This window comes from Aeromonas sp. s9 (assembly GCF_040907765.1).
GTDB lineage: Bacteria > Pseudomonadota > Gammaproteobacteria > Enterobacterales > Aeromonadaceae > Aeromonas > Aeromonas caviae.
Genome location: NZ_JBFOCK010000093.1, coordinates 1 through 53825, shown reverse-complemented (window position 1 = coordinate 53825; position 53825 = coordinate 1). Strand labels below are relative to the sequence as shown.

The window sequence follows — 53825 nt, the reverse complement described above, 5'->3', positions numbered from 1 at the left end:
CAGCTACGAGCGGATGCGGGTCGAGGACATGGTGGTGCTGGATCTGGCGGGCAAGCAGGTGGAGGGCGCCTTGCGCCCCTCCTCCGACACCGCCACCCACCTGGTGCTCTATCGCGCCTATCCGGAGCTTGGCGGCGTGGTGCACACCCACTCCACCCATGCCACCGCCTGGGCCCAGGCGGGGCGCCCCATCCCCATTTTCGGCACCACCCAGGCCGACTACTTCCACGGCGAGATCCCCTGCTCGCGCCTGCTCACCCCGGGTGAAGTGGAGGAGGAGTACGAGGGGCTGACCGGTCATCTCATCGTCGAAACCCTCAAGCAGACCCCCATCCTCACCATGCCGGGGGTGCTGGTGGCCAACCACGGCCCCTTCAGCTGGGGCAAGAGCGCCGAGGACGCAGTGCACAACGCCGTGGTGCTGGAAGAGGTGGCCCGCATGGCCTGGCTCACCGGCCAGATCAACCCGGGGGCCCGCCCCCTGCCCGATTACCTGCTGGAAAAGCACTACCAGCGCAAGCATGGCAAACACGCCTATTACGGCCAGACAAAAGCCTAAAAGAGGACAAACTCATGGAATTGATGAAACAGCTGGAAGTGTGGTTCCTGGTCGGCAGCCAGCACCTGTATGGCGCCACCACATTGAAGCAGGTGGCCGATCACGCCCACACCATCGCCAGCCAGCTCAACGAGGGGGCGAACCTGCCCCTCAAGATAGTGCTCAAACCCACCGGTACCACCCTGGATGAAATCAGCGCGGTGGCCCGGGATGCCAACCACGACGAGCGCTGCGCCGGGCTCATGGTGTGGATGCACACCTTCTCCCCCGCCAAGATGTGGATCCCGGCGCTGAGCCAGTTGCAAAAGCCCCTGTTGCAGTTCCACACCCAGTTCAACCGGGATCTCCCCTGGAGCGAGATCGACATGGACTTCATGAACCTGAACCAGACCGCCCACGGCGGACGCGAATTCGGCTTCATGGGGGCCCGCCTGCGGCTGCCCCGCACCGTGGTGGTGGGTCACTGGCAGGATGAAGAGGCCAGACAGAAGATTGGCAACTGGATGCGCATCGCCGCCGCCATCCACGACAGCCGCCACCTCAAGATCGCCCGTTTTGGCGACAACATGCGCAACGTGGCGGTCACCGAGGGCGACAAGATTGAGGCCCAGATCCAGTTCGGCTATCAGGTGAACTACCACCCGGTCGGCGATCTGGTCAAGGTGATCGATGCCGTGCCCGAGAGCGACATCGAGGCGCTGCTGGCCGAATATGAGGCGACCTACACCCTGACCGAGGCGGTGCAGGCGGGTGGGGGGCTTCGTGCCTCCCTGTATGAGGCGGCGCGCCAGGAGCTGGGGATGAAGAAGTTCCTCACCGACGGCGGCTTTGGCGCTTTTACCACCACCTTCGAAGATCTCTATGGTCTGCACCAGCTGCCGGGCCTCGCCTGCCAGCGCCTGATGGATCAAGGCTTCGGTTTTGGGGCAGAAGGGGACTGGAAGACCGCGGCCCTCTTGCGCACCCTGAAAGTGATGGGTGCAGGCCTTGCGGGGGGCGCCTCCTTCATGGAGGACTACACCTACCATCTGGAGGCGGGCAACAACCTGGTGCTGGGAGCCCACATGCTGGAGGTCTGCCCCTCCATCGCCGCAGGCAAACCCGTGCTGGACGCCCAGCACTTAGGCATAGGCAAGAAGGCCGATCCGGCCCGCCTGCTGTTCGCTGCCCCCGCCGGCAAGGCGGTCAACGCCAGCCTCATCGATCTCGGCAACCGCTTCCGCCTGGTGGTCAATCAGCTGGAGGTGGTGGACCTGCCAGAGGCCATGCCGAAACTCCCGGTGGCGAGCGCCCTGTGGAAACCCCTGCCGGACCTGCAGACCAGCGCCGAGGCCTGGATCCTGGCGGGCGCCGCCCACCACTCGGTGTTCACCCAGGCGGTGGACATCGAGCAGCTGCGCACCTTCGCCGACATCCTGGGCATCGAGTTTGTGGTCATCGACGAGCATACCCGCATCCCCGCGCTCAAGGAGCAACTGCGCTGGAACGAGGTCTACTACAAGATCTGCCAGTGACCCTTTAATCGGCCAGCGGCCATCACCATGACTGTATGGATATGGTATTCGCCTGACAACAGCCCCGCCCGCGGGGCTGTTTCATTTCGCGTCCCCTCAGGGATGACGCTCCCCCTCCAGCAGCCAGTGACAGACCCGCTGCACCCCGTGGCGCTGGCTGTCGGGCCGGGCGAGCAGAGCGTATTCGTGATCCGTCTCCAGCACGGGGGCGAAGGGTGCGACCAGGGCGCCGCTCTCCAGCTCCTCGGCCACTATGGTGGGATCCCCGAGAGAGAGGCCAAACCCCTGCAAGGCGGCATTCATCGCCAAGTCCAGGGTATCGAACAGCTGGCCGCCCTGGGGCTGCCAGGGGATGTCGAGGAAGGCGGCAAACCAGTTGCGCCAGTCCCGCCTATCGGCGCTGGCATGGATGAGGGGCAGCAGGGGCAGCTCGTTCAGGTCGCGCTCGAACAGACGATGCTTGGCAGCAAACGCCGGGGCGCAGACCGGGGTCAGCCGTTCCCGAAACAGGGGCTGGCTGTGGGGATAACGCCCCAGGCAGGGCTGGTAGACGATGGCGAGATCGAAGGGCTCCCGGGAGAAGTCGATGCCGTGGCTGTGGCTGCCACGCACCTCCACCGCCTCCCCCTCGAACGCCTGCAACCGCCGCAGCAGCCAGCGGCTGGCGCAGGAGGGCACCTTGATGCTGATCGCCTGCTCGTGGGGCAGGGCCTGCAAGGCGCTGAGCCCCTCCCCCATGCGGGCCAGCCCTTCACGAACGAAAGGCAGCAGCCGCTCGGCGGCCGGGGTCAAGGTGAGGCAACGGGTGCCGCGCACGAACAGAAGGTGGCCCAGGCGCGCCTCCAACTGGGCGATCTGCTTGCTCACCGCCCCCTGGCTCACGCACAGCTCGTCGGCGGCCAGGGTGAAACTCAGATGGCGGGCAGAACACTCGAAGACCTGCAGGCCATAGAGAGGCAACTGAGTACGCGGCTGGGTGGACAACATGACAAGCCTCCATGCTTGAGAAAAACTCATGCATACCATGCCGAATAATCCGTTGTCCGGCAAGCCTTGGGGGGGCTAAAAAGGGACCTCTTTCACACACGCAGGTGACGGCCCCATGTCCATCCCCCAGGTTTCCAGCAAACTGCCCCAGGTGGGCACCACTATCTTCACCGTGATCGGGGATCTAGCCGCTCGCCACCCCAGCATCAACCTCTCCCAGGGGGCGCCGAGCTTCCCCTGCGATCCCGAGCTCATCCGGGTGACCCACGAGGCCATGCTGGCCGGTGAAAACCAGTACGCCCCCATGACGGGGCTGCCTGCCCTGCGCGAACAACTGGCGACCAAGATTGCAGCCAGCTACGGCCATCACTATGACGCGGGCGAGGAGATCACCATCACCGCCAGCGCCAGCGAAGCCCTGTTCTGCGCCATCACCGCCCTGGTTCACCCCGGCGACGAGGTGATCATGTTCGAGCCGGCGTTTGACAGCTACCGCCCCATGATCCAGTTGCAGGGAGCCACCCCTGTGGTGATCGCCCTCAAGGCGCCGGATTTCGCCATTCCCTGGGACGAGGTAGCCGCCCGCATCACCCCCCGCACCCGCATGATAGTGCTCAACACCCCCCACAACCCCACCGGCACCGTCTGGCAGGCAGGGGATCAGGAGCGCCTCGCCCGCCTGGTGCGCGGTACCGACATCCTGATCCTCTCGGACGAGGTGTACGAGCACGTGGTGTTCGACGGTGCCCTGCACCAGAGCGTGATCCGCTATCCGGAGCTGGTGGAGCGCTCCGTTGCCGTCTTCTCCTTCGGCAAGACCTTCCACGTCACCGGCTGGCGGGTGGGCTACTGCGTGGCTCCCCGTCCCCTGATGGAGGAGATCCGCAAGGTGCACCAGTTCGCCATGTTCGCCGCCGACACCCCCATGCAGTACGGCTTCGCCCACCTGTTGCAGCAACCGGCCCACTATCAGGGGCTGGCAGCCTTCTACCAGCGCAAGCGCGACCTGCTGACCTCGGCCCTGGCCGGTTCGCGCCTGACCCTGCTCCCCTCGGCGGGCAGCTTCTTCATGCTGGCGAGCTACGAGCGGGTTAGCGACGAGCCGGACAGCCTGTTCGTGCAGCGGCTCATCCGCGATCACGGGGTCGCCACCATTCCGGTCTCCGCCTTCTATCACGACGGCACGGATCAGCGGGTCATCCGCCTCTCCTTCTCCAAGGATGACGACACCCTGCTGGCGGGCGCCGAGCGCCTGTGCGGCGTCTAGGGGGCACCATGGATTCACTGCGCGTTGCCGTCCTCCAGATGGTCTCTGGGGATGACCTTGACCACAACCTGACCCAGGCCGAGGCGTTGCTGCGTCAGGCCGCGGCCGAGGGGGCCGAGCTGGCCCTGCTGCCCGAATACTTCTACCTGATGCCGGTTGACGAGCGGGCGCGGGTGGCCCTAGCCGCCCCCGTTGGCGATCACCCCCTGCTGGCCTGGGTACAGAGGCTGGCCCGGGAGCTCGGAGTCTGGATCCTGGCCGGCACATTGCCGCTTGCCAGCCACGAACCCGGCAAGATGCACAACAGCAGCCTGCTCATCGACCCGCAAGGGCAGCTCGCAAGCCGCTACGACAAGCTGCACCTGTTTGGCTTTTGCACCGGGCAGGAGCAGTATGACGAGGCCGCGACCATGACCCCGGGCCGGGAGGTGGTGAGCCATCCCCTGCCCTGGGGCGTGCTGCGCCTCGGGATCTGTTACGACCTGCGCTTCCCGGAGCTGTTTCGCCTGGGGCCCGCCCCCGATTTCATCGCCCTGCCCGCGGCCTTCACCCACACCACCGGGCTCGCGCACTGGGCGCTGCTGCTGCGGGCCCGGGCGGTAGAGAACCTGGCCTTCGTGTTTGCCAGTGCCCAGGGGGGACACCACCCCGGTGGGCGGCGCACCTTCGGCCACAGCATGATCATCGATCCCTGGGGCCGGATACTGGCCCAGGTAGAGGAGGGTCAGGGCATGGCCATCGCCACCCTGGATCTGGCGGCACAGCGCACGGTGCGCTGCCAGTTGCCGGCCCTCACCCATCGCAAGATAGTCGTCGGCCCTTGAGGCCGGCACCCTTTAGCACGCTAGGAATGACACCACACTTCAAGGGACTGACCATGAAACTCAACACACTGATGATGCTGATGGCCCTGGCCACCGCCGGCCAGGCCGCCGCCAAACCCCTGGTGATCGCCACCGATGCCACCTACCCCCCCTTCGAGATGGTCGACAGCAACGGCAAGCTCGGCGGCTTCGAGGTCGATCTGGCCTATGCCCTGTGCGCTGCCATGAAGACCGAGTGCGAGGTGATCAACCAGCCCTGGGATGCCCTGCTGCCCGGCCTGCAGGTGCGCAAGTACGACGCCATCATGTCCTCCATGAACATCACGGACGAGCGGCGCCAGAAAGTGGACTTCAGCCAGGTCTACTACATGATGCAGAACCGCTTCGTGGGGCGCAGCGACAAGGCCGCCGACTTTGCAGACGATCCGGCCCACTTCAAGGGCAAGGTGATCGCGGTGCAGGAGGGCACCCCCCAGGACAACTTCGTCACCGCCCGCTATGGCGAGGTGGCCAAGATCAAGCGCTACGTCAATGCCCAGTCCCCCATGCTGGATCTGCAGTCCGGCCGCGCCGACTACACCTTCGGCAACATGGTGCAGTTGAAGGTGGGCTTCCTCGACAAGGAGATGGGCAAGCAGTTCGCCTTCGTCGGTCCCCAGTTCAACGGCACCCAGGACAAGATCCTGGGAGAAGGGGTGGCGGTGGCCCTTCGCAAACACGATGACAAGCTCAAGGCCCGCTTCGATGCCGCCATCGAGAGCGTCAAGGCCGACGGCACCTTCAACACCCTGCTCAAGAAGTACCAGCTCGAAGATCTGCTCTGATCCCGGCATGCCAGCCCCCTGGACAGTTGCAAGGGGCCACGGCAACAGGGCGGCCATTGGCCGCCCTGTGTCGTTTTCCCGGCCTCTCGCCGTTATTGGGCCAGGCCCAGGTGCCCGGCAATCTCCTGATACAGGGTCTGGTAGTTGTCGTCGAAGTGGTGGGAGCCCGGCAGGGTCACCGTCGTCACGTTCGGCTGCTGCAAGCGCGGACAGAGTTTGACCGGGGAGTCGTCCTCCGCTCCCTGCACGCAGAGCAGCGGCAGACTCTGGATGCGTGTCACTTCCGGCAGGGTGGGATAGCGGCCCCCCTTGTCGTGCACCACCATGTCGCTGACGTGGATCTCGAAATCCGATGCCGTCGAGGGGGAGAGCATCACGGCCCCCGCCAGGCTGCCGCGATAGGCTGGCGGCAGACGATTGATGACGAAGGGCACTATCTCGGCGCCAAAGGAGAAGCCCACCAGCAACCAGCGCTGGCGCCCCCAACGGGACTGGTACTCGGTGAGGATGCGCACCAGATCCGCCGTCGCCTGCTCCGGCGTCTTCTTCTTCCAGTAATAGGAGAGCGAGCTCCAGCCCACCACCGGCATGCCGTGGGCCTGCAACTGGGCGCTGAGTCCCTTGTCCAGCGCCGCCCAGCCGCCATCCCCGCTCATGAAGACCACCATGGGGGCGGACGAGGCTTGCGCCACGGGCAACTCCACCAGCCCCAGATCCGCGCCGACCCGGCCCGGTTGGGCGGCCACCGCTGGGAGGGTGAACGAGGAGGCGAGACAGCAAATCAACAGCAACAACATGGCTCTCATGGGCCAACTCCTATTTTTTCATGAGCCCAAAGGGGCCGCGACTGATGAGGGAGACGAGGTGGGTCAGGGTGCGGGGCAGCACCAGATGACCGGTACAGAGCAGGTAGCGGGGCTCCCACCTTGGGCCGAACTTCTCCTTGTAACGCCGCAATCCCTGGAAGTTGTAGAAACGGCTGCCCCGGGTGAACAGGGTGTTGCCAAGGCGGGCCCAGTAACCGCCGAGGGGGTTGTCGTTGAAGCCCGACATGGGGGCCATCCCCAGGTTGAAGCTGGCATACCCCTCCTGCTTGCCCCACAGCAGGAGCTCGACAAACAGGAAATCCATGACGGGCGCCGCCCCCGTCTCCAGGCTGTAGCGCATCAGATCGATGGAGAGGCTCTCCTTGTTGTCGCTGGTCCAGAGGTTGGCAAACCCGACGATCTGCCCCTCACGCCGCACCAGCGCCATCGGGTTGAGGGTGAGGTAGGCGGGATAGAAACTGCCCACGGAGAAGCCCTTCTCCCTGCCCTGCTTGCTGTGCAGCCACCTGTCGGAGATCCCCTTCAACTCGGGCAGCAGGGGGGCAATCTCACCGGGGACCACCACCTCGAAGCGCAGCCCTTCCCGCTTGCCCTTGGCGTGGCTCTGGCGCAGGTTGCGCAGGCGACTGCCGGCGAGATCGAAGCTCGGCAGATCCACGATGGCCTCCTCCCCCAGTTTGAAGGGGATGAGCCCGAGATCCAGATAGACAGGGAGATAGCGGGCCGACACCTGGTAGAAGACCGGGCTGACGTCGTGCTCGTCACAGCGCTCGCGAAACTGCCAGAGCAGCTCCTCCACGAGGGAGGGCTGGCCGACGGGATCCCCCATCACTATCCAGCTGCTGCCCTCGGCCCCGTACATGAGGAAGGCCTCGCCGCTTGGATGGAACAGCAGGGACTTGTCCCCGAGCTGAGCCAGGTAGCCGTGGCCTCCCCCTGCCCGCATCACCAGCCGATGGGCACGGGAGAGCGCCTCGGCATCCGGCTTGCCGACGGCGAGGCGCAAGGGAGCCAGCAGATGGGCCACCCCGACCACCGCCAGCACGCCGATGACACTCCCCATGGCGCGCAGGGCACGGGAGGCGGCCCCGGGCCCGTGGGCCGAGACGTGCAGCCAGAGGGAGGGGTCGTACTCCACATGGCGATAGGAGAAGAGCAGCAACCACAAGGCCCCCAGCAGCACGGCCCCCACCGACATCAGCCAGGAAGGGGTGAACCGGGCGTGAAGCAGGGAACCCTTGCGATAAAAGAGAGGGCGGCAGGGGGTGATGATGAGCAAGAAACCCCCGAGCAGCAGGGCGGACTCCCAGTCAAACCCCTTGAACAGGGAGAACAGCATGCCAAGCCCCAGCAGCCACTGGGTGATCCTGAATGCCCCGTCATGACGGCGGTAGAGGCTGTGGGCCAGCAACAGCAGCAACACGCCGCTGACGCTGCCGAGCACATGGGAGAGCTCCAGCAAGTGCAGGGGCAGCACCTCCAGGAAGGCTTCGATGCGCCCCCTCATGGTCGGGATCATCCCGGAGCAGAGCAGCAGGGTACCCGCCGCGAAGGTACCCATGCTCACCAGGGCGGGCACAAACTCCCGGATCGCCATCATCCCCCCCTGCAGCCGGTGCAGGCGGGACCGCTGTTGCAGCAGCTCCTGACCTGCGAACAGCAGCAGGGCACAGAGGAAGGGCAGGAAGTAGTAGACGCAGCGGTAGATAAGCAGGGAGGCGAGCAGCTTGTCCACCGGCAGATAGTGGGTGAGCAGCAGGCTCATGCTCGCCTCGAAGACCCCGATGCCCCCCGGCACATGGGCCAGCACCCCGAGCAGGCTGGAGAGCACGAAGGCACTGAGCAGCACCGGATAGGGCACGCTGCCCGATGGCAGCAGCACATAGAGCACGGCGGCGGCGGCCATCCAGTCGAGCAGGGCGATGAGCAGTTGCAGCAGGCGGTATCTGATGCGCGGCAAGAACAGCGGGTGTCCGCGCCAGACCAGGGCAGCCCCCGGCCACACCAGATATGCCAGCACCGTCAGCAGGGCCAGGCCCCCCGCCAGTTGCAACAACCCGGTCGCCCAGCGGGGCCAGTCCACCAGCAGGGCCGCCCCCTGCCCCAGCAACAGGGCACTGCCCCCCCAGCCCAGCAGACCGAGGAAGAAGGTGATGGAGCAAAAGAGGATTACCCTGGCCACCTCCCCGGTGCCAAGCCCCAGGGAGGAGTAGAGCCGGTAGCGTACCGAGGAGCCGGTGAGCAGCGCAAAGCCCAGGGTGTTGGAGAAGGTGTAGGCGATGAAGGAGGTCATCCCCACCTGCTGCCAGGGCAGGCTTTTGTCCAGCACCTTCAGGGCCAGCAGATCGTAGCAGCAGAGGCAGCCATAGCTGAGCAGGGTGAGCAGCAGGGCGCCCCCCAACTGCGGCAAGGGTTGTGACCAGATGGCCTGGCGGATGTCGTGCCAGTGCCACAGGTGGGTCAAATGATAGAGGACGGTCAAGGCCGCCCCCAGCAGCAGCAGGCTGCACAGGGGGCCTATCCAGATCAACAGCTGACGCCGCATTCAAGATTCCTGTCAAAAAGCGTGGAGAAAGAGAGGCTCCGAAAGCGGGCGGACAAGGCGCCCTCCCGGAGTGACTCCCCCAGAGGCGGCGCGTGACGCCGCACGTTCACGGGGGCAATCCCATGATTTACCAGGCCCTGCCCGCTCGCCACTTTTCTTCTGTAACCTTATGTACAGGCAGACAAAACATCCCCGTCCGGGATAGAGGCAGGAGACGCCATGACCCCCCCTGATAAGACGCTTCCCCCAAAACGCCCAGGGGCGCGATCTGGCCGTCGGCGACATCCACGGCCACTTCGCCCTGTTGCAGCAGGCCCTCGACACCCTGGATTTTGATCCCGCCCGGGACCGTCTCTTCAGCGTCGGGGATCTGGCGGATCGCGGGCCCGAGTGCAGCGAGGTGATCCACTGGTTGGCCAGGCCCTGGTTTCACCCGGTCTGCGGCAATCACGACGACTACGTCTGCCGTTACGAGAGTTGCGATCGGGAGAACTGGGTCCGAAACGGCGGCGGCTGGTTTGAACGGCTTTCCCCCCATCAGCAGGCAGAGTACGCCGCCCGCTACCGGGCCCTGCCCCTGGCCATCGAGGTACAGACCAGCCAGGGCCCCGTCGGGCTGCTTCACGCCGATTGCCCCTTCTCCTCCTGGCAGGGGCTGCTGGACCAACTCGATGCCGGGGTGAGCGGCGGACGGCTTCGGGCCATCAAGAACGTCTGCCTCTGGTCAAGGCGCCGTATCGAACGGCTGGACGAGAGCGGGGTCGCGGATCTCGCCGCCCTGGTGGTGGGCCACACCCCGGTGAGGGAGCCGGTGCGCCTTGGCAACGTCCACTACATCGACACCGGCGGCTGGTATCCCGAGGAGGGCGGCGACTTCACCCTGCTGGACCTCAATACCCTGACCCCTCACTTTCCCCTGCCCTGAGCCGGACCGATGGGATGACCAGGCTCACGGACAACGCCCACTGCCCATTAAAGCGCCAGGCGAACGCCCCGGACTTCGCTCTGCCAGCGCGATGGTTTACCATGCAGGCAATTGCGGTGCATGGCACCCCCACCCAGGCGCCAGGCGCCGCCGTCATCGGATACTCCTTTCGAGCAACATGAGCACATCAGCGCACCCGGCCAGCGGGCCCACGTTCTACTTCCACGATTATGTAACCACACGATAATTAACTGAATCTAATGCCTTAATTTCCAGTCCAATTTATTCTGTACCATCTTTTGTACCTTGTTTAACTGTGAACATTTCAGGCTCTGCGAGAATTTAGGCCCAGACATATTGCGGGGTTTCAACAACGACCGTCACCGGCGCCAGGGCGGCGGCTAGGGAGGCGTCGCTGGTGCGCACGTTGGCGTGATAGCCGGGCACGGGCTCACGCACCTCCAGCTCGATGCCATCGACGGTCTGCACCGTGCCGGTGGGGCGGGTCACCATGCCCGGCGGCAGCAGTTGCAGCGAGGCGGTGGGGTGATAGAGGGTGCCGGTTTCGCTGTCTTTGACGAAGCCAGCGGCCTGCAGGGCGTTGGTCATGGCGGCCTTATCGGCCGCCTTGAGGTTGAGGTCGATATAGTCTGTCATGCGGCCGCCTTGATTTGCTCGTCAGAGAGAGTGCGCTGCCAAATCCGCACATTACGAACGTGGCCAAACAGCCCATCCAATCCATTGCGAGAGCCAATAAAGCAGCTAGTCCCATTAGACACAGGAAATATCGGCGTTTGTGGCAGCGTGGCTTTTGTCCCGTTAAGGAAGCACGCGATTGTGTTCCCCTTGATTGTTGCGGCAATTCGTTCCCTTGTACCTGGGGCGGCTGTGCTGATATTAACCTGCTCGAGGCCGCCGCCTCTGGCCATGATCCTGGCACTGTCAGCGACCACAAACTGACGGTCAGAGATGTGAATTGCCCGAGGGAATACGCTGGACGGAATGGCCAGATTGCGGCGTACCTCCATCGCTATCGTAATATCGCCATAGTCAGGCGTGACGTTGAGCGCATTCGGTATCCAACACACATCTGCAGCCCGAGTCACCGCTGCGCCATTGGTCGGGATGTAAGAGCTGGCGAACGGCAGGTTCTCTAACTGCACACCACCAACGACAGCAGTCCACACGGCAGATGGAGCCCCTATCCGGTTAAATCGGATAAACACCATCTGGCTTCCCGTACCGTTGACAGTGAACGGAACGGACACCCGATAGATGCCGTCTCCCGTTTTACGTATCACAGCGCGAGCGCCAATATTCAGACCGTTTGCCGCATAGACACCGATGCAGTTTTCCGGCGCTGAGGTATCTCCCGTCTCCACCTTAAGGTGGGTCGAGTAGGTATACGTCTGGCCACCGGTGAGCGTGAGAGATGTCTGAATTAGGTTGGCATTGGTCTCGCCATTATTGGTCGCAAACGAGATGCGTTGACCCGTCATCGGCAGCACACCAGACACGTTATTTGTCAGCGTCTGGAAGCTGGCGTTTGCAGTGAAAAACGTTGCTCCCTCTGAATAGACAACAAGATTCTGGCTCTGCCCCTCCAGCAACAGCCCCTCCAGCTCAAACGCTGGCTCGTTGGAGGCCGCGACCTTAAACTGGCCATCCTTCCCCCAATAGGTCTTGGTGGTGCTGCGGCTGAAATTCACCATCCTCGCCACCACATCTGCCCCCACAACCACATCACGCCCATAACCGGTGATAAGGCGCAGGCTGTCAGAGAGCGGCGCCCACACATCCGGCAGCGGCAGGGCGGCGGCAGCCACGATCCCCGCTGCCCGGTAAGCCTCGGTGAAGGCGCGATCCGCTTCGGTCTTTGCCCGGTCGGCTTCGACCTTGGCGCGGGCCGTCTGCCCCTCTCCTTCGCTGGCCACCTTCTTCCAACTGGGGATGGTGACGTTGGCGCCGGTGTCCGGGTTGAGGATGGCGACATCCCCCGAGCCGGTCAGCCAGGTCATCATGCCGTCGAACCAGGCGCGGTATTTGGCGACCAGGGATGCCAAGTCGGCGGCAAACTGGCTGATGGTCGAGGTGCGGGTGATGTCGATCCGGTAGCCCTGGTTAGCCAGGGTGCCGCCTCGATACGCTTCTACCAGGGTGAGGCTTTCATCGCTGACCACGGTATCCACTTCATAGGCGAAGTTGTCCGGGCCATAGAAGGTGTGTCCCTTCTGAATGGGAAGGGTGCCGGTTTTCCATTTGGTGCCAAAACCGGTGACGATCTTGCTGCCATTCGTCACCGTCACGTTGCCGGTGCGCGGCCAAAGTCCTGCCATTGCAAGGTTCCTTCAAAAAGAAAACCCGGCACAGGGCCGGGTTGTAAGGTGGGTCAGTGTTACTTCAAGCCAGTGAGCCAGACCGCCTGGCCACTGAAACCGGTGGAGCTGATACCAACTCCACCGCCAACCGGCTCGATGCCGAACGTGATGGTGGCATTGGTGTTTGCCGGGATCTCGAACGAGGGTTTGATGTCGATGGATAAATATCGGGTGCCACCCGTGGCGACGTATTCCGTCTTGGACACGCGGCCTTTCTCCACCCCATTGAGGTAAAAGACCACCGCCATCCCTATAGTTCCTTGACCCGATACGTTGCCATAGGCCGTCACCGGATCGATGCACACCACGTTGCGGGCGCGTCGGTATGCCGGGATCGAGAAGTTGGCCACCGCCTTGATCAGCGTGGTGATGTCGCCAACCACCTGGTTCACATCGAGCTGACCCAGGATCTGGCAGTTCTCCCGTATGGTGACGTTGTTCATCGTGCCGGAGTTGGCCAGCACATTGCCCTGGAACGTCCCATTGGAAAAATAGACATCACTGCCGTAGATGCGCCCCATGGAATCGATCCCTGCATTCCACTTCTTACCATAGGCTCCGAACTGGCCGGTGGCGTTTTCCCCCAGCCAGAGATCCCCCCCACGGAAAGAGCCACCCTCGATGAGGGAGCCTTTCAGGTGCTGAACATTGATGTACTTGGCGATCACGTTGCCGATCTCGGCCGTGTCCATCATGGCGTGGTTCATGTAGACGGTGCCGTTTTTGATGACGAACGGGTGGCGCTTTGTCGTCGCACCGCCCGCCCTCGACATCACGGCGAACACATCCGCATCGATCACGAAGGTACTCAGCACGGTGCCATCTTCATTCAGCTTGACCGACAGGCCAAAGCCAGCCCCTTCCCCCGCGATTTGAGCCTTGGTGTACCAACCCGCCTCCACGTTGCCTTTCAGGTCAGCCACCGCCTTGGCTGCCGTTTCCACGGCTGCCGTGGTTTGGTTGAGGCTGGCTTGCACCTTGGTGATGGCGTCGGCGTTGGCTTTGTCCCCATCCACCTGAGCCTGCTGGGCCTGCTGAATGGCCGCCCCCAGGGTGGTGTCACCACTGGTCACCTTGGCTTGAAGCTGAGACAGTTGCTCGGCCAGCGCCTGATCCCCCTGCGCTTGGGTGCGCTGGGTTTCCAGGATAGCGGCGTTGAGCGTCTGGTCATCCCCTTCCAGGGTGGCTTGCAGTTGGTCCATGCGGGTGGCCAGGGCGCTGTCGCCGGTCACCTGGGCTTGCTGGGTCTGCTTGATGGCCGCATCGAGCGCCTTGTCACTCGTCTCCACCTTGGCCTGCAACTGGGTCAGTTGCTCGGCCAGCGCCTGATCACCCTGCGCCTGGGTACGCTGGGTTTCCAGGATGGCGGCGTTGAGCGTCTGGTCATCCCCTTCCAGGGAGGCCTGCAGTTGGTCCATGCGGGTGGCCAGGGCGCTGTCGCCGGTCACCTGGGCTTGCTGGGTCTGCTTGATGGCCGCATCGAGCGCTTTGTCACCCGTCTCCACCTTGGCCTGCAACTGGGTCAGTTGCTCGGCCAACGCCTGATCCCCCTGCGCCTGGGTGCGCTGGGTTTCCAGGATAGCGGCGTTGAGCGTCTGATCATCCCCTTCCAGGGTAGCCTGCAGTTGGGTTACCCGTTCGGCCATGGCCTGATCGGCGGCGCTCAGGGTGCGGTTGCTTTCCTCCAAGGCGGCGGCGGTCTTGCTGTCTGCCGCTTGGTAATCGGCCTTGAGCTGGCTGATCTCCCGGGCGGTGGACTGCTCCACCCCGGCGATCACCTCCCTCACCCCGGTGAGCGCGGCGGACGTTGCCGCCTGGTCGCCCTCAAACTCGGCCCGGAACTGGGTCACCTCGCGGGCCAGCGCCTGGTGTTCGTCCGCTTGGGTATCCTGACGACGAGTGATCGTGGCGCGGGCCTTGCGAGCCCGGTCCTCGTCCTGATCATCTGCCAAGGTGTTGCCGATGCTGGCCAGGGCGGTCAGATTGACTTCTGCTGACAGGTCATCCTGGCGAGCGGCCAGCGCCTTGCCCTGCTCTGCCACGGCCTCAGACAAGGTGCCCACATCGGATTTGGTCTTGTCGGTCTTGGTGGTGAGCTGTTGCAGGGCCTCGCCGGTGGCCTGCTGACCATCGGTGACCACCTTGCCCAGGCTGGTGAGCTGGGCGGCTTGATCGCCGCTGGCTGTCTTGAGCTGTCCTATTTGCTCGGCGAGCGCCTGATCCCCCTGCGCCAGGGTGCGCTGGGTTTCCAGGATAGCGGCGTTGAGCGTCTGATCATCCCCCTCCAGGGTGGCCTGCAGTTGGGTTACCCGTTCGGCCATGGCCTCATCGGCGGCGCTCAGGGTGCGCTTGCTCTCCTCCAAGGCGGCGGCGGCCTTGCTGTCTGCTGCCTGGTAGTCGGTCTTGAGCTGGCTTAACTCCCGGGCGGTGGACTGCTCCACCCCGGCAATCACCTCCCGAACCTCGGTCAGACGGGCAGTGGTGGCGGCCTTCTCCCCTTCGAACTTGGCACTGAGGTCGGTGACCTCGCTCGCCAGAGCCTGATGAAGATCAAGCTGCACCTGCTGGTCACGGCGAATGGATGCCTCGGCCTGGCGGTGACGCTGCTCCCCCTTATCGCCCGCGAGGGCGTTGGCAATGGCGGCCTCGGCGGCTTGGTCAGCAGCCTTGGCCGTCAGGTCCAGGGTGGCGGTGATCTCGTCAAAGCGGCCAGCGGTGATCCCGCCGTCACTCTCGACAATCTGCTCCAGTGCCCGGATCTTGCCCTCGGCGGTGCCGGTGCGAACCTCGACCCCGCTGACCCGCTCAGCTAACACCTGGTCAGCCTCGGTACTGACCCGCGCCACTTCGGTGATGTTGGCCAGCAGGGTCTGGTCATCTGCCTCCAGCTCGGCCTTGAGGCCGGATACGCGCTCGGCCAGGGCCGACTGGGCATCGCTGTTGACGGTGATCCGTTGCTCTGCCGCCGCGAGCCGTTCGCCCTGCTCGGTCACGGTGGACTGGGCGGCCTTCTGCTGGATCTGCCCCAGGGCGGCATCCAGGGAGCTGCTGACCTCGGTCAGGCGCTGCTGTTCGCTGGTGAAATCCGATTTGGTGACCGTCTGGGTGATCTTGGCATTGATGCCATCCAGCACCTGCTCGGCCTCGGTCAGCCGTTCGCCATGGGCATCCACCACTGCATGATCGGCCTTGGTGGCCAAGGTGCCGGTGGCGGCGTCCAGTTTCTGGTTTACCTCGGTAAAACTGGCCTGGGTCTCGTCGCGCAGCGTCCGCACCACATCCATTTCAATCTGGCCGGTGCCGGGATTAACCGTGAAAATGGCATCGCGAAGATCGCCCATTTCACTCTGTACACGGTCAATCTTGCCGTGCAGCTTGTCTTGCTGCAGGACGGTATCGATGCCCATCTGGCCCAGGTGATTCTGCTCATCGCGCAGCAGGTTTTCTGTCTGCGTTGACCGCTCATCGAGGGCCGCCAGGGCGTCACCCAAGCCCGTCATCTGCTGATCAATGACCGGCACCCGTTCAGCAATCGGCGTCACGGTGTCACTCAAATCGGTGAACTCGCGTTCGACCAGCTCCAGTTTGCCAATGATGTCAGGGATCGCCTGGTCAACGATGTCCGCGATCTGCTCGATGGGCTTGCGCAGCTCCTCGCGCAGGTGTTCGCCACCTATCTCCCCATCCAGGATGTCGAGAATGGAGGCGGCGTCGTAGGAGGTTTTCCCGCTGGCCGCAAACAGACCGGATTTGCCGTAGGCGTTGACGGCCCGCAACCACACGTAATAGGTGGTGTCAGGCTGCAATCCCTGAAACGTCATGAACGCGCCCAAGCCCACATTGGTGGCCTTGCCCTGCACTTCGGCCAGGGGCAGCTGCACTTTGCTCCACCACCATTCACACAAGGTGCCGTAGGACTGGCCGCCGGTGAACAACGGGCGGAATGCCAGGGACCAGTTGCCCGCCTCGACTTCAACCCCAACAGGGATAGCGGGCACTTCTATGGTGAACGAGACGGATGCGACCGGGGAGTGGGCGCCAGTCAAGGCTACCGCTCGCACCATCGCCACATAGTTACCAGCAGGCAGGCCGTTGACTCGGCAAGATTCACCAGGGCTTTGCGCCGTCATGACGGTAACCGGCGGCTTGCCAGGAGTCAGCCGCTGTATGATCACCTGGTTGTACGCAATGGTGCCGACGTTGCGCCAGGACAGCACGCCCTGAACGATCTCCCCTACGGTTTCGACTTCATACCGGAGCTGGTCAGGCATTGCCATGCCGCCCACTGGCAAATCGGTAATGTCAGGGCGCTCCATCGGCAAGCCAATGGCATCGGCCCACACCCCCACCGACTCCTCACGCAAGGTCAGCTGGACGCCATCCATCAGATCGAATGACCAATCAACCACTCTGAACTCCACGCCATTGATCCCCAGGGCGGGAATGTAGAGGCGAAGGTAAGAGCCTGGGCGGTACTGCCAACCTGACAGATTGACCGAACAGGTGATGGTGCGGGAGGTGCGGCGCTGGCGCAGCAAAATATTAGCCAGGCGCTGGGCCTGCCAGGGGGAGGTGACAAACCGGAAATCAAGATCTTCGGTCAGCTCCTGGCCATCATCTTCTTCAACCCACTGGGCCACCTTGACGGCGGGGAAGTCCATCTTCTGGAACGTCTCTCCGTCAATGAAAGTCCCCACCACTGTGTTGATGCGGTCGCTGGCCGGAGGCTCAGGCAACAGATCAATGTCACCTTGCAACTGATGATCAAACAAGTCCTCACTGGCGGGGCCATAGTAGGCTCCGACGACAATGCCGTGCATGCCGCTGACATAGGTCGGTTGACCCGCGCAGGACATGTGCATGTCTTCCAGGATCTTGGCGGGGGCCTCACTCAGGTCGAACTCACCGTTGATCGCGTAGCGCTTTTCTTTGGTGCCGTCCTGGAGGGTGATCAACTCGTCGCAGATATTGGCGGCCACGATGAACTCATTGAGCCGCAGCTCATCATCCGGCACCCCCAGCCAGCGGCGGTAATAGTCCAAAATGACCAGCGCGGCATTGTCGGTAAACTTGACCTGGCCATCGCGGGGATCCCATACCTCAGCGCCAAACTTTTCCATCTTGATATTCGGCAGGCCGGAGGGGAACTTCTCGGCGTTGAACTTGAGCGTCAGACGCACCCAGGCGATCCCTTGCCCGATCATGTCCTCTCGCCAGTTCGGGCAGTTCGCCAACATGTAGGGGTCACAGGTCTGGCGATCATTGTGCAACTCGTAACTGGCCAGATCACCGAACGTCTCGATCAGATCGTCACCCAGCCAGAGACGGCCCACCCGGTTTATCTTGTGCCCCGCGATGGTGAGGGCCAGATAAATCAGCTCCCCCTCAGTCTGATCCCCCACCTGCTCCTTGGCATTGGAGAGCAGGCCAGACGAGATCACGCGACCATAGACGGCCACCTTGGAAGAGGAGGCCGCTCGCAGCACCTGGCTGCGCTCACTGGCCCCACGAAAATCAGAAAAGGAGGGGGTCTTGGTGGTTAGCATCATGGCAGCCATGGAGGCCATGGCTCCGATGGCGTAGGCGGTAGTCAGCGCAACACCGGCAGCAAAGAACGCGCCGGAGCCAGCCGCCACACCCACCAACACAGGAACAATGACAGGTGGCATTTATTCAACTCTCCAGGCTATCAGGGGAACAACACCAGGCACAGGGGCGGCCCCCTGATCCGTCATGGCCCACACTTGACCGGCCCACATCACGCCAGCCGTCTGGCCAAGGTCACTTTCGAAAACCACGGCATCCCCGCGCTGGGCCATTTCAGGGATCACCCGTTCAAAGTGGGCATCCAGCACGGCAGGGATGGAGCCGTGCAGCTTGACCAGCACCCGCTTGGCGCCAATCTCCGTGGTGTAGCGGTTGCGGTAATCGGCGGCGGGGTCTTTGCCGCAAGCCGCGACACAGCAATCAGCGACAAACAAACAACAGTCTGCCGAGCCCCAAAGAAAAGGCCGCCCGGAGGCGGCCTCGATAGCAGCAATGATCCGCTGCTGCCAGTCTTGATAGCGCATGGTCAATCCTTATAGGTCGAGTCAGGCCCATCTTTCGCGGAGCCCCAGAAGATGGTGCAGTTGGCCATCCAGGTCTGGAGCCTGAAAAACGCATCGTTAGGGAAGAGGCGGCGGTGACTCTCATCGGTGCAGCGCATGGAGAGCCCCTTTTTCCAGTCCTCAAAGATGTTGGAGATCGTCAGTTGTACCGCGTTGGTTCTGCCCACCTTCACCGGCGTTGACGCGATCCGCCCCTTATACTGCAAGGCGGCGGCCACCAAGGCTCCGGTGTCGTCCAGCACAACCAGGAACAACCAGACCAAGCGCCCAACCAGGCGCTCTTTCATCACCTCAGCCAACAGGGAGTTATCAAGTCCGGTCAGGGTCATGTTGAGTTGTGTCGGGGACGTAGTGAGCTGTTCTTTCTGGGGGCTGATCTGCCCCATGGCACCTATGCCGTAATAGACCTCGCCACCGATCACGGCCTCCCCCAGGCCGGTGTGAAGCCGGGTGATACCGCTCGGGAGATCTATCTTGGTGGCATAGAACGCCGTCACATTGGGCCGGTTCAAAGCGGCAATAATGGCGGGATCAAGGCCGGTCATGATCATGGGTAAAACGCCTCAATCAGGGACAGGGTGACATCCGTAAACACACCAGGGGAATGGTGGAAAACCCCTTGCTTGTTGTCCTGTAGCTTGAATACACCACAAGGCCGAGCGACAACCAGCGGGGTGCCTGACGGGTAGTTTTGACGAACCATCGGAGAGATACGCACAAGCGCTGTACCAGCTGCATCCGAATAGACATCAGCCAGCACCATTTTCAATTCATCACCAACCTGCACCCAATCACCAAGGCTTAACACCCGCCTGCTTGGTGTCCACCCTCGGGATGTGAACTGCTTTTTCATTGAGATAGCTTCAGTCACAACAGGATGACCAAGCACGGGCTGCGGATTGCCAACCAGTTGGGATGAAAAATCCCATATCCTGACCCTGCCTGATGTCCCCTCCAGTGAGAAAACGAGCGCTTTCAACCGCTTTGCCACCGGCGCAGGCAGGCCTCTGAACGTCAACTGGGCGGTTACCTTGGAACCAGGTATTGCTAAGGTCTGGGTTGACCCAGACATGGATTCAAAGTCTCTGGTCAGTCCCTCCAGCCCTATCGACATTTCGTTGGGGATGATGTCCGTAGGCCAATCGATTACATCTGCCAATTAAGCACCTCACACATTGAGCATTCGCCGGATCTGGCCACGGCCCGCCACATCCTGCACCACCATCTGGTAACCCTGCTGGGCTCCCTGCTGGGCGCCGCGGCGGGCCGCCTGCTCCATCGCGGCGGACAGAGCAGCATCCCCCGCACCTGATACAGCGATATGCTGGATAATGGTGACCCCGTCACTACCATCACCGCCCTTGCCAGCTGCCCGCGCCAGAATCGCTTCCGAGTCGCGGCGGCTGGTCACGTTGGCGGGGCCTTTTATCAGGGTGCCGTTCACAAACTCATCGCCCAGCTCTGACACAATGCCGAACTGGTTGGCCGGGATGTGCCCGCCCTTATCAAACAAACCGGCAATCGCCTGACCGGCCACCATGCCCGCTGACGCATAGCCCATCATCCTGACGCTGTTGGACAGACCGATGGAGTAAGGGGGCGGGAAGGCGGCCAGCGCCTTGGCGGCGGCCTCTTCCGTTGACACGATAATGGATGGAATGGCTGCCGCTTTTTGCATGGCGAACAGGGCTTTATAGATGCCGCTGTGCTCCATGCCCGCCTGCTGCAAGGCAGAGGTGGTAATGCTCATGGACTGCTGGGTAAAGCTCAGCAGCTCAGCGGATACCGCCGACTGGTATTCCCGCTGTTTGTTGACCCGGTCGTTTTCGATCTGCAGCAAGCGGGACTGGTGATCCTGCTCCAGCATTTCCCGGCTTGCGTGGTACTCCATCTGGAGCTGGAATTGCAGGTCGTGGTTAGCGGACGCCGCATCATAGGCTTGCGAATACTGCTGTTGGAGGCGCTGCTGGGCTTGTTGCCAACGGCTCTGCTCCTCGATGACAGAGGCGCCATACTGCTCGATACGGGCCACGTTGCGGGCGTCGTAGAAATCCCTGTCGATCCCTTCCATCGCTTGGTTGCTGTTGGCCAGCAGTTGCTGACGCTTGTCCAGCTCGGCGGCAATGGCCTTGTTTTCAACCCTGAATGAATCCACCGCCGCATAGTTGACGGCTTTGGGCTTCTTCGGGGCTTTCGGCGCTTTCATGGCACCGGGGATCACGGCAACGCCGCGCCCCTCCCCACCAGGGGCAGGCAAAGGAGGCAGGCTATCACCGCCACTGGTCACGGCGGACTGGATAGACTTTTTCAGGGTGTCCAAGTTCTGGAAATATGAGGCCCAGCCGTCAGCGCTGGACTGGGACAAGAACGCTTCCATATCGCCCTTGGCGAGCTGCATAGCGGTTCCCAGCGCATCGAGCTGCCCGAGCATGGCATCAGGCTCGCCCGCATCCTGGTAATCTCTCAGCGCTTCGTTGTAATCCATGCGGGCAGCAGAGTAGGCGGCAGCAGCTTTCAGGTAGCCGTTTCTGGTTTCCTGGTCGGCGCCGATGTTGAATACCAGGGAAGCTTTCTCAAGCGTGGTGTCGATGGTTCGGATGAACTGCTCCAGAGCGAGAGAGGCAGACCGCACCCCTTCGATCACATAGAGCGCCATCCCCTTGCCAAGCTCAGCGAAACCGCCTTTGGCATCGGCAGCATCGACAATCCACTGACGCATCAGGCGCGAGCCCTCGGAGATAGCCGGGGCCATACTGGCCTTGACCTGCTCCCACAAGGCGCCCATGACTGACATCAGCCGCTGGATCTCAAGGCGAGCCTCGCGCACGGCAGCGAATTGGCCGCCAGATAACGCCATGCCCATGCCGTCGATCTCGTCGGCAAAACGGAATAACTCGCCTTTGTTGGTGTAGAGGGTATCGAACAGCTCTGCCGCCGCATCATTCAGCTCATCGAGCCAAAAACGGGCATCGGCTGCGCTCATCTTTTGCAGCTCGGCGGAGAAAGCGCGCAGTTGCTGATCGGGCGACATTGCCGCCCAGTCCTGGGCCGACTGTCCAATCTGCTTGAAGAAGTCCACCAAGGGCCCGCCGCCGGTCTTGGCCGCATCGGAGATCCGAACGTTCAAGTCCTTGACGACATCCGACAGGCGCTCCCCGTTGGTGCCAGCCCATTCCGCTGCCTGGGCGTAGGCGTGCCACTGCTGCGCGGCAATGCCTATGTTTCGGCCAAGGTTGGCCGTCTTGTCAATGCTGTCATAAGCCGCCTTGATACCGGCGAGCGCCGCGCCTGAGCCCAGGGCGATCAGGGCGCTGCGCAGTGAAAACACCTCGGTGACCAGCGTCCGCACACCGCCGGCCACCACTTTCCCGGTGTTGACGACATGACCACCAAAGGTGGTGAAGTCTTTGCGGGAACGGGCCAGCTCCTCCCGGAACTGGGCCGCATTCAGGCCGAGCGTAGTGACCAGGCTGCGCAATACGGCCATAGGTTATCCTCTGATGTGGTTAAAACAGGACGGCTCTCAGCGACAGCTGAGACTCTTCCGGGGTGATTTTTTCTGGATCAGGGAGGGGAGGGTGCAGGCGCTCATATTCGAGCGAGTAATGGGCCAGCCAGGTGGTCAGTTCCGAAACGGGCAGCGCCTCGATTTCGGTGATCGTCTTATGCAGATCGATCGCTAACCTGATCACCAGCTGCTTGGTCTGGCTGACCCTTATCGTTTTTTTCAGCGGCCAGCGCCAGTTCGTCCATCCGGTTGAGGCGCTTCGCTACCGGCACCAGTCGGTCGAGTACCGACAGAGGCAGGCTTTCCAGCAGGGCTGGCACCTGTTCTTGGGTGGCGATCGGGTTGCCATCTTCGTCCACCATGCAACAGACCAGCAGCGACATCATCCATTGGTATGGGTTATCTGCCAGCGGCTGACCAGTTATCTGGTTGAAATTGGTTACCTGGTACTCCATCAGCTTGGACACCGACATTTCACGCACGATGATTTCGGCTTCTTCGCCCAGCTCTGGAACAGGCACAAGCTCCTGACGAAGCGATAACTTGTTGAGCAACAGCGCCGCTGTCACCGATGGTTTTTTCTTTGCGGCCATTATGCACCTACCCCCACTTTGCCCCACTTGGTCTTGCCGTTCTGTTTGCACGGCACCACGAAATCAATGGTCTTGTCACCCTGGGTTTCGTTGCGCAGATAACCCAGCAACACCACCTCGTATTCCGCTGTCACATTGTCGGGCCAGATGTGTTGAACGATGACAGTCTTGGTGGCCTGAGCCGCCGCAATAAACAACTGCTGGCCCGCATCGGTCGGGTAAGCCATGCACTTGAACTCTTTCTCTGGGCCATCGAACATCCCGGCAATGGAGCGCTTGGCCGTGTCTTCCAACGTAGTTTGGTCCAGCACGGGATTTTTCTCGCCGACTTGGCCAATGGACAGCATCCCAGGGAGGGGGGTGAAATCGGCATCGTCCTTGGTCTTGAACTTGGTTTGAGTCCCAGCGGCCAAGACCCCATCTTGGGGGGTGTACTGAAAGCGGGTTGCTGCGGTCATAACGCATTCCTTCTGTTTGTCGTTTGGATTTCGATGATGGATTGCTTGGTTGTCGTGTCCAGCGAACTGGGTGAGTCTCGCGGCTCGGACACGGCGATGTATTGGAAGTCGTCTGTTTGCCTGCCATCAAGCTGGCGCAGACGCTCGCCGATGGCGTCCCCCTCCAGGCGAGTGGCGGCCAATATCTCCAACTGCCAAAAATGCTGCTGGAGACTCACCCCACCCTCAAGGGGTCGCAGGCCGTCAGGAGAGCTGACCAGGCTGTAGGCGATTGCAGGAATAGACTCTTCTTGCGGTATGAAGTCGGGATATACAGGCACCTGGCTGGCGGCCTTTATCAGCTCAAAAATAGCGGCTCGCTTTATCATCTGATTGCCTTGTCGATGGCTGCGCCCAGGTGATCTTTCTGTACGTCCAGCACCTTCTCCACGTTCTCATCGAGACCGGGGCGCAAGAATGGGCCAGCAGGGATGCCGGGGTGGATCAAGCTCTCTTGCCCTGGGCGACTGCGGCGCAGGTGTGCTCGCTTGTTGGCGCGCTCGGTATCCTTGTGGCTCTTGAGGCTGGCCCCACTGGCAAGACTGTGCTCGCGGGCTCCATGCTCCAGCCAGTACGCATAGACCGGCGCCTCCACGTATTTACCTGCCGCCTGTTGTACCTTGTAGGACTTGAACACACCGACAGAGGCAACGACATCAGCAAACCGGGGGTTCCTGGGAATGGAGACGCGCAGCTTGATGGACTCACCCAACAGGCCGGTGTCGTGGTTCCACTTCTGCTCATAGAGGGAACGAGTACGGGCCAGCACCGGCTGGGCTGATTCTCGCATCACCTCGCGTAAGACCTTCTTCTGGGTGACCAGATCGAGGGACGCCAGCTGCTGCTCCAGATCAGAAAACCCGTCCAGGTCGATGGTGCTGATCATTGGTCAACCTCACAGAAGAGGATCAGCGTGCTGCGCTTGGCATCTGGCTGAACCAGTTTGATATTGACGGTGAGATCATCGCGCACCAGGAAAACCCGGTTGGCAGGGGTCACGCCGGAGCGGTATCTCAGCTTGATGGTGTACTGCCCTGCAGCGACCTCTTTGCCAGCCCTCAACTGTTCACGGCCACCAATCATTCTGACATCTGCCCAGATAGGGCTCGACTCTTGCCACTGCGCCAGCGGCTGGCCAGCAGCATCTTGCCCTGACGCCTTGGTCAGGATGCGGATCTGATCTCGGTACTCACCCGCTGCCATAGAAACCTCCAATAAAAAACCCCGCCGAAGCGGGGTTTGTTTTGGTGACCGGTCAACTGTGGTGCCACCATATCCTAACCTTGTTGACTATCTGCCACGCCACACCGAGCAGCAGCACAGCCCCACCATACCCCAGACTTGAAAGTGTCCAGTCACTCCCCTTGGCATTGAGCCAAAGCGGTGTAAAAACTGTCATTGCCAAGCCCATGGCCATCAACAGATAAGCCCACAGCACCTGCTCCTTCAGCTGCTTGGATGTCTGCTGCGTGGTCGTCAGCCGATCACCGGTGTCCACCACATCAGCCAACTGCATGACCGGCGACCCACAATGCGGACAACTGGCCGCCTTGTCAGACACCTTGCCGGTACATTCGCCACACTCGATAAGCGCCATTGTCCCTCCCGTATCAATCCCGGTAGGGTATATCCGATCAGGCCCCTGATCCAGCCATCACGGATCCGGCGGCAACTCGGGGAACAAGATCCGGTAGGGGCCAAGCGCATGGGAGTAAGCCAGCGGCAGCTCTGCCACGATAGTGCCAGTGATGATGGGCTCGCGGTTCTCGTAGAACTGCGCCGCCGACATAAGAACCGCCAGGGTGACAGCCGGGTTCTTCACGCTGATACCATAGTGATCGGTATCGGGGATTTCCTCATCGCTGTCGTAGATCTTGCGGCCCATGTAGTTGGAAGCCGCCACTTCGGCGGCCCCCAGGTACAACTCCAGCAGATCGTCTTCATCCGTCATGCCTGCATCGAGGCGAAGCTGTTTTTTCAACAGCGAGATGTTGAGCAGTGCCATCTTATTACACCTTGTCAGCTTTCGCCTTGACCGGCTTTTCCTGTTTCTGTTCGGCCTCTGCGGCCTTGGCCTGCGCGGCGGCTTCATCCTCTGCGGCCTGGGTTTGTGCCGCCGCCTGGGCATCAGCTTCTTGTCGCTGTTGCTCGCGGGCCTGAAGTTCGGCCAACTGGCGTTTGAGTTCGGCCTCGGTGTCATAACGGGCGATCCCGAGCCGGACCAACTCGTCCGCCTCATCCTGGCTGTCAACGGGCAAAGAGTCGCCAACGTTGCCCCGCTTTGCACCAAACAGCGAGGTGAGCAAAATTACGTGCATGGGTTTTCTCCATCCAACCGGGGGCATGACCCCCGGTGTGGTTGATTAGGCGGCCTTGAGGGTCAGCGCCTTGACGGCTGCGGTATCTTCCAACAGCGCATCGAAGCGGTGGAACATCAGGAAGCCAACCAGACCGGCCTCGGCATACTTCTCGTCCAGACGGCGCAGGGCCATCCCTTTGACGCGGCGGATCTGGAAGTAGCTGAAATCGCCATAGAGCACCGCTTTCTTACCAGCAGCCACATCCGGCATACCCTGGTCGATCTGGTACTGATCGCCGTCAATGGTCGCCGGGGCAACACCGGCCACATCCGGCAGCCACAGCGGGCGGCCATTACCGTCCTTGAGTTCCTTGAAACCGAGCAGGGTGTTGTCGTTGAACACCCAGCGGGTGTTGCCTGCGCGATAGGCCGGATCCACCGAGTGCTTGAGCTTGAGCAGATCGCCGTGGGTGATGGAACCCGCCACCGCAGAAGTCACACCACCGGTCAGCTGCATGGTCAGCCCCTTGATGTTGTTGCCCTGGCCGTCACCGTTCAGCAGTTGCTTTGCTTCACCTCGGCCGAGGCGAGATCCGATGCGGCGGGAGATCAGACCAATGACATCCACGCCGCTGTCGGTCAGCAACTCGTCACTGATCTTGATGGTCTTGGAGGTCATCTTCTTGGCACCGATGGCAACTTGGCCAAAGTCCATGTCCTTATCGCCACCCTCTTCTGTTTCACCGATCATGACGCCTTCATCCGCAGTGCCATCCGTGGTCACCCAGGTAATGGGCGCCCCGCCATCGGTTTCAAACACGGTGGCGATATTGGCCACACCGCCGAAGGCTTTCATGGTTTCCACAACGCGGTTGCGGAATTCGGTGGGGACGGTAAAGCCGCCCTTGGAGTCCACGTTGGTCGCCTGGGCTCGCATTTCCTTGAACAGCGCACGCTCCTCGCTGGAGAGTGCCGGGTAGCCACCGCGCAACACGGTTTCCAGCACCTTCATCTGGCGGGCTTCGGCGACACTGGTATCGAGGTCAATGCCAGAACGGCGCTCGGGCTCGTTGTTGACGTTGTCAGAGTCCAGGTTGAGCAGGCGCTCTTCGCGGACGATCTGGGCGTCCAGTTCGTCCAGCTCCTTGACCATGTCGCCCCACTGCTTGGTGGCGGGCTCATCCCAGCGCTTCTCGCTGTAGTCATCGTTCAGCTTGCGCATCTGACCGGCGATGGTGCTGCGCTTCTGCTTCAGTTCGTGCAATTTCATGGGCATACGCTCCGTTATGGCAATAAAAAACCCGCCGAAGCGGGTCAGGTTTCACAGCACCATCAGGCGCCAATCAGTTGTAAATGTCGTTCGCGCCGCTCGCGGGCCTCATCTTCCTGGGCTCGGCTCTCTTTATTCTTGAACTCCTGCATGGAGCGGGAGGCAGCAGTTGCGTCAGGGTAGGCAGGGAAGGCCACCGGCCCCACATCGTAGAGGCGGGCGAACTTGGTGATCTCCCGCGTCAGTAACCCATCGTCATCGTAAAACCAGCGCTCGCCATCGTGGGCCACCTTGAACTGGAATGAGCTGGCATCGATGTCACCGCGCAGCATGGGGGCCAACACCAGATCTTGCACCGTCTGGGTCGATGGGGCGTCAATCTCGTAACGTAACCCCTCATCATCTATCGACAGGTGCAAGGTGCCGCTCTTGGTACGGCCAAGAACAAAGTTTCGGTCATGGTTGAACAGTCCCCGCACATCGTCCTGCATCACCCCGTCGAAGGCGCCTGGCTTGATGATTTCACGAAAGCCGCCGAGGTTTTCACTCAGGCGGTTAAACACTGCGCCATAACCGACTATCTTCGGGCCTTGCCCGTCAACGGCAGGATCGGCTCGCACTTCACAGCGAAAGAAGCGGCGTTCGCTATCATTCGGCATTGGTCACCTCATCTTCTTGTTGTTTGTTGTCCTGCTGGCTGGCGGCGTTGACCGAGATCAGGAAGTTGTCGAGCCCATCGACCCGGTTCATATCTTCCAGCACCCGCACCTCATTGCGGTTCATCCAGCCATCGGTGATGGCGTAGTGGTAGAACTCGGCACGCTCTTTGGCGGTGCCGCGCAGCAGGCCCGCCAGGTTGAACTTGACGTAGTAACCGGCCCGCAGCTCGGCCTCGGTGAACACTTTGCGGTTGATCTCCTGCTCCCAGCGCACCACCCAGGGCATCACGCTATGGCGGACGAAGTGGATCGCCTGCTCGCTGATGTTGGAGAAGGTGGCCTTGTCCAGGTCGTTGATCATGTGGCTCGGCACGTTGTAGATCCCAGCGATCTCGCTACGGTTCATCTTCTGCGTTTCGAGAAACTGCGCCTCTTCCGGCGGGATGGTGATCGCCTTGTAATCCAGATCACCGGTCAGCAAGGCGGTGCGCCCGCTGCCCTTGCCGATACCACCTTCACGCCATGAGCTTTTCAGGTTGGCGCGATGCTTCCTGCCTTGATCTGCCGCCATATTCGGCGTCTTGTCGATCAGGATGCCGGACGGCCGCCCACCGCCACCAAAGAACTGGGAGCCATATTTCTTGGTGGCCAGACCGAGGCCGATGGTCTCAGCGTGATAGCGGATAGGGCTGGCACCCCACAGCTTGTCGGCGCCAAAGCCCTTGATGTGCACCGCGTCATAGATGGGCAGGGCAAACCAGCGATGCTCCTGATCGTCATATGCCGGGTAGTACCAACCGGACTGGCCGCGCTGCGGCTTGCCGATATGCTCGGGGTCAAACAATGCCAGCTCGGTCAGCTGACCCGTTCGGCGATCCCGGATCAGGCGAGTGATCGCATTGCCGTTCGCCAACACCACTTGCTGCGACTGCTCCCGCCAGTCATAACTGCTCTGGAACAGGTTGGGCGATGCCGACAGCAGGTAATGGGCCGGGTGGTCGGTGCCTGGCACCACATCCCCCCCCTGCTTGCGCAGCACATGGAGCGGCATCTGGGCCATGCTGCTGGACAGACGATGGATACAGGAGTACACCGCCGCCAGCCTCATGGAGCTGGCAGGCGTCACCGAGACCCCGCTCTCGGTGGTGGCCCCCAGGCCAAACCATTCAGCAAGACCAGGATCGGATGAGCTGATGGTTTCACTGCGGGCCTCAGCCCCGAACAGCAGACTGAACATCGCGGCCCCCTTGTTTCTTGAGCTTTACCAGTATCAAGGCAGTCAGCAAAACCAGACCGACCAGCAGCCCACCCGCCAACAACATGGCAGGGCCAAGCCCCCACATCAGGTAGGTGCCGCCGCTCATCAGCAGGACGCCGAGCAGCAGGGCCGCATCAATCAAGTACCGCGTCCGTTGGGTCATAATCATCTTCCGAGTAGGGGCTGCTGAATGCGCCCTTGTTGAGCATGGCGCGACCGATTGCCATGATGGCAGCCATCGCACCGTCTATCTTGTTGTCCTTGCCCTCCTTGCGAGGGAACACGTTTTCGTTGGCATCCTCGCGGGCGGTGACGTTGCCGACCATCCAGTTCATCACCGGGTTGTCGTCATGGTGCAGGCGGCCAGCCGCCAGCGCGGACTCCATCTCCTTCATCGGCGGCGACAGGTGCGCCGTGGTTTGCGGGATAGCCACAGGCAACCAGCCAGCGGTTGCCAGCTGTTGGGCCAGCTGGGCACTGTTCCATGGGTCGTGCGGGATCTCGCGGGGTGAGTAGGTGCTGGCCAGGGCCGCCACCTCTTCGCCTATCTCGCCGAAATCAATCTCCGCCCCATCCGTGGGCGTCAGTGCCATGCCGCCAGAGTTGGGCCAGACCGTAGAGATCCACTGCTGGTACTTGTCCAGGTTGCGGTTGTCCGGGTCGTTGGTGGTGTCCTCCGGCAGCCAGTGGCGGGTGAACAGGTAGTAATGCAGCAGGCCATCCGCCTCATAGCGAGCAAAGCAGATCGCCAGTGAGCAGACGTCCAGCTTGCTGGCAAGGTCGAGCGCGAACCAGCAAGGGCAGCCAATAAAGTCCTCAATCTTCAATGACGCATCGGCGGCACTGCGCCAATGGTCGTAGTTGAAGAAGGTGGAGCTGGCGGTCGTCCATTTGTTGAGGTGCTTGATCAGGTACTTTGTGAGGTGCCGCGCATTGCGCTTGGCCCTCATCAGCTGGGCAAGCAGGTAATCCTCAAAAACAGATACCCCATAATTGGGGTTCGCTTTACGCAGGCTGGCCGGGTCAAAGATGTCGTCGTCATCGTCAATGGTGTAGATCAGGGCGAACAGCTCTTCGTCCGGCTCGGCACCACTGAGCATTCTGACGCACTCATCCCAGAACTGTTTGCATGGGCCAGCCGGGTTAACCCCTGCCGTGCTGATCACCAGCATCATGGGCTGCTCTCGCGCCCCTTGGCCGGTCTCCATGGTGTCATACAGTTCAGGACTGTCGTGTTCGTGGTACTCATCGACAATTGCCAGGTGCGGGCTTGAGCCATCACCCGGATTGCCGATCACCGGCTCAAACACCGAGCCATCCTGACGAAGCATCTTCTTGGCGCAAACCTGAATGCCAAACTTGCGGCGCAGGTTGGGCAGCTGGGCGGCGATCTGCATCGCGGGCTTGAACACCTCCCACGCCTGCTTTTCCGTGGTGGCCCCGCAGTACACCTCCGCGCCGGGCTCATCGTCCGCCGCAAACATGTAGAGGCCATTGCCCGCCGCCACGATGGACTTGCCATTCTTGCGCGGTACGAACAGGGCCGCCCGCCTGAACCGGCGCAGCCCGTCCTTCTTGCGCACCCAGCCATACACACACGCATGGAAGAACAACTGCCAGGGCTCTAACGTTATCCGGCGCTTGTCCAGCGGCAGGCGCCGCCATTTGCCCTTTGTGTGTGGCAGCAGTTGCAAAAACTTGCAGGCCCGCTCTGCCCTGGCGGCATCGAACCTGTAGGGGTAGTCCTTTTCTTTGGACTTCTCCAGATCATCCAGGTGACGCTGACACGCCTGCTGAACGTACTTGCAGGCGATGACCCGACCCGATACCACATCGCGGGCGTACTTGTTCGCGGCGTTGACGTTCGGGTTCTTGGCCATCAGAAATCCTCGAACTCATTTCCGCCATCAGGGCCAGTCCCGCCACCTCCGCCCATCAGGCGGCGATAGCTGGTAGGGTCAAGGCCGAGCAGTGAGCCGATCCTGACCATGGAGGAGATCGCATCCTGACGGACAGCAACGGCGGGATGTTTCTTGATGCCCTCGGCGGTGGCCGAGGTGATGCCGTCATCCAGCACCATCTTCTCGGCCTTGAGATACAGACCAAACGAGTTGCAGTAAGCCAGTACCAGCGGCAGGTGATCTTCTGTGAGCTGCTGGCGTCCGATCAGAATCTTTACCGTGCTACGCCAAAGCAAACGCGCCTCGGCATAATGCAACTCAGGAGGAGCGGGCGGCGCCCGCTTGATGACTTGATTGGATGGCGCAGCAGGCAGATCGCCGCCAGACTTGCGGCCACCCCCAGCGGCTCTTGTCATTATCCGAACTCCGTAGCGTTATCCCTTCCAACGCTCCCGAGTTTCAGCGTTACATAACGAAATTTCAGGAAATTTTCCTTATTTCTCGCTCGCGTGAAAAACTTTAGGCGGCGGTACTAAGGGGCTTGAGGCGGTAGGGATTTGACCACCCCCGCCCCGCCTGACCCGCGCCGCGACTGGATCTCGGCGGCCTTTTTGGATCTCTTGAGGATCTCGCCGAAAGGGTGCCTGGGGAGGGCTGTTTTCTGGGTTGGCGTTCAGTTTCACGCCAGTTCACCGCCGGTTCAGCCGCTCGTTCGCGGTCTTAACCTTGTGGTGAGCGGTACAAATGGACGCCAAGTTGCTCGGGTCATCCGTGCCGCCGTGCGCCTTTGGCACCACATGGTCAACAATGTTCGCGGGGGTGTATGTCCCCTCGCCCAAGCAGGTCAGGCAAAGGTATCCATCACGCTGCAAGATAGTTTCCCGCAGCTTATCCCATGCCGAACCATACCCGCGCTGATGCCTGGACAACCCAGCCTGATATCGCTCCCATCCAGAAACGCGGTGAGCCTCGCACAAGCCGGACTTGTCATTGGTCAGAGCACTGCAACCGCCAGGATGGCGGCATGGCTTCATCCGTCTTGGCGGCATGGTCACTCCACAATAAGGGCCGCCCGCTGCTGCTATGGGCATCGCTGCAGGGCGCTAGCATTGGGCGGCAAGGTAAATCAATGTCTGCGCATGTTGCCAGTATCAAGCAACGAGGCGGGGGCAACGTCAAAGCGCTGCACCTTTGACCTGGGGGGGGGGGTATTGCGGTAGTTGGGTTAACGGGGTTGAGTCAATGAGAGATAGGCTCTTTCACAGGCCAATCCTGACGCTCGAGCTCGGTCATACGCTGCTGCCAGCTCACCCGCTCTCTCGTCAGCCCGGCTGAGCAGGTCGGCGAGCACCATGGCAGGATGTCCGGCTGCCGGGCCTCCTTGGGCAGCCCCGGGATTGCTGGCGCACTGACTTGCTCGGGCTGCCAGGCGGCGGGCTTGCTCGCGCAGCCGGCCAGACTCAAGGTCAGCAGCAGCGGCATCAGCCTGCGCTTGGGCGATTTCTTCTTGTGCATGGTCTCTCACCTCATCGATTTCAGCCTGCCGGCGCTGCTCTTCCTCCCGAGCCTTCAGCTCAGCCTTAGTTCTGGCTGTGGCAAGGCGGGCAGCCTCTTCATTCCACTTTGCCTGCCAGGTCTTGCGCTCCCCCTCCTCCCCAGCAGCATGACCGGAGCGATAGAGCGCCACACCGCCGCCGGCCAGGGCGGCTATCACCAAGGCACCGGCCAGGAACGGCAGCACCTTGCTCTGCTGAGTCACTCCCATCACACCCCCTTGCACTTCGCATTGAGGCGCAGCCGGTCTTTCCAGAGCCCGGGGCATACCCGGTTCCCCGGTACCGAGCAGTCCTGGTTGCCGGAACGCTTGAATAGCAGGATCGCCTCGCAGGCCCCGGGGTAGTCGCCAGCGTTCAGGCGCTTCACGATGGTGGATCGGCAGAAGGCGCCGGGACCGATGTTGTGGGAGAGCTCGACATAGGCGTCGAACTCATACTGGTGGAGTGGCACCTTGATGCAGGCCTTGAGGGCATTCTCGAACACCCGCACCTCCCGAAGGCTCCTGTTCACCGCGGCGACGGGCGTGATGGTGTCACCCATCTTGACCCCTTCGGTGCTCCCAAAGCCGATAGTGGGGAGCTTGGTACCGTGTACGGGGTCGGGGTAAGCCGTCGGCTCAAACCCCTCCCGATTCAGGATCCCCACAAAGCCGGCAGCACTGAGAGTGAGCGCCGCTATGGCAATTCGTACTTTTGTCATGCCTACCCAACCTGCTTGGCGCGTGGCTTGATGATGTTCGACCAGATAAACCAGCCGATCTGAACCGAAAGCCACACAAGCGTCGCGATCAGCACCCAGTCATTCAAAGAGACACCAGCCCACGACATACTCACCACCGCTACAGGAGGGGCAGATTTCGCAGTTTCACCGACCACAGTGGTAGCGATCTGCTCATGGCCTTGATTCATGAATCCACCCCAGAAACGAAAAAACCTCGGCAAGGCCGAGGTTTGAGAGCAAGAAATAAAAAAGACCACATCCTTTCGGGTGCAGTCTTCCATCATCGGTGCCAACTTTGCCAAAAATTGCAGGGGATGTAAAGACACCGATAGATCGGAGCAATAAGCGCATTCCATTGACGGAATGATTACGCTTTATTACACTCGCCTTAGTAACAAATTTGAGCAACGATTAGTAACTAATGTGGTGTTCATGACTATGTGGGAAATCGAGTATACCGATGAGTTTGAAGAGTGGTGGGCAGGGCTTACCCAAGAAGAACAAGAGTCGGTTAGCGCGTCAGTCGGTTTGTTGGAACAGTGTGGACCACAGCTGAAACACCCACATAGCAGCGGGATCAACAGTTCAAAGCATGGCCATATGCGTGAGTTGCGAACACAGCATGCAGGTGAGCCAATCCGGACACTATATGCCTTCGATCCACGCCGTGCTGCCATCCTGCTTATTGGTGGCAATAAGACAGGGGATGATCGCTGGTATGATGTTCACATCCCGATCGCAGACAGCCTCTATGATCAACATCTGGCACAACTGAGAAGGGAGGGCCTTATCGATGGCTAAGAAATTTAACGATCTGCGCGCCAAGATGACTCCTGAGTCACAGGCTCGCGCCGTAGCAAAAACAGAGGCAATGCTGGCCGAGATGCCACTGGACGAACTGCGTCAGGCTCGCGGGCTGTCCCAGAAAATGCTCGCAGAAATACTGCACGTCCAACAACCAGCCATAGCCAAAATGGAAAAGCGCACTGATATGTATCTCTCGACACTGCGCAGCCACATTGAAGCCATGGGAGGTCAATTGGAAGTTGTGGCCCGCTTCCCGGATGGAGTCGTGAAGGTCACTAACTTCGCCACCCTCGGTGAGCGCGCCATCATCTGATCGGCCAGTAGCCATGTTGGTAATGCAATAATTGGGGGGGGCGAAAGCCCCCTTTTCAATCTAGCCAGAAGCGGCTCTATCGCGTCACATACCCATAGCGCGCCTGTGTCGTAGACTCCTGCTGGTGGCACCAGGCCAACACCGCGAGATAAAGAGGGCGCCACCCCCTCTCCCACTGCCCGCGGGTGAACTGGCCCACCAGCACCTCAATAGGCCGCCTGACCTGACTGCCCAGGATCGGACGAAGTCCAGTACCACCGCAGCGGGGACAGGCTTTGTCCATGGGCTTGCCATGTAACTTGGATAACTCCAGATCCCGGACTGTCCCTCTACCACCACAACGACAAGCGGCCCCAGGAGTGTCAGCAGTGCGGCAGTAGTGTTCCAGGGCCAACTCGGCTACCCGGCGCAAGGCCATGCCGTGGCCACGTTCCTTGTTGCCACCCACATAGCGGGGAGCAATCTTGGTGCACTCAGCCTGCACAGCCAGCAGGGCCTTCTTGGCATCCCCTAGGTCTTTGCAGTAACGCGCCATCACCAGCGCCATGCCGGCACCATTGTGCTTCTGAACCATTCCCAATGCCGTCATCACATCACTCTTTGTCAGATGAGAACGCCCCGTTGACTGGGCCTGATAGGCCTGCAGCATCACAGAACGCGGATCCCCTACGGTAATTGCATATTCAAAGCGCACTCATCACCTCCACTGTTACCGACACCATTCCCCCTTTCACTACCGGCCCGCGCTCCACCAGCAACCGGTCGATCTGGCTATCGTCCAGCCACACCCCGGCGTGGGTCAGGGCGTCTTGCACCGCCTTCACCGTGTTATCCAGATCCCGGGCTCGCCGGTCAGGGGCCTGCACCACCAGCCGCAGGGCCAGCCGATCGGGAATCTGCTTGCCGGCTAACTTGGCAGCTAGACAGGCATCGGCCGCAGCTTTGCGATAAACCCTCCCCTCCTGGCTCAGCAGGGTTCTGGGCTTACCGCTCACGGCCACATTGCGCCAGATCCGGTTGGTTGAAGGGGGCCATGGCAGGGTCACTGTCCATGAATCAGCTTTTGGCATTGAACACTCCCAAGGAGCAAGCCAGCTCCAGTGTGTTGATAACGTGCTCCAACTGCGAACCGTGCTTGGCCTCCCAAGCCTTCCACCCGATCCGGTGCAACTCCATGTGTGGCTGGTGGGCGAGTGGGAACGACATCAGGTCATGCGCCTTGCTGCCCATCACACTCATCCCGTGACCCACAACGTGGTGTGCCTCGATGCCCTCGCGCTGGCCCGTCACCACACAGGGCAACTGTCGAACAAAAGCCAAGTAGGCCGCACACTCCCAGCGCTGTCGTTTGGGCTTGCCTAAATGCAAGGCCGCAGGCTCAGGATCAATCTGGCGAATGGCCGGTTTGGCATTGATGCGAGCCCGCAGATCGGCCAGTGGATCGCGCTCTGCCACCTCAAGGCGATGATCACGATAGCGAGCATCGGTCTCCCGGTTACCACGGGGCGACCACTTCCGATCCGGTTCGATGGGTGCCAGGCGACAGGCAGAGCGCAGCAGCGGATCCGGCAATGAAGGCAGCACCTTATAGACGGTCGCCCACCAGCACAGATCCCGGGCAGTCAGGTCAGCAGCGGCCACCCCACACCAGCCAGCGACCCGCTGCAGCACAAGCTGCGCCAGCCACCCGGCCACATCGGCGAGGCGGATCGGTAACTGCCCATTGCGGTGCTCGTTGTCGTGATGCCAGCACAAAGGCAGATGGACCCCCTCCACCTCTGCGGTGACGGTTTCCCCAATGCAGCCATCGGCTATCACGCAAGCAGTGGCATTGGCGGTCAGCAGCTCCCCACCGGCGGCATTGACCACCGCGGCGCAGGCCAGGGCCGACACCAACTCAGAGAACTGGGCCAGCAGGTCAGCCCCCTGATCGCGCACCAGACGCACCGGCTTGCCAGCCAGTTGGCGCCTCACCGCCGGCAGGCTGTCGCCCAGCGGCACCAGGGCCAGCCCCAGCGCTTCGACAAACACGGCGTTACCTGCGCTCACGCTTGCCCCCTGATCGCGTTCAACTGTTGGCGAAACCACTCACGGTGCTCTTCATCCACCTCATCAATGGCGGCCACCACGACCTCACGCCCGATCTCGTTGCGGCGACGGCGCCACACCAGCAGGTGCGCCTGCTTGATCAACTCGATGCGCTGCCGTTCAGCCGATGGCAACAGGGCCAGGTTGTGACTCATGCCGCCACCCCACGCAGGATGCCGTCACGGATCAGTCGCTCCACCAGCCACTGCTGGCCCTTGCCGGTGATCAGGGGGGTGAAGCTGATGCGCCGCTCGCCGTTGCTGTCAAACGAGCTCTCCCGGGTCGCGAACAGCCCGCGGTCCACATACTCCTGCATCGGCAGGTTCCAGCGCTCCCCGCGGCAACTCATCAAGATCTTGCGTTCCCTCAGCAGGGTGAACAGGGTATTGGGGCCAAGGCCCACCGTCTTGGCGAACGCCGACAAGGTGATCCCCTTCTCCACACTGGCGATCTGCTTGGCGAACTCCACCGCCGGGGCATCCATCGCCACCTTCTGTTCCAGCGCCATCTTCTGCTCGGCCAGCTCGGCAGCAAGGCGCAGTGCCTCCGGCAGGGTCTGGGGGATCATCATCGCGGGCTGGTGGGCTTGCTGCTCCAGCTCCTGCCAGCGGCGAATAATCCGGATCCGCAACTGGGCGCTGTAACCGGCCACCAGACAAAGGGTCTCGTCCTTGTCCAGCAACAGGCACGGCTGGGTGCGACCACGGCCATCCTGGTAATCGCCTGACTTCTCAGGAGATTGAATTTCCACCAGCATCTTGCGGATATCGGCCATCACGTTGTCGTGGCGCTTTCCGGTCAGCTCGGCGATCTCCACGCTGGTCATCGTCAAAGGGGTTGCCCCCCGCATCATCAGTTCCATCACCTCACCCCCATCGACACATTCGCGGCCAGATACACCGCTAACCCCACCAGCACCACCAGCACCACCACCATCAGGGTACCCCTCATGAAATCGCGCATGGGATCATCTCCAGCGTGGCGGGCCGCTGTTGCTGGCCGCGCAGGGCGTTCACCGCCTTCATCACCTCAGCCAGTTCGGCACCCTGTACCAGGTAGTGCCCGGCCCGGTGGGCCTGGGAGGTGAACCCCAGTTGCCGCGGGCAATCCGACACCTCAAGGCGCACCTGCACCGGCAACCAGTCCTTCACCTCCGGGTACACCGCCACCCGCACATACCGGGCGCGGCGAATGTCCCGCTCACAGGCATCACTGAACGTCACCGCCATCACGCCATCCTCCCTGTTATCGTCACACCCTCGCGGTGCAGTTGGGCCAGCAGTGGCTGCAGCTCAGCTTGAACAGCCTCATCGGTCACCTCGCGATCACGCACATAGACAAGGGCCTCCGCCTGCATCTCGCAGGCTCGCAAAGAGACCTGGCGGCCCACAGGGGCAGACTTCGGTACCGGATTGCGCTGCAGGATGGTGGCCTTGACCTCGGCCGGGCGCGGGGCGAACTGGCGGCCAGCGTCATCGGCCAGCTCCAACACCGCCTCGCGGATCTGCTGGGCGGTGAACCCGCGCAGTTGAACGCCCCAGGCCATGGCCACGCCGCGGGCATTGGCATCCAACTGGCTGGCACTGGCGGGCCAGCATCCGGCCATCAACGGCAGCAGCTCGTCGGCCAGGAACATCGACATGCCGGTGCTCACCTGCAAAGTGGCCTGATTCACGGGCAGGCTGGTCACGTTAGAGGGGAGTGTTGTCGTCATAATCGACCCCCGCGGCTCGCAGGGCCTGGGCCTGCTGTTGGGCTTGCGCCAGATTGGACAGGGGGCGCTGGTGGCCGCCAGATGGATTACCGCGCTTGGCCTGCAGCTGGTCCCACTTCTGGCGCAGCTTCTGCGGCGACAGCACGTTGGCACACCAGAACGCATCCCGGCTCACCCAGTCATACAGCTCGCAGATATCGCGGTGGCTACGCTGGTCCAGCTCGCGCATCAGCCGGATCACGTTAGCCCACTGCGCCCAGTTCGGCTCAATGGCGGTCGGGGTGATCAACTGCACCCGCCGGAACATCCACTGCGCGGTCATCAGGTCATCGCTGGTCCCCCACGCCTTGCCGCTCGGGGTTTGGATGGCAGCCTCGGGAATCACCCGGGCCTTGGGTTCGGGATCGGCAACCCCCTCGATGGCAGTTCCCTCCCCCTGCTGGTCGAAAGTCGCGTCAGCGAGTTGCGACGAAGAGTCTTTAAGATCTTTGTTTGTTTTATTGTTTATCTTGTTTAGATCTTCGGCGTGATACTCCGCGCCTAACTCCGCGCCATCAGATTGCGATACCCCCTCCGTCCCCTGCTTTGATGCGGGTTGCAACTCCGCGCGAAACTCCGCGCCAATGTGTTCTGAAACTCCGCGCTGGTAAGGGTCGTAATTGAGCAGGGTGACCAGGGTATAACCACGGGTACCCTGCTTGCTGGAGCGGCTGATCATCCCCTCCTGCTCGAAAGCATCCAGGGATCGGCGGGCACTGTCTTCGGAGATGCCACAGGCCTCCCCAAGGGAACGGGCAGAGCCTACGACCTGGCCACGCTGGATCAACAGGCGATTGCCGTTGAAGCTCACCTCGCAGCGCTCGTGCGCCGCCTCCAGCAGCAGGTGCAGCCACAGCGCCTTGCGCACCGGATCGCGGTAAAACGGCACCTCCTTCAGGCTCTTGTACAGCAGAACAAACCCGCTGCGACGGTTGTCGGCCACATTGCATCCTCGCGAAACAGGGGCGGCCACCGGGGCCGCCAGTCTGACTACCTCACCCATGGCTCACCTTCTTCACTCGCGTCGGTTTGGCCGCCTTCTTGGCGTCCTTCTCCTGCTGGCGCAGCTTGCGCTGCAGCAACTTCGCCATCTTCTTCGCCTCCGCCAGGCACTTGCCAAACGCCTGCCCCTTGGCAAAGCACGGCGTGGTGCGAAAATGCCGCAGGGCCGCCAGGGTTGCGGTGTGCACCACATCCGGGGTGTATCCTCCCGCCGTCAGGATCTGCGCCACATTGCGCTCGATAAACAGCTCAGGATGCATCGGCGGCCTCCTGCAACTGCTGCAATTGAGTGAACACCTGGCGGGCCTGTGCCAGGGAGATAGGTAAACTCACCCCCATCACCACCAGCTGGTAGCCGTTACAGAACTTGAGCCGTGGCAAAACGTGCTTAGCCATGGTGACGCCCCCCGGATATCGAGCGCAGGCAACGACCCGAGTGAGTCATATTCTCGGCAAGTGCTATGGTTATATTTCGCGACTGACACCCGACACAGGAACCTGTATGGCGGCCAACGACGACGAAACCCTGCACCCGATCTCCGGCTGGTTCATCAGCCCACAAGATCACAACCACATCACCATCAGGCTGGACTGCAACATGCCCCACCAGCCGCCATGCGACGGCATTCTGCTCACCCCGGGCTATGTACTGACCGCAAGCCAGGCGATGGAGCTTGCCAATACGCTGCTGGCCTCGGCCCGCTTCCTGGCGTTCCAGCAGCAAGCGGTCACCCACGACAGCCGGCTGCAGTAAGCACCCAGAGCCTGAACCTTGCGCCAGCGGCGTTTGTTCGATACGCTTCTCCACGTTGTTTTCTCCGCGAAAACCAACCTCGGGTCGGGCTGTTACAGCAGCGCCGGCCCACTCTTTTTGTGCTCCATTCATCACTTCTCTCCTTGTACATGTGGCCCCGGGAACGGGCGCACCTGACTGGCTACCGACTCTTCCAGGCTCAACAGCTCCTTGATGGCCCGGTGCACTGCCGCCGTGATGGCCTGTCGTTCCACGGGGTCGATCACCCCGTCTTGCCGCGCCTCACGCAGCTCACCAAACACCGCCGCCACCACCTCGCCCACCAGCATCACCTGGTCTGCCAGCTCCTCTTCGGTCACCGTGCTATCCGGCAGGGCCACCAGCGTATGGCCGCGGGCCAGCGCCCAAGCCTGCAGAATGGCGTTGTCACCGGTCAGTTCGGTCACCGCCATCGCCTCGGACAAGGTCAGGTGGTGGTCTTCGCAAGCCGGATTGAACTTGTTGTTCAGGGTGGTCGGGCGCTTGGAGCCCATCAGGCGGGCCAGATCGGTGATGTTGTACCGGCGGCTCAGCTGATAAGCGGCATCAATAGGATCAGAAAGGTGGGAGTGTTCCCGCTTCACTCTCGTGGTTGTTCTGGTGGGTTTTGTCATGATGGTTCTCATCACTTCTCAGGGGGGAAAACATCATTGATAGAGCACTGAATCCCCCAACGACTAATGGCAGCAGCAATCTTTCTACAGGTGTCCAACCCGGGTTTGCGACGGCTCTTCTCGTAGTGAGCAACCGCCCCCTGAGTGATTCCTAGCTCAGCGGCCAAATCAGACTGCGTCTTGCCCACCTGATCGCGCAGTTCCTTGATGTTGTTCATCGACAACTCCATTCTCTCTGGGGTTAATTAATACGATATGTACTATAACACGATTTGCAGCCATGACAATTTGTGCGTTGAGAAAAACAATACGCAACGTAATATTTTCAGCATGGAAAAAGATACATGGCACAGCCTGGCCAAGAGCCGGATGAAAAAGCTCGGCATCACTCAGGAGCAACTAGCTGAAAAGCTGGGGGTGACTCAGGGTGCGATTGGGCATTGGTTGAACAAGCGTCGCGAACCAGCGATGGATGTAATCCTCGATATAATGGGCGCCCTGGATCTCAAGAGCATCAATATCGGGGTAGATGGCAGCATCGTCAGCGACGAACCGAATATGGAGCTCGCCCCGCCAGATATTCACCGGATCCCGGTGATCACCTATGTGCAGGCCGGGGTCTGGACTGAAACCAGCGAGATCCGCGAATGTGATGGCAACATGGCCTATGTCACCACCGATCTGGACTTGGGCAAGCGTGCCTTCGCTATCGTGATCAGGGGCAATTCTATGGAGCCGGAATTTACCGAAGGAGACCTGGTGCTGATCGACCCGGACGAGCCACTCCACCCGGGGGATTTCGTGGTCGCCAAGAACGGCGAAGAGGAAGCCACCTTCAAGAAGTACCGCCCCCGGGGTTATGGCGAAGATGGCCAAGAAATTTTCGAGCTGGCACCACTCAATGACGACTACCCCACCATGCGCTCAGACCGTCAGCATATCCAGATCATCGGTACCATGGTGGAACACCGCCGCCGTAGAAAGCGTCGTTAACAGCGAGTGACGATATTGGAACTGGCAATAGATACATATCACTATTCGGCTATCCGCATTCATCGTGTGATGGACGACGGCAGAACCGGAGCCAGGTTATGCAGATGCAGTGACGGCAAAGACTATGTCATCAAGACGCTAGGGGAAGTACCTCCTTATGAGCTAATTGCCGAATGGATTTGTGGTCATCTGGCCATCGCCTTCGGTCTCCCGGTTCCCCCTTGCAGACTGGTGATCGATATGCCGCGTCTGATCAAACAGAACGGCGATATTTGTAACGAGCCCGATGATACAGTTGGCTTCGCATCCCTCTATCAAGAAACCTCTGTGACATTAACGAGGCAAGCCTCTTTATCAGTTCTACCTCAGCTCAAAACGGATATTCTGGTTTTCGATGCTTGGATAAAAAATGGTGACCGCACCCTGTCTGGGCAAGGCGGTAACGTGAATCTGCTTCAAGACATTCTCAATCCGCAGCAACTTTGGGTTTTTGATCACAACCTTGCGCTAAACCCTGATGAAGATCTTGCAAAGTTGGCGACGCACCATGTTTTTTGTGGTGAAAATGCGGGGGTTAGCCTAGATGATATGGTGACTAAAGCGGAGTATGAAACACGAATACAGCGCTGTATGGAGCTGTTGCCTCACATCATCGCCACCATCCCAGAGAGCTGGATTGAGGAAGCCAACAGCAGTAGACGCGATGGAAAAGAGGTGATCAACGATGTCATCTCCCCCATACTGAGAAAGTATAATGACCCCGATTTTTGGAGCTGGATTACGCCATGAAGCATGAAGTTCTCTATGCCACTGTGCAGTTCCGCCCCTACCGAGAAACTGAAGAGTTTGCCAACGTAGGGGTGGTGATGTGCGCCCCCAAAGTGGGATTCTTTGACTATCGTATTGAAACTAAAAGTTTTTCAAGAGTAAGATCTTTTTTCAGCGACCTGGATCGCCAACTGCCAAACCGGGCGACTAGCTACATCGCCAGCGAGCTTGAACGCGTCAAGACGATGACTGTGCGTGGCTATACACCGGAAGGCATGCGGTCGCTGTTCCAGGAGGTGACCAAGGTTAAGGAAGGGCTCATCTACTACAGCCATGTCAGGCCGGCCATCATGGATGGCGAACTGCAAGATGCGCTGGACGGCCTGTACCAACACTACGTTCACCACAGCTTTTCCAAGCACCCCTCGGCAACCGAGCAGTTGGAGAGAACAATGCGAACTCTGCTGGAGCAGCACGATCTACGCAAGCACTACCAACAACGTAGCTTGGAAGATGACATGGGGCTGGTAAAAGCCAGTATTCCGTTCACTCACCAGAAAAATGGCAAAACCATGAAGGCGATTCGCCCTCTTAGCTTGACTAGCGGCGCCCCCAACAAGATCGTTGAGACCGCCGAGCAATGGGCCAGCCGCCTTCATAGATTATTCGGAGCCGGCATACTTGAGCCTCGAAACGTGATAATGCCGCTTGAGCTTCCCCAAGAGAGCATTGATAGAGGCATTGATACGGCAATTAATATGGCAAATAGCATTTTCAAACAAAATGATATTATGACGGTATCGGCAAATGATGAAGATAGGATTTTGACCTTCGCCTCACAATTATAATGACAAACAACGTACTATAGCCCGACATGTCGGGCTTTTTTATGGGAGAAATACATGAAACGACTTGCCACCTTGCTGATCGCCAGCGTGCCGCTGCTTGCCCAGGCGGGATTTATCCACCCCATGGACTTCGACGGTACCGAGGCCCAGAAAAAGGAGGTGATCGCTTATATCAAGGATCGTGTCAAGCACGACTACTGCGACGGCCAGCTCGATATGTGCCAGCCCACCACCTTGCGTATGATGGAACAGCAGAACCTCGCCGACTTCAAGCAAGCCACCCAAGCCAAAAACCGTGACATCATGGACCGAGTGATTCTGGACTACTGTGATGGCGGCATTGATATGTGCAATTACAACACCCTCTGGATGATGTACCAAGAAAACCTGAAGGCCAGCAGTGAAGAGCTGAGCTGGTAGCCGTTTCATAAGCCGTAGTGCCAATAAGTAGTTGATCTAGGAATTGGCGAAAAGGAGAAATCAAGGATGAAAAAAATAACACTCACAGGTCTAGTAATTCTCGCAGTGACAACAATCGTTTGCTACACGCAACTTACCCTGTTTGTCATACCACCAATTGGAGCTATACCGAAAGGTCAGACCGCTATTATCATTCGCCTGAACAAGACAGAGTTCATCGACAGCCCGGATGCTATGTGTGAGAGAATGCAAGGTGGGGTTAGCCTCCTATGCAGGGGAATGACAATTGCTGCAGTTGGGAAAAATGCCACGATTTTGGGGCGGCTTCCTTACAGTTCATGGCTCTACAGTATTTCGACTGGCGGCAAGACCTACGATCGATAAAAACAATTCGTTGTCGCCTCACGGCGTACCTACTGATCGCCGCCTGATTTCTATCGATAGCCAAGTGATAACTGGTTAAAAATCTGAGTTTTTTAAACTGCCATATTCAAAAGCCACTGTATTCACAGTGGAAAGTGCTGGAACATTCTAGCTGGCTTCAGAGTTTATGATCTAGACCTCAAGCCTTGGGATAATGCAGTTTGATTTCGTCAAGGACGCAAACGTGAAGAAAATCACTCAGCGAATGAGTAGCAAGATCGTCAAACCAACAAGGAGTTAATATGTCAGAGATGGTTTTTTGCCGCGGCTGCGGTAAAGAGATTCATAAAACGGCGGTGTCCTGCCCACATTGTGGAGCAGTATATGGCACGAGTAAGAGCAGGATCACGGCGGCATTGCTGGCCCTCTTCTTGGGTGGCTTAGGCATTCACAAGTTTTATCTTGGTAAGACCATGCAGGGGATTCTATATCTGGTCTTCTGCTGGACATTCATCCCGTCTTTTATCGCTTTTATCGAGTTCATCATTTATCTATGCTCGTCAGATCAGAGCTTTGCTGAGAAGTACGCAACCACCTGAATCCGACATAAGAGTAAGAGCCCACCAGCATGGTGGGCTTTTTCATGCCCAAACACCAAAAAATACAAATCGTATTGACCACTATGAATACATATCGTATTTTTACCCCAGACACACCAGTGAACGGGATAAACCATGTCTAACCAGCAACACCACAAGCGCATCTACATCGCCGGCCCCATGTCGGGCCTGCCTGACTGCAACCGCCCCGCCTTCCATGCCGAGGCCAACCACCAGCGTGAGCGCGGCCATATCCCGCTCAACCCTGCCACCCTCCCCGAGGGCCTGAACCAAGCCGAGTACATGGCCTGCTGCCTGCCCATGGTCATGCTCGCCGACGAACTGGTCATGCTCCCGGGCTGGCGCGATAGCCAGGGCGCCACCGCCGAGTTCCACCTCGCCATGAAGTGCGGCAAGGTCATCCGCCAAGCCGAAGACGGATTTGCCTGGTACCCCACCAGCCCCGAGGTGGCGGCATGAACCACTACGCCCAAGCGCTGGCCGAACTGCAGGCCCAGCCTGACCACGAGCTTAAGCAGATTGGCGACCAATGGCAGACCCCCAAGGCGCTGGCCTGGGGCCTATTCCACCAGTTCGCCCCCACCCTGGGGCCGGTGGTGCTCGACATGTTTGCCGACGACTGCAACCACCTGGTGCCGCACTACTACGATGCCGAAGACAACGCCCTCACCCAGGAGCTGGCCGCCGACCTGCGCCGCCTGGGGGGCGCAGCCTACGCCAACCCGCCCTACTCGCGCCCCTGCACGGATAGTGAGGGGAACCCCATCACCGGGATGGAGGCCATCCTCAACTACTGCCGCGAGCAACGGGCGCTGGGCGCCAAGATCATGTTGCTCATCAAGGCCGCCACCAGCGAAACCTGGTGGCCAGAAGATGCCGACTTCATCCAGTTCATCAGCGGCCGTATCGGCTTTGAGGTGCCGAGCTGGTACGTGCCCCGCGACCCCAAAAAGGACAAGCCCAGCTCTAGCGGCTTCGCCTCAGCCGTGGTGATCTTCGACGCTGGCTGGCAGGGTGAGCGCCGCCCCGAGGCGCGCCTGCGCCGTGACGACCTCATCACCACCGGCAGCATCATCCTCGACATGATCCACCGCCAAGCGGTAGAGCTCACCCTGGCCGCCGATCACGTTATCCGTAACGCCGCCCCCAGGCTGGCCCCCGTGGTCACCCAGGAGCAACCCGCCGAAACAGAACCGGCCGCTGGGGAGCCACCAGCAGCTGACGATAACGAGGCCAGCGCCGCTGCGGCTGCCGAACTGGGCTATGCCGATGCCGGTAGCATCATGGCCAAGCAGATTGAGTGCCTTGACCTCGGCGAAGAGCATCAGGCCATGGTCAGGGGCTATGTGCAGGGTTGGCTGGACGAGTCTTATCCGCTCTCCGAGATCTTCTATCGGCTCGATCTGGCCGTCGCCAACTTGCTGGCCGGCCAGCCGATCCACCAGGGCTTTGCCGTGGATGATAGCCGCGCCCCCACCTTGCCCCACTGGCAGCGCCACCCCGCGGTGAAGGGGGTCATCTACCAGATCGACGATGCCGACATCCTGACTCCGGCCAAGACCGCCGAGCTGGCCGCCTGGATCATCGACAACCTGACGGCCCCCGGCAGCCTGCTGGAACTGGCCACCGCCAAGGCCGCCGAGCTGTTGGCGCAGAGTGCCGAAGCCACCAGCCCTGAGCCAAACCATGCAGAGCGGCAGCTCGAGCTGCTGGATGCCCACCACCCAACCGAGGAAGCCAGCACCAAGCTGCTCGAGGAATGGGCCTTCGACTACCAGAACAACGAGCTCAATTTGGGCGGCGCCGAGTGGTCGTGCTTTGTCGCCGTGTTGACCGTGCTCTACGGCGCCAAGGAGCACTACACCGCCCGGGAGGTAGCGATCGCCATCTCAGTCAGCGATGAGCAGCTCATGGACGAATACACCACCCTGGACGAGGAAACCAAGGTGCTGCTGCGCAAGGCTGTCTCCACTCTGAAGCAGGTTGAAGGATACAACTTCACCGAGGCCTGCCCCATGCTCGACCTGCACCGCCAGGAGGCCGTCATCGCCTTTATGAACGCCCTGCATAACGAGCCGACCCTCAGCCCCGTCACGCAAAAGAGCGTGATGGTCAATGCCATTTCTCGAGTGAATGAGGTGGCAGCATGAGCAACACACTTCGCCGCTCCCGCGCCGTCAGGGCCAAGGTGACAGGGGCCCCGCTAAATCTGGAGTTTGCCATCAACGTGGACTTGTTCGCTGGCGGCGGTGGCGCCAGCACGGGGATAGAGCGTGGGCTGGGGCGCCCGGTGCACATCGCCATCAACCACAACCCCAAGGCACTCTCCATGCATCAGGCGAACCACCCGGAGGCCCTGCACCTGCAGGAGGATATCTGGGCCGTGAACCCGGTTGCTGTGCTGGCAGGGCGCTCGGTCGGTTGGCTGCACGCCAGCCCGGATTGCACCCACCACTCACAGGCCGCCGGCGGTCAGCCGCGCAAGCAGGAGATCCGCAGCTTGGCCTGGGTGATCACCAAGTGGCTGGCCCTGAGCAAACCTGCAGTGCTTTCCATGGAGAACGTCAAGCAGATGCGCACCTGGGGGCCCCTCGTCGCCAAGCGGGACAAGGCCACTGGCCGGGTCATCAAGCTGGTCGAGGTTCAGCGCGGCAAGAAGACCAAGATCGAGCAGCATATCGCCGAGCCCGGAGAACGGGTGCCACGCCAGCAGCAATACCTGGTGCCGGATCCCAAACGGGCAGGCCAGACCTGGCGCCGCTTTCTGGCCAGCATCGAGCGCATGGGGTATGAGCTTGACCATACCGTGAAGAATGCAGCCGATTACGGTGCGGCCACCAGCCGCCAGCGCCTCTACCTCGTTGCCCGCCGGGACGGGGAACCCGTTTGCTGGCCCGCTCCAACCCATTGCAAGGCCCCGGCACCAGGCAGCCACCTCAAGCCCTATCGGGTAACGGCGGATCACATCGACTGGTCTATCCCCTGCCCCAGCATCTTCCTCACCAAGGAAGAAGCCCGGGCACTGGGTCTGAACGTCAAACGCCCACTGGCCGATGCGACCCTGGAGCGCGTGGCAATCGGGGTGATCCGCGAGGTGCTGACCAATCCCAAGCCCTTCATCATTGAGCTGGCCAACTGGTCGGGGCGAGGTGTCAATTCGGTCGATGCCCCGCTGCGCACTATTACCGGCTGGCCCAAGGGTGGTGCGTTCGCCTTGTGCAACCCGAGTCTGGCCCCTCTGGTGGTGCGCCACTTCGGTAAAGGAGGCGAGCACGGGGTGGATGAACCTGCTGCGGCCATCATGGCCGGCGGTGGCGGCAAGTCCATGTTGGCTGCCCCCTTGATGGTGCAGGCCAACGGCGGGTTCAACACCGTGCCTGCCAGATCCGTGGCTGACCCATGCAGCACAATCACCTCCAGCGGCAGCCAGCAGCAACTGGCCTCCGCTTTCATGGTGCACCTGCGCAAGAACCTGCCGCCAAGCACCCCGGAGGGCCAGCTCCCCACCATCGTTTCGGCGGGTCAGCACCACGCCCTGGTGCAGACCGTGATGGCGAGCCCGGGTGAGTGCGGCCTGACACCAGAGCAAGAGGCCGGGGCCCTGCGGGTCAGCGCCTTCCTGATGCGCTACTACTCGAGCGGTGGGCAGTGGGGGGCCGTCACCGAGCCGATGCACACCATCACTACCAAGGACCGGCTGGCACTGGTGACCGTGACCTGGTGCGGCACCACCTGGGTGATCGTGGATATCGGCCTGCGCATGTTGGTACCGAAGGAGCTCTATGGCTGCCAGGGCATGCCTCGCCACTACATCCATGACCGTGGTCACGATGGCACCCCGCTCTCCATCACCGATCAAGTGCTCATGGTAGGCAACAGCGTCAGCCCGCCGCCGATGGCGGCCATCGCCAGAGCCAATAACCCGTACAAGCACCTGCAGATCAGGAGGGCAGCATGAGCATCATTCAGGAGGTTGCCGAGTGGGTTCATGCCCGAACCGGCGGCGCCATCAGCGCAGAGGTGGCAGCGGCCTTCTCCCTCACGGTCAGCAAGGCCAGCATCGTGATGGGCCAGATACACAGGGAGGCCCGCTTCACCACCCGGGTTGAGCACTTTTGCATGGTCGGGGAGAACGGCAGAGGGCGGCACACTCGCCGCCTCTTCGTGGACCAGGTGAGGGATCCGCAATGGCACAAGACGCCGGTGATCGGCATCAACGAGGAGCAGCAGATTGTGAGGTTCGACAGCATTGTCGAGGCGGAACGAACAGGCGGGTTTGTGCGCGTCAGCATCACCCGGTGCCTGAACAACTCTCAGGCAACCCATGGTGGCTATCGCTGGACCGTCGCTACAAATGAACAGAATGGATAGGAGGAAGCATGCAAGAACAGATTGAGAAGATTGACCAGAGTGAGCTGATGGTCATGCTGGGAAAAGGGCGCACAGCGCTGTATCACCTGCGCATGAGGGATACCACCTTTCCCAAACCCATCGACCACCAGCCACTGCGCTGGATAAAGTCACACATCATGGCCTGGATTGACAGCCACAACCGGATCAGTGGCAACGCCTAGCTCCCGCTGGATCACTGTCCACCAGCGCTCATAGGCAGCCGCTTGATCCTCAAGCCAGTCATGTTTGTTGTAAACAGCCATCACGCCAAGCAGGGTGTGCCCCAGCATCACTTCGGTGATATGGGGCGACACCCCCATTTCCGATAACCGGGTCGACAGCGTTCGACGAGCATCATGAATCCGCCAATGGGGGATCCCCAGGCTGCTGCGCAAGCGGCTCACCAACCGATTGCACGAGTGGATCTCCAACGGCCCATTCCCCTCCCCCTGACCTGGGAACAGATAGACCGGGTCCACCGACGCCATCGCGGCTCGTTCGAACAGTTGCTTGCCCACCGATGTAATGGGGCGGCGGATAGGCCTGCCGGTCTTGCTGATCTCCGCCGGCACGGTCCAGACCATAGACTCGAAATCCAGATCCTGACGCTTGAGCGTTCTGGCCTCGGAAAGCCTGCACCCATAGACCAGGCAGAGCAGATGAATCACCTTGTTGCCGGTGCCAGCCCGGCTGGCCTCGATGGCCCGCCAGATCTTCGCAACCTCTGGCACCGTCAACACCCGGTGACCGGTCTTGGCGGGGGCGCCAACATCCCTGGCCCGCAGACTCATCATGTTGGGCATATAGATCGTGCCGCGGCGAGCATGCCAGTTGAAGCACGCCTTCAATGCCGTGATCACAGCCCGGGTTACCCCTGGTGCCCGCTCACTGATGGCATCGAAATAGCTCAACCACATGTCCATGGTGATCTGGTTGATTGGCCGGTCAGGCAAGCGGTTCTTCACTGACGAGAATGTATAGCGATAGTATTTCTGGGTGCCTTCTCGGCACTCCCGCATCACGTACTTCTCGAACCACTCATCAAACAAGGCTGCAGGCGTAGGCTCATCGCCCGAGGCACTGATCGGCGCAACACCGCTTTTGAGCTCATCGGCCTTTATCCGGGCCTCTCGCAAGGTCAGAGCCGGGTACCGACCAAGAGAGGTCCGAACCCGCTTCCCGTCGACCACATGCCGAACCTGGAACGCAACCACCCCCTTCGGTGAGACCCGGACACTCAACCCATCACCGTCGCTCACTTCGCTCGGGCCAGCATATGGTTTACCATTCACCCCTCTAAGCCAGCTATCTGATAACGCCATTGCTACCCCATAAAATTTTGTACCACTCTCATGGGGTATTTTGTACCAGATAATGTACCAGCAGGCCATTGAACAACGTCAGGTTTGGGTGAACGATGAAAGTGTCTTCGGAATTTGCACCTCACCAGAACGGCACTAAACCCTGAAAAATCAATCAGAAGCGCGAACATACAAGAACACATGAGCACATCAGCGAAGCAGACCACCCAGCCCACTTACTACTTCCACGACTACGAGACCTTCGGCATCAGTCCGGCCAAAGACAGGCCGTCGCAGTTTGCGGGCATTCGCACCGACGCGGATTTCAACGTCATCGGCGAGCCGCTGGTGATTTACTGCAAGCCGCCGGCGGATTACCTGCCGGAGCCAGAAGCCTGCCTCATCACCGGCATCACGCCGCAGAAGGCGATGAAGGACGGCCTGTGCGAGGCGGACTTCATCCGCCAGATCCACGCAGAGTTCGCCACCCCGGGCACCTGCGTGCTCGGCTACAACAGCATCCGCTTCGATGACGAGGTGACCCGCTACACCCTCTATCGCAACTTCTATGACCCCTATGCCTACGCCTGGCAGAACGGCAACTCCCGCTGGGACATCCTCGACATGCTGCGGGCCTGCTACGCCCTGCGCCCGCAGGGAATAGAGTGGGCGTTTGACGAAGAGGGCAAGCCGAGCTTCAGGCTGGAGAAGCTCACCGTGGCCAATGGCGTGGCCCACGCCAACGCCCACGATGCGCTCTCGGATGTGCTGGCCACCATCGAGATGGCCAGGCTGGTGAAAAAAGCTCAGCCCAAGCTCTTCGAGTACCTCTTTGATCTTCGCAACAAGAACAAGGTGAAGGCCCTCATCGACGTGGTGACCATGAAACCCCTGGTGCACGTCTCCGGCATGTTCTCCCCCTGGCAGGGGTGTGCAAGCTGGGTGTCGCCGCTCGCCTGGCACCCCACCAACCAGAACGCGGTGATCATGGTGGATCTGACCCGTGACCCGACGCCGCTCATCGAGCTCTCCTGCGAGGAGATCCGCGAGCGCCTCTACACCAAAAAAGAGGAGCTGGGGGATCTGGCCGGCATTCCGGTCAAACTGGTGCACATCAACAAGTGCCCGGTGCTGGCCCCGGCCGCCACCCTGACGCCGGAGCGGGCGGACGAGCTGGGCATCAATCGGGCTCAGTGCCGCAATAGCCTGGATCTGCTGCGGGCCCACCCCGAGGTGCGGGAAAAACTGGTGGAGGTGTTCAACCAGGAGTTTGCCGGCAGCACCGACGGCGACCCCGACACCCAGCTCTACGCCGGCTTCTTCGGCCACGGCGACAAGTCCACCATGGATCTGGTGCGCGCCACCCCGGCGGATCTGCTGGGGGAGCGGGAGTTTGCCTTCACGGATCCCCGTCTGCCCGAGATGCTGTTTCGTTACCGCGCCCGCAACTGGCCCCACACCTTGAGCGAAGCGGAGCAGAAGCGCTGGCGCCTGCACTGCAGCGACTACTTCAGCCGCCGCCTGCCGGATTATGTGCCGCGCCTGGAAGCCCTGGCGGAACAGAACCAGGGAAACGAACGGAACTTTGCGACTCTAAAGAGTCTCTATCACTACCTTGAAAATCTGTGAGATGTGAGCCGTTTCACAGTTAAAAACCGATGCGTTTCCCCGGCTCGCGACATAATGGGCAGGGAGCCCAAGCTCCTGATAGTGTGAATATTTAGATGCGCTGACGGCATGGATGCCGTGCTTTCGACTGTTGGGGAACTCTCGTTTTATGCGTTCAGCTCTGCCTGCTTTGACACTCGTCGCCTGTGCCCTGCTGCCCCAGGCCGCCCTCGCTGGCGCCCGGTTCGAGGTGCCAGACTACCTCTTGCGCCTGCCGGAGCAGACCTACCGGCTCATCGAGCGCAATTTCAGCACCCTCTACCAGCAGACCGACTTCACCCCGCAAATCACCAACAGCTATTTCAACCACTCGGATCTCTACCGCTTCGCCGGCATTCCCCTGGCCATCACGCCGCAAAACGGCTTCCAGATGGAGGTGTTCGGCCAGCTCTACAACAAGTCGTCCCAGATCTATGCCCAGATGAGCCAGGATCTCTCCCTCTATCGCACCCTGCGGGTGGACATGATGGGGGATCAGAGCGACGAGATCGCCATCGGCATGGGGCTCGGCATCCCCCTGACAACCCGCCTCACCGTCAAGGCGCTCGCCTCCAGCAACGAGATCCCGGGCTATGGCTCCGCCAATTACGCCATCGGGATGGAGTGGCACTTCTAGAGACCATTTCGCCACGTAAAAAAGGCTCCCTCGGGAGTAATGCCAGTCAGTTAAGCCTGACTGGCATTGTTTTTACTAGGTTTTCTCGTCGCATACTTCTGTGGTTTGGCTTTGATGCACCTTGGGTAACTTCGTTCTCGGCGGGCGGGTAACTTGAACTGCTCTGCCTGTTTGTCCAACTCAGCGACACGCCCTGGAACCATGCCCGGTGACACAAACGGCAGGCAACTGAGTTCATGCAGCAGATACACCGATGCCATGTGAAAGCTCAACTGGCTGGCCGTATAGCCCTTTAAGCTCGCCGCCATCCTAACCATCTGATATCTCAGTAGGTTATAGGCCAATACCAAGCCCCATAGCTCCTGCCTTACTCCATCGGGTTTCTTGCTGCGCAGCGTCAGCCGGTGCTGTTGCAGGCTATGTTTCATCTCCCGATAGCCCAGCTCGATTTCCCAGCGATTCTGGTATAGCTCCATCAACTCGCTGGCCGGGAAGCGCAGCGGGTCGGTGAGCGAGGTCAGCACCTGCCGCTCCTTGCCGTTTACCGTCCGGGTCAGCAGCCGGGCTTCGAACTGCTCCGGCAACTCGCTCCACTTCTTCTTGGCCTGCGGACTGGCTCTGAGGCGTACCAGCACATCCTGCCGCCCCAGCTTGCGGATGACCTCGTATTGAGCCCCCTTTTTCAGCGGAATAAGCCAGTGACGCGCTACGCCCTGGCGTTGCCAGGCATGGAGTAACCCCAGTGAGTAGAAGCCCTTATCGAACAGGGTCAGGCTATTATCGGGTGTTTTTTCAATCAGTTGCTCTGCCAACACCATCTCGTTTACCGCACAGGAGTCCATCACTGTCTGGGTCAGCAGATGACTGGTCAGCTCCATCTGACACAACATGCGGACCTGGGGATATTGCGTCTCCCCCTGGACGGTTTTCGACTTGGCAAAGGCGCCGGCATTGTCCGGAGTATCGGGCGTGCGCCAGACCACCCCGTCCACGGCCAGCAGCTGCAAGCCGGCCCAGGTGGGGTGCTGACACAGCTGATGCCAGAGTGTGGCGGTCTGCTGGAACACCTGTCGAACGGCTTGGTCAGCCAGTTTTTGGCGCGCCTGGATGAAGGCGCTGGGGACGACAAACGGCCGGTCGCCGGGTAACAGGATATCGAGCTGGTTGGCCAGCTGGGCCATAGGGACATGACGAAACAAGGACATCCCGATAATGGCCCATAGCACCCGCTCCATGGGCATGCGCCGTCGGCGCAAGGAGACGGAGCCCGTCTCGGCCAAGCAAGCCTGCACCAGTTCAGGTGACAGCAGGTCAGACAGGGACTCAAACTTTCCGGGAGGACAGGCGTGAATGAAGTCGAGAGCTTGGTCGATACGCATAAAAAAATCCGAAACCCAACAAGGAGTTTCGGATTCTTACACAGCCTGAGGATCGGTCAATGGAT

At 60.7% G+C, this 53825-nt stretch carries 64 protein-coding genes (1 of these 64 running past the window's edge); 22 read left to right on the top strand and 42 right to left on the bottom strand.

Annotation, left to right across the window (positions count from 1 at the left end):
• Positions 1-559 carry the 3' portion of an L-ribulose-5-phosphate 4-epimerase gene (locus AB5Y54_RS18250; RefSeq protein WP_119197700.1) on the top strand. It extends 140 nt beyond the left edge of the window, so the window shows 559 of its 699 coding nt (coding positions 141-699); the start codon falls outside the window, past its left edge; the stop codon is at positions 557-559.
• A 14-nt stretch (positions 560-573) separates the two neighbouring features.
• On the top strand, positions 574-2073 hold the full coding sequence (gene araA, locus AB5Y54_RS18245; protein WP_201972683.1) for an L-arabinose isomerase: 1500 nt from the start codon (positions 574-576) through the stop codon (positions 2071-2073).
• Positions 2074-2169: 96 nt separating this feature from the next.
• Here araA and AB5Y54_RS18240 read toward each other — a convergent pair whose 3' ends face one another.
• Positions 2170-3060: a LysR family transcriptional regulator gene (locus AB5Y54_RS18240; protein ID WP_119197702.1), complete on the bottom strand. Its 891-nt coding sequence runs from the start codon at positions 3058-3060 to the stop codon at positions 2170-2172.
• A gap of 115 nt (positions 3061-3175) precedes the next feature.
• Between AB5Y54_RS18240 and AB5Y54_RS18235 the strand changes: the two genes are divergently transcribed.
• From AB5Y54_RS18235 to AB5Y54_RS18225, 3 genes are read left to right on the top strand one after another with little or no spacing between them, the layout of a single operon-like run.
• Positions 3176-4327, top strand: a complete 1152-nt coding sequence (locus AB5Y54_RS18235; protein ID WP_069784455.1) for a methionine aminotransferase — start codon at positions 3176-3178, stop codon at positions 4325-4327.
• Between the two features lie 8 nt (positions 4328-4335).
• Positions 4336-5151, top strand: coding sequence for a carbon-nitrogen hydrolase family protein (locus AB5Y54_RS18230; protein ID WP_119197834.1), 816 nt, complete (start codon positions 4336-4338; stop codon positions 5149-5151).
• Positions 5152-5204: 53 nt separating this feature from the next.
• Positions 5205-5975, top strand: coding sequence for an ABC transporter substrate-binding protein (locus tag AB5Y54_RS18225; RefSeq protein WP_119197703.1), 771 nt, complete (start codon positions 5205-5207; stop codon positions 5973-5975).
• A gap of 92 nt (positions 5976-6067) precedes the next feature.
• Here the strand turns inward: AB5Y54_RS18225 and AB5Y54_RS18220 are convergent, their stop codons facing one another.
• Together AB5Y54_RS18220 and mprF are read right to left on the bottom strand one after the other, a co-directional pair.
• A complete protein-coding gene (locus tag AB5Y54_RS18220) occupies positions 6068-6781 on the bottom strand; it encodes an AcvB/VirJ family lysyl-phosphatidylglycerol hydrolase (protein WP_119197704.1) in 714 nt (237 codons plus the stop codon).
• A gap of 10 nt (positions 6782-6791) precedes the next feature.
• Positions 6792-9347, bottom strand: a complete 2556-nt coding sequence (gene mprF / locus AB5Y54_RS18215) for a bifunctional lysylphosphatidylglycerol flippase/synthetase MprF (protein WP_368154142.1) — start codon at positions 9345-9347, stop codon at positions 6792-6794.
• Positions 9348-9576: 229 nt separating this feature from the next.
• Between mprF and AB5Y54_RS18210 the strand changes: the two genes are divergently transcribed.
• Positions 9577-10272: a metallophosphoesterase gene (locus AB5Y54_RS18210; protein ID WP_119197706.1), complete on the top strand. Its 696-nt coding sequence runs from the start codon at positions 9577-9579 to the stop codon at positions 10270-10272.
• A gap of 342 nt (positions 10273-10614) precedes the next feature.
• Here AB5Y54_RS18210 and AB5Y54_RS18205 read toward each other — a convergent pair whose 3' ends face one another.
• The 25 genes from AB5Y54_RS18205 to AB5Y54_RS18085 form a co-directional block, all read right to left on the bottom strand.
• Positions 10615-10929 (bottom strand): hypothetical protein, encoded by a 315-nt coding sequence (locus AB5Y54_RS18205; protein WP_319855284.1) that lies wholly within the window; start codon positions 10927-10929, stop codon positions 10615-10617.
• Positions 10926-12608 (bottom strand): LamG-like jellyroll fold domain-containing protein, encoded by a 1683-nt coding sequence (locus AB5Y54_RS18200; protein ID WP_368154141.1) that lies wholly within the window; start codon positions 12606-12608, stop codon positions 10926-10928. Before AB5Y54_RS18200 ends, AB5Y54_RS18205 begins: the two co-directional genes overlap by 4 nt.
• A 59-nt stretch (positions 12609-12667) precedes the next feature.
• A complete protein-coding gene (locus AB5Y54_RS18195) occupies positions 12668-18319 on the bottom strand; it encodes a DUF1983 domain-containing protein (protein WP_368154139.1) in 5652 nt (1883 codons plus the stop codon).
• Entirely contained in the window at positions 18320-18721 is a 402-nt protein-coding gene (locus AB5Y54_RS18190) for a hypothetical protein (protein WP_368154137.1), read from the bottom strand.
• A gap of 2 nt (positions 18722-18723) precedes the next feature.
• Complete coding sequence (locus AB5Y54_RS18185) at positions 18724-19311, bottom strand: hypothetical protein (RefSeq protein ID WP_368154134.1); 588 nt, start codon at positions 19309-19311, stop codon at positions 18724-18726.
• Positions 19308-19919 (bottom strand): hypothetical protein, encoded by a 612-nt coding sequence (locus tag AB5Y54_RS18180; protein ID WP_368154133.1) that lies wholly within the window; start codon positions 19917-19919, stop codon positions 19308-19310. Before AB5Y54_RS18180 ends, AB5Y54_RS18185 begins: the two co-directional genes overlap by 4 nt.
• A 9-nt stretch (positions 19920-19928) precedes the next feature.
• Positions 19929-22247, bottom strand: coding sequence for a hypothetical protein (locus AB5Y54_RS18175; RefSeq protein WP_368154131.1), 2319 nt, complete (start codon positions 22245-22247; stop codon positions 19929-19931).
• A gap of 176 nt (positions 22248-22423) precedes the next feature.
• Positions 22424-22861: a hypothetical protein gene (locus AB5Y54_RS18170; protein WP_323956463.1), complete on the bottom strand. Its 438-nt coding sequence runs from the start codon at positions 22859-22861 to the stop codon at positions 22424-22426.
• Positions 22861-23319: a hypothetical protein gene (locus AB5Y54_RS18165; RefSeq protein ID WP_323956464.1), complete on the bottom strand. Its 459-nt coding sequence runs from the start codon at positions 23317-23319 to the stop codon at positions 22861-22863. The genes AB5Y54_RS18170 and AB5Y54_RS18165 overlap by 1 nt, the downstream gene beginning before the upstream one ends.
• A complete protein-coding gene (locus AB5Y54_RS18160) occupies positions 23316-23687 on the bottom strand; it encodes a hypothetical protein (RefSeq protein WP_368154129.1) in 372 nt (123 codons plus the stop codon). The genes AB5Y54_RS18165 and AB5Y54_RS18160 overlap by 4 nt, the downstream gene beginning before the upstream one ends.
• Positions 23684-24244, bottom strand: coding sequence for a hypothetical protein (locus AB5Y54_RS18155; protein ID WP_368154128.1), 561 nt, complete (start codon positions 24242-24244; stop codon positions 23684-23686). Before AB5Y54_RS18155 ends, AB5Y54_RS18160 begins: the two co-directional genes overlap by 4 nt.
• Positions 24241-24561 (bottom strand): phage head closure protein, encoded by a 321-nt coding sequence (locus AB5Y54_RS18150; RefSeq protein WP_171269727.1) that lies wholly within the window; start codon positions 24559-24561, stop codon positions 24241-24243. Before AB5Y54_RS18150 ends, AB5Y54_RS18155 begins: the two co-directional genes overlap by 4 nt.
• Before the next feature lie 52 nt (positions 24562-24613).
• Positions 24614-24955 carry a hypothetical protein gene (locus tag AB5Y54_RS18145; RefSeq protein WP_181023049.1) on the bottom strand — a complete coding sequence of 114 codons (342 nt, stop codon included), beginning with the start codon at positions 24953-24955 and terminating at the stop codon, positions 24614-24616.
• A 57-nt stretch (positions 24956-25012) separates the two neighbouring features.
• Entirely contained in the window at positions 25013-25363 is a 351-nt protein-coding gene (locus AB5Y54_RS18140) for a head-tail connector protein (RefSeq protein WP_368154126.1), read from the bottom strand.
• Between the two features lie 4 nt (positions 25364-25367).
• Positions 25368-25676, bottom strand: a complete 309-nt coding sequence (locus tag AB5Y54_RS18135) for a hypothetical protein (RefSeq protein WP_368154125.1) — start codon at positions 25674-25676, stop codon at positions 25368-25370.
• Positions 25677-25721: 45 nt separating this feature from the next.
• Positions 25722-26927, bottom strand: coding sequence for a phage major capsid protein (locus tag AB5Y54_RS18130; protein WP_368154124.1), 1206 nt, complete (start codon positions 26925-26927; stop codon positions 25722-25724).
• A 62-nt stretch (positions 26928-26989) separates the two neighbouring features.
• A complete protein-coding gene (locus AB5Y54_RS18125; RefSeq protein ID WP_368154121.1) occupies positions 26990-27586 on the bottom strand; it encodes an HK97 family phage prohead protease in 597 nt (198 codons plus the stop codon).
• Positions 27576-28823, bottom strand: a complete 1248-nt coding sequence (locus tag AB5Y54_RS18120; RefSeq protein ID WP_368154120.1) for a phage portal protein — start codon at positions 28821-28823, stop codon at positions 27576-27578. Before AB5Y54_RS18120 ends, AB5Y54_RS18125 begins: the two co-directional genes overlap by 11 nt.
• The gene (locus AB5Y54_RS18115; RefSeq protein WP_368154118.1) at positions 28798-28986 is read right to left on the bottom strand and encodes a hypothetical protein; all 189 of its coding nucleotides are present in this window, start codon (positions 28984-28986) and stop codon (positions 28798-28800) included. The genes AB5Y54_RS18120 and AB5Y54_RS18115 overlap by 26 nt, the downstream gene beginning before the upstream one ends.
• Entirely contained in the window at positions 28979-30724 is a 1746-nt protein-coding gene (locus AB5Y54_RS18110; RefSeq protein WP_368154117.1) for a terminase large subunit, read from the bottom strand. The genes AB5Y54_RS18115 and AB5Y54_RS18110 overlap by 8 nt, the downstream gene beginning before the upstream one ends.
• Positions 30724-31161, bottom strand: a complete 438-nt coding sequence (locus AB5Y54_RS18105; protein WP_171269719.1) for a phage terminase small subunit P27 family — start codon at positions 31159-31161, stop codon at positions 30724-30726. The genes AB5Y54_RS18110 and AB5Y54_RS18105 overlap by 1 nt, the downstream gene beginning before the upstream one ends.
• A 273-nt stretch (positions 31162-31434) precedes the next feature.
• Positions 31435-31779 (bottom strand): HNH endonuclease, encoded by a 345-nt coding sequence (locus AB5Y54_RS18100; protein ID WP_233768485.1) that lies wholly within the window; start codon positions 31777-31779, stop codon positions 31435-31437.
• A 191-nt stretch (positions 31780-31970) separates the two neighbouring features.
• Positions 31971-32510 carry a DUF2514 family protein gene (locus AB5Y54_RS18095; RefSeq protein WP_042047481.1) on the bottom strand — a complete coding sequence of 180 codons (540 nt, stop codon included), beginning with the start codon at positions 32508-32510 and terminating at the stop codon, positions 31971-31973.
• Positions 32510-33001, bottom strand: coding sequence for a lysozyme (locus tag AB5Y54_RS18090; protein WP_045525021.1), 492 nt, complete (start codon positions 32999-33001; stop codon positions 32510-32512). Before AB5Y54_RS18090 ends, AB5Y54_RS18095 begins: the two co-directional genes overlap by 1 nt.
• 2 nt (positions 33002-33003) lie before the next feature.
• A complete protein-coding gene (locus tag AB5Y54_RS18085; RefSeq protein ID WP_227656721.1) occupies positions 33004-33306 on the bottom strand; it encodes a hypothetical protein in 303 nt (100 codons plus the stop codon).
• A gap of 148 nt (positions 33307-33454) precedes the next feature.
• Between AB5Y54_RS18085 and AB5Y54_RS18080 the strand changes: the two genes are divergently transcribed.
• Both AB5Y54_RS18080 and AB5Y54_RS18075 read left to right on the top strand, forming a co-directional pair.
• The gene (locus AB5Y54_RS18080) at positions 33455-33823 is read left to right on the top strand and encodes a type II toxin-antitoxin system RelE/ParE family toxin (protein WP_193758870.1); all 369 of its coding nucleotides are present in this window, start codon (positions 33455-33457) and stop codon (positions 33821-33823) included.
• On the top strand, positions 33816-34142 hold the full coding sequence (locus AB5Y54_RS18075; protein WP_102948860.1) for an XRE family transcriptional regulator: 327 nt from the start codon (positions 33816-33818) through the stop codon (positions 34140-34142). The genes AB5Y54_RS18080 and AB5Y54_RS18075 overlap by 8 nt, the downstream gene beginning before the upstream one ends.
• Positions 34143-34218: 76 nt before the next feature.
• Here AB5Y54_RS18075 and AB5Y54_RS18070 read toward each other — a convergent pair whose 3' ends face one another.
• From AB5Y54_RS18070 to AB5Y54_RS18025, 10 genes are all read right to left on the bottom strand, one after another.
• A complete protein-coding gene (locus AB5Y54_RS18070; protein ID WP_270806064.1) occupies positions 34219-34731 on the bottom strand; it encodes an antitermination protein in 513 nt (170 codons plus the stop codon).
• 94 nt (positions 34732-34825) lie between these two features.
• Positions 34826-35212: a RusA family crossover junction endodeoxyribonuclease gene (locus AB5Y54_RS18065; RefSeq protein WP_041211155.1), complete on the bottom strand. Its 387-nt coding sequence runs from the start codon at positions 35210-35212 to the stop codon at positions 34826-34828.
• Entirely contained in the window at positions 35199-36191 is a 993-nt protein-coding gene (locus tag AB5Y54_RS18060) for a DUF968 domain-containing protein (RefSeq protein ID WP_227656723.1), read from the bottom strand. Before AB5Y54_RS18060 ends, AB5Y54_RS18065 begins: the two co-directional genes overlap by 14 nt.
• Positions 36188-36385, bottom strand: coding sequence for a DUF3283 family protein (locus tag AB5Y54_RS18055; protein ID WP_005324004.1), 198 nt, complete (start codon positions 36383-36385; stop codon positions 36188-36190). Before AB5Y54_RS18055 ends, AB5Y54_RS18060 begins: the two co-directional genes overlap by 4 nt.
• A complete protein-coding gene (locus tag AB5Y54_RS18050) occupies positions 36382-37092 on the bottom strand; it encodes a phage regulatory protein/antirepressor Ant (protein ID WP_041205556.1) in 711 nt (236 codons plus the stop codon). The genes AB5Y54_RS18055 and AB5Y54_RS18050 overlap by 4 nt, the downstream gene beginning before the upstream one ends.
• 85 nt (positions 37093-37177) lie before the next feature.
• Positions 37178-37459, bottom strand: a complete 282-nt coding sequence (locus AB5Y54_RS18045) for a hypothetical protein (RefSeq protein WP_041205553.1) — start codon at positions 37457-37459, stop codon at positions 37178-37180.
• A complete protein-coding gene (locus tag AB5Y54_RS18040; protein ID WP_368154113.1) occupies positions 37459-37944 on the bottom strand; it encodes a hypothetical protein in 486 nt (161 codons plus the stop codon). The genes AB5Y54_RS18045 and AB5Y54_RS18040 overlap by 1 nt, the downstream gene beginning before the upstream one ends.
• Positions 37922-38926 carry a hypothetical protein gene (locus tag AB5Y54_RS18035; protein WP_368154112.1) on the bottom strand — a complete coding sequence of 335 codons (1005 nt, stop codon included), beginning with the start codon at positions 38924-38926 and terminating at the stop codon, positions 37922-37924. Before AB5Y54_RS18035 ends, AB5Y54_RS18040 begins: the two co-directional genes overlap by 23 nt.
• A gap of 52 nt (positions 38927-38978) precedes the next feature.
• On the bottom strand, positions 38979-39245 hold the full coding sequence (locus AB5Y54_RS18030) for a hypothetical protein (RefSeq protein WP_069784425.1): 267 nt from the start codon (positions 39243-39245) through the stop codon (positions 38979-38981).
• Positions 39235-39381: a hypothetical protein gene (locus tag AB5Y54_RS18025; RefSeq protein WP_175429472.1), complete on the bottom strand. Its 147-nt coding sequence runs from the start codon at positions 39379-39381 to the stop codon at positions 39235-39237. Before AB5Y54_RS18025 ends, AB5Y54_RS18030 begins: the two co-directional genes overlap by 11 nt.
• Positions 39382-39487: 106 nt before the next feature.
• Between AB5Y54_RS18025 and AB5Y54_RS18020 the strand changes: the two genes are divergently transcribed.
• A complete protein-coding gene (locus AB5Y54_RS18020) occupies positions 39488-39739 on the top strand; it encodes a hypothetical protein (RefSeq protein WP_069784424.1) in 252 nt (83 codons plus the stop codon).
• A gap of 131 nt (positions 39740-39870) precedes the next feature.
• On the opposite strand, the gene AB5Y54_RS18015 is transcribed toward AB5Y54_RS18020, so the two are convergent.
• On the bottom strand, positions 39871-40392 hold the full coding sequence (locus AB5Y54_RS18015; protein ID WP_368154109.1) for a phage regulatory CII family protein: 522 nt from the start codon (positions 40390-40392) through the stop codon (positions 39871-39873).
• Between the two features lie 11 nt (positions 40393-40403).
• The gene (locus tag AB5Y54_RS18010; RefSeq protein WP_171865123.1) at positions 40404-40610 is read right to left on the bottom strand and encodes a helix-turn-helix transcriptional regulator; all 207 of its coding nucleotides are present in this window, start codon (positions 40608-40610) and stop codon (positions 40404-40406) included.
• 37 nt (positions 40611-40647) lie between these two features.
• On the opposite strand from AB5Y54_RS18010, the gene AB5Y54_RS18005 reads away from it, so the two are divergent.
• From AB5Y54_RS18005 to AB5Y54_RS17955, 11 genes are all read left to right on the top strand, one after another.
• Positions 40648-41385, top strand: coding sequence for a LexA family protein (locus AB5Y54_RS18005; protein ID WP_368154107.1), 738 nt, complete (start codon positions 40648-40650; stop codon positions 41383-41385).
• A gap of 15 nt (positions 41386-41400) precedes the next feature.
• Positions 41401-42174, top strand: coding sequence for a HipA family kinase (locus tag AB5Y54_RS18000; protein WP_232092693.1), 774 nt, complete (start codon positions 41401-41403; stop codon positions 42172-42174).
• Complete coding sequence (locus tag AB5Y54_RS17995) at positions 42171-43001, top strand: DUF3037 domain-containing protein (RefSeq protein ID WP_182951243.1); 831 nt, start codon at positions 42171-42173, stop codon at positions 42999-43001. The genes AB5Y54_RS18000 and AB5Y54_RS17995 overlap by 4 nt, the downstream gene beginning before the upstream one ends.
• Positions 43002-43055: 54 nt before the next feature.
• A complete protein-coding gene (locus AB5Y54_RS17990) occupies positions 43056-43421 on the top strand; it encodes a hypothetical protein (RefSeq protein WP_182951246.1) in 366 nt (121 codons plus the stop codon).
• Positions 43422-43487: 66 nt separating this feature from the next.
• Positions 43488-43805: a hypothetical protein gene (locus AB5Y54_RS17985; protein ID WP_182951248.1), complete on the top strand. Its 318-nt coding sequence runs from the start codon at positions 43488-43490 to the stop codon at positions 43803-43805.
• 281 nt (positions 43806-44086) lie between these two features.
• Positions 44087-44383: a TM2 domain-containing protein gene (locus AB5Y54_RS17980; RefSeq protein WP_246875546.1), complete on the top strand. Its 297-nt coding sequence runs from the start codon at positions 44087-44089 to the stop codon at positions 44381-44383.
• 135 nt (positions 44384-44518) lie between these two features.
• Entirely contained in the window at positions 44519-44863 is a 345-nt protein-coding gene (locus tag AB5Y54_RS17975) for a DUF4406 domain-containing protein (protein WP_324003903.1), read from the top strand.
• Positions 44860-46554, top strand: coding sequence for a phage N-6-adenine-methyltransferase (locus tag AB5Y54_RS17970; protein ID WP_368154103.1), 1695 nt, complete (start codon positions 44860-44862; stop codon positions 46552-46554). The genes AB5Y54_RS17975 and AB5Y54_RS17970 overlap by 4 nt, the downstream gene beginning before the upstream one ends.
• Positions 46551-48362 (top strand): DNA cytosine methyltransferase, encoded by a 1812-nt coding sequence (locus tag AB5Y54_RS17965; RefSeq protein WP_323895023.1) that lies wholly within the window; start codon positions 46551-46553, stop codon positions 48360-48362. Before AB5Y54_RS17970 ends, AB5Y54_RS17965 begins: the two co-directional genes overlap by 4 nt.
• Positions 48359-48775: a hypothetical protein gene (locus tag AB5Y54_RS17960; protein ID WP_290435245.1), complete on the top strand. Its 417-nt coding sequence runs from the start codon at positions 48359-48361 to the stop codon at positions 48773-48775. Before AB5Y54_RS17965 ends, AB5Y54_RS17960 begins: the two co-directional genes overlap by 4 nt.
• A gap of 8 nt (positions 48776-48783) precedes the next feature.
• Positions 48784-48978, top strand: a complete 195-nt coding sequence (locus AB5Y54_RS17955; protein ID WP_102948335.1) for an AlpA family transcriptional regulator — start codon at positions 48784-48786, stop codon at positions 48976-48978.
• Here AB5Y54_RS17955 and AB5Y54_RS17950 read toward each other — a convergent pair.
• Entirely contained in the window at positions 48925-50118 is a 1194-nt protein-coding gene (locus AB5Y54_RS17950) for a site-specific integrase (protein WP_049832160.1), read from the bottom strand. The genes AB5Y54_RS17955 and AB5Y54_RS17950 overlap by 54 nt on opposite strands.
• Positions 50119-50298: 180 nt before the next feature.
• Here AB5Y54_RS17950 and sbcB point away from each other — a divergent pair, with 180 nt between their 5' ends.
• Positions 50299-51726, top strand: coding sequence for an exodeoxyribonuclease I (gene sbcB / locus AB5Y54_RS17945; RefSeq protein ID WP_368154099.1), 1428 nt, complete (start codon positions 50299-50301; stop codon positions 51724-51726).
• A gap of 148 nt (positions 51727-51874) precedes the next feature.
• The gene (locus tag AB5Y54_RS17940; protein ID WP_039038881.1) at positions 51875-52381 is read left to right on the top strand and encodes a hypothetical protein; all 507 of its coding nucleotides are present in this window, start codon (positions 51875-51877) and stop codon (positions 52379-52381) included.
• 50 nt (positions 52382-52431) lie between these two features.
• Here AB5Y54_RS17940 and AB5Y54_RS17935 read toward each other — a convergent pair whose 3' ends face one another.
• A complete protein-coding gene (locus AB5Y54_RS17935; RefSeq protein WP_010676218.1) occupies positions 52432-53760 on the bottom strand; it encodes an IS4 family transposase in 1329 nt (442 codons plus the stop codon).
• Positions 53761-53825: the final 65 nt, after the last annotated feature.

Excerpts from the sequence above, each read along its gene's own strand:
- AB5Y54_RS18150 (WP_171269727.1), bottom strand. The coding sequence starts at position 24,561 with ATGGCAGCGGGTGAGTACCGAGATCAGATCCGCATCCTGACCAAGGCG.
- AB5Y54_RS18070 (WP_270806064.1), bottom strand. The coding sequence starts at position 34,731 with ATGACGGCATTGGGAATGGTTCAGAAGCACAATGGTGCCGGCATGGCG.
- AB5Y54_RS18075 (WP_102948860.1), top strand. The coding sequence starts at position 33,816 with ATGGCTAAGAAATTTAACGATCTGCGCGCCAAGATGACTCCTGAGTCA.
- AB5Y54_RS18235 (WP_069784455.1), top strand. The coding sequence starts at position 3,176 with ATGTCCATCCCCCAGGTTTCCAGCAAACTGCCCCAGGTGGGCACCACT.
- AB5Y54_RS17990 (WP_182951246.1), top strand. The coding sequence starts at position 43,056 with ATGAAACGACTTGCCACCTTGCTGATCGCCAGCGTGCCGCTGCTTGCC.
- AB5Y54_RS17970 (WP_368154103.1), top strand. The coding sequence starts at position 44,860 with ATGAACCACTACGCCCAAGCGCTGGCCGAACTGCAGGCCCAGCCTGAC.
- AB5Y54_RS18020 (WP_069784424.1), top strand. The coding sequence starts at position 39,488 with ATGGCGGCCAACGACGACGAAACCCTGCACCCGATCTCCGGCTGGTTC.
- AB5Y54_RS18105 (WP_171269719.1), bottom strand. The coding sequence starts at position 31,161 with ATGACAAGAGCCGCTGGGGGTGGCCGCAAGTCTGGCGGCGATCTGCCT.
- AB5Y54_RS18165 (WP_323956464.1), bottom strand. The coding sequence starts at position 23,319 with ATGACCGCAGCAACCCGCTTTCAGTACACCCCCCAAGATGGGGTCTTG.
- AB5Y54_RS18025 (WP_175429472.1), bottom strand. The coding sequence starts at position 39,381 with ATGGCTAAGCACGTTTTGCCACGGCTCAAGTTCTGTAACGGCTACCAG.
- AB5Y54_RS17955 (WP_102948335.1), top strand. The coding sequence starts at position 48,784 with ATGCAAGAACAGATTGAGAAGATTGACCAGAGTGAGCTGATGGTCATG.
- AB5Y54_RS18200 (WP_368154141.1), bottom strand. The coding sequence starts at position 12,608 with ATGGCAGGACTTTGGCCGCGCACCGGCAACGTGACGGTGACGAATGGC.
- AB5Y54_RS18045 (WP_041205553.1), bottom strand. The coding sequence starts at position 37,459 with ATGGCGGTGACGTTCAGTGATGCCTGTGAGCGGGACATTCGCCGCGCC.
- AB5Y54_RS17960 (WP_290435245.1), top strand. The coding sequence starts at position 48,359 with ATGAGCATCATTCAGGAGGTTGCCGAGTGGGTTCATGCCCGAACCGGC.
- AB5Y54_RS18225 (WP_119197703.1), top strand. The coding sequence starts at position 5,205 with ATGAAACTCAACACACTGATGATGCTGATGGCCCTGGCCACCGCCGGC.
- AB5Y54_RS17950 (WP_049832160.1), bottom strand. The coding sequence starts at position 50,118 with ATGGCGTTATCAGATAGCTGGCTTAGAGGGGTGAATGGTAAACCATAT.
- sbcB (WP_368154099.1), top strand. The coding sequence starts at position 50,299 with ATGAGCACATCAGCGAAGCAGACCACCCAGCCCACTTACTACTTCCAC.
- AB5Y54_RS18240 (WP_119197702.1), bottom strand. The coding sequence starts at position 3,060 with ATGTTGTCCACCCAGCCGCGTACTCAGTTGCCTCTCTATGGCCTGCAG.
- AB5Y54_RS18125 (WP_368154121.1), bottom strand. The coding sequence starts at position 27,586 with ATGCCGAATGATAGCGAACGCCGCTTCTTTCGCTGTGAAGTGCGAGCC.
- araA (WP_201972683.1), top strand. The coding sequence starts at position 574 with ATGGAATTGATGAAACAGCTGGAAGTGTGGTTCCTGGTCGGCAGCCAG.
- AB5Y54_RS18205 (WP_319855284.1), bottom strand. The coding sequence starts at position 10,929 with ATGACAGACTATATCGACCTCAACCTCAAGGCGGCCGATAAGGCCGCC.
- AB5Y54_RS18065 (WP_041211155.1), bottom strand. The coding sequence starts at position 35,212 with ATGCCAAAAGCTGATTCATGGACAGTGACCCTGCCATGGCCCCCTTCA.
- AB5Y54_RS18095 (WP_042047481.1), bottom strand. The coding sequence starts at position 32,510 with ATGGGAGTGACTCAGCAGAGCAAGGTGCTGCCGTTCCTGGCCGGTGCC.
- AB5Y54_RS18230 (WP_119197834.1), top strand. The coding sequence starts at position 4,336 with ATGGATTCACTGCGCGTTGCCGTCCTCCAGATGGTCTCTGGGGATGAC.
- AB5Y54_RS18120 (WP_368154120.1), bottom strand. The coding sequence starts at position 28,823 with ATGTTCAGTCTGCTGTTCGGGGCTGAGGCCCGCAGTGAAACCATCAGC.
- AB5Y54_RS18130 (WP_368154124.1), bottom strand. The coding sequence starts at position 26,927 with ATGAAATTGCACGAACTGAAGCAGAAGCGCAGCACCATCGCCGGTCAG.
- AB5Y54_RS18080 (WP_193758870.1), top strand. The coding sequence starts at position 33,455 with ATGACTATGTGGGAAATCGAGTATACCGATGAGTTTGAAGAGTGGTGG.
- AB5Y54_RS18135 (WP_368154125.1), bottom strand. The coding sequence starts at position 25,676 with ATGCACGTAATTTTGCTCACCTCGCTGTTTGGTGCAAAGCGGGGCAAC.
- AB5Y54_RS17980 (WP_246875546.1), top strand. The coding sequence starts at position 44,087 with ATGTCAGAGATGGTTTTTTGCCGCGGCTGCGGTAAAGAGATTCATAAA.
- AB5Y54_RS17995 (WP_182951243.1), top strand. The coding sequence starts at position 42,171 with ATGAAGCATGAAGTTCTCTATGCCACTGTGCAGTTCCGCCCCTACCGA.
- AB5Y54_RS18055 (WP_005324004.1), bottom strand. The coding sequence starts at position 36,385 with ATGAGTCACAACCTGGCCCTGTTGCCATCGGCTGAACGGCAGCGCATC.
- AB5Y54_RS18220 (WP_119197704.1), bottom strand. The coding sequence starts at position 6,781 with ATGAGAGCCATGTTGTTGCTGTTGATTTGCTGTCTCGCCTCCTCGTTC.
- AB5Y54_RS17975 (WP_324003903.1), top strand. The coding sequence starts at position 44,519 with ATGTCTAACCAGCAACACCACAAGCGCATCTACATCGCCGGCCCCATG.
- AB5Y54_RS18145 (WP_181023049.1), bottom strand. The coding sequence starts at position 24,955 with ATGGCGCTTATCGAGTGTGGCGAATGTACCGGCAAGGTGTCTGACAAG.
- AB5Y54_RS18005 (WP_368154107.1), top strand. The coding sequence starts at position 40,648 with ATGTACTATAACACGATTTGCAGCCATGACAATTTGTGCGTTGAGAAA.
- AB5Y54_RS17965 (WP_323895023.1), top strand. The coding sequence starts at position 46,551 with ATGAGCAACACACTTCGCCGCTCCCGCGCCGTCAGGGCCAAGGTGACA.
- AB5Y54_RS17935 (WP_010676218.1), bottom strand. The coding sequence starts at position 53,760 with ATGCGTATCGACCAAGCTCTCGACTTCATTCACGCCTGTCCTCCCGGA.
- AB5Y54_RS18110 (WP_368154117.1), bottom strand. The coding sequence starts at position 30,724 with ATGGCCAAGAACCCGAACGTCAACGCCGCGAACAAGTACGCCCGCGAT.
- AB5Y54_RS18010 (WP_171865123.1), bottom strand. The coding sequence starts at position 40,610 with ATGAACAACATCAAGGAACTGCGCGATCAGGTGGGCAAGACGCAGTCT.
- AB5Y54_RS18015 (WP_368154109.1), bottom strand. The coding sequence starts at position 40,392 with ATGACAAAACCCACCAGAACAACCACGAGAGTGAAGCGGGAACACTCC.
- AB5Y54_RS18190 (WP_368154137.1), bottom strand. The coding sequence starts at position 18,721 with ATGCGCTATCAAGACTGGCAGCAGCGGATCATTGCTGCTATCGAGGCC.
- AB5Y54_RS18160 (WP_368154129.1), bottom strand. The coding sequence starts at position 23,687 with ATGATAAAGCGAGCCGCTATTTTTGAGCTGATAAAGGCCGCCAGCCAG.
- AB5Y54_RS18090 (WP_045525021.1), bottom strand. The coding sequence starts at position 33,001 with ATGACAAAAGTACGAATTGCCATAGCGGCGCTCACTCTCAGTGCTGCC.
- AB5Y54_RS17940 (WP_039038881.1), top strand. The coding sequence starts at position 51,875 with ATGCGTTCAGCTCTGCCTGCTTTGACACTCGTCGCCTGTGCCCTGCTG.
- AB5Y54_RS18170 (WP_323956463.1), bottom strand. The coding sequence starts at position 22,861 with ATGGCCGCAAAGAAAAAACCATCGGTGACAGCGGCGCTGTTGCTCAAC.
- AB5Y54_RS18085 (WP_227656721.1), bottom strand. The coding sequence starts at position 33,306 with ATGATGGAAGACTGCACCCGAAAGGATGTGGTCTTTTTTATTTCTTGC.
- AB5Y54_RS18185 (WP_368154134.1), bottom strand. The coding sequence starts at position 19,311 with ATGATCATGACCGGCCTTGATCCCGCCATTATTGCCGCTTTGAACCGG.
- AB5Y54_RS18040 (WP_368154113.1), bottom strand. The coding sequence starts at position 37,944 with ATGACGACAACACTCCCCTCTAACGTGACCAGCCTGCCCGTGAATCAG.
- AB5Y54_RS18050 (WP_041205556.1), bottom strand. The coding sequence starts at position 37,092 with ATGGAACTGATGATGCGGGGGGCAACCCCTTTGACGATGACCAGCGTG.
- AB5Y54_RS18140 (WP_368154126.1), bottom strand. The coding sequence starts at position 25,363 with ATGGCACTGCTCAACATCTCGCTGTTGAAAAAACAGCTTCGCCTCGAT.
- mprF (WP_368154142.1), bottom strand. The coding sequence starts at position 9,347 with ATGCGGCGTCAGCTGTTGATCTGGATAGGCCCCCTGTGCAGCCTGCTG.
- AB5Y54_RS18030 (WP_069784425.1), bottom strand. The coding sequence starts at position 39,245 with ATGCATCCTGAGCTGTTTATCGAGCGCAATGTGGCGCAGATCCTGACG.
- AB5Y54_RS18155 (WP_368154128.1), bottom strand. The coding sequence starts at position 24,244 with ATGATCAGCACCATCGACCTGGACGGGTTTTCTGATCTGGAGCAGCAG.
- AB5Y54_RS18100 (WP_233768485.1), bottom strand. The coding sequence starts at position 31,779 with ATGAAGCCATGCCGCCATCCTGGCGGTTGCAGTGCTCTGACCAATGAC.
- AB5Y54_RS18175 (WP_368154131.1), bottom strand. The coding sequence starts at position 22,247 with ATGGCCGTATTGCGCAGCCTGGTCACTACGCTCGGCCTGAATGCGGCC.
- AB5Y54_RS17985 (WP_182951248.1), top strand. The coding sequence starts at position 43,488 with ATGAAAAAAATAACACTCACAGGTCTAGTAATTCTCGCAGTGACAACA.
- AB5Y54_RS18195 (WP_368154139.1), bottom strand. The coding sequence starts at position 18,319 with ATGCCACCTGTCATTGTTCCTGTGTTGGTGGGTGTGGCGGCTGGCTCC.